We start from the raw sequence: 56,951 nt of genomic DNA, 5'->3' as shown, positions 1-56,951 counted from the left end.
GGACTGGTGATGGACGAGCCGACCGCCAGCCTCGATTTCGCCAATCGCGCCCAGGTCTCAGAGGCGATCCGGCGGCTGGCGGGCGAGGGCACGCCGGTGATCCTTTCGACCCATGATCCCGATCATGCGGCGGCGCTTTCCAGCCATGCGCTGCTGATCAACCGGGGCGGGGTGGTCGCATCAGGCCCCGCCGCGCAGGTCTTGCAGGCCGAGACGCTTTCGCGCCTTTACGGCACCCCCGTGCGCCAGGCGATCAGCCCGGATGGCCGCAGGCTGTTCTACTGAGGGTGATCAAATTGCCACTCTGAGGCAACCTGGGCGGGGGGCTCGCGCAGCGGATGGCTTGCCTTCCCCGCCTCGATGTATTTCACCATACATAACGATTCGCGGAACTCCGCCGACCGGCCCCGGCTTTGCCCCTGAGACAGGGCCAGGCCTGTGCCCGTCTGGCGGGCCTTCGCGCATCCCGAGCCACAGGAAGGATTCTTGAATGTCTTTGTTGCAGCGTCTGGTGCTTGCAGGTGTGATCCTGCCCGGCATCACCACCTTGCCAGCCCTTGCCCAATCTGTTGATCCTGCAGAAGAAAGCCGCGCTTTCTCGCTGGGAACGATCTATCTGGGCGCGGATGAGGAAGCCCAGGGCGGCACCACCACCACCGTGACCGGCACCGAGGCCGCGCGCCAGAACCGCGCCACGCTGGATGACACGCTGGGCGTGCTGCCGGGCGTCTCGGCCACGCCCTCGGGCGGTGGTTCGCGCAATGAGCGCGAGGTCTTTGTGCGCGGCTTTGACCGCTGGCATGTGCCGCTGTCGATTGACGGCATCCGCATCTATCTGCCCGCCGACAACCGCCTGGATCACGGCCGTTTCCTGACCCCGGATCTGGCCGAGATCCAGGTGCAGAAAAGCTATGTCTCGGTGATCAACGGCCCGGGCGGCATGGGTGGCGCGATCAACCTTGTGACCCGTAAACCGACCAAAGCCTTTGAGGGCGAGGCGCGGCTTGGCCTTGAGGCCGGGAACCGCGGCGATGTCACCGGGCGCAACGGCTATGTCTCGCTGGGGACGAAGCAGGAATTCTGGTATGGTCAGCTGTCCTATATGCGCCGCGACAGCGATGGCTATTACCTCTCGCGCGACTATCAGCCCGATCCCGCCTTCCCTTATCAGGGCGAGGGTCTGCGCCGTGACAGCGCCACCGATGACAGCCGTCTGAACCTGAAGCTGGGCTATACCCCCAATGCGACCGACGAATATGTCCTCAGCTACACCCGCCAGGAAGGCGAGAAATCCGCCCCCTACAGCACGCTTTTGCCGGTGATGGGCTATCCGGTCACCCGGGGCGGTCAGCGCGACTGGACCTGGCCGGAATGGGATATCGAAAGCCTTGCCTTCTATTCGACAACGGAGCTTGACGAGGGCACGCTGAAGACGAAGCTGTTCTACAACACCTTTAAGAACACGCTTTCGGCCTGGGATGATGCTGATCACGACAGCCAGACCCTGCCGCGCGCCTTCAACAGCTTTTATGACGACTATTCGCTGGGCGGCAGCCTGGAATATGGCGTGACGCTGGGCCAGCATGATCTGCGCTTTGCCACCTCGTTCCGCCGCGACGTCCACCGCGCCACCGATCATGAGCGCCCCGGCGATCCGTCGGGCGGCACCATCCTGCCGACCGAGCACAGCAAGGAAGAGACCATCTCGCTTGCGGTCGAGGACACCTGGACCCTGCGCGATGATCTGCGCCTGATTGCGGGCCTCAGCTATGAAAAGGCGAAAGTCATCGAGGCGAACCGCACCTCGGCATCACCCGGAGAGCCTGTCTTCACCCATGATGCGGTGAACTGGCAGGCCGCGGCGGTCTGGACGCCACAGTCGGGGGGCGAGTATCACGCAAGCCTTTCGTCGCGCACCAGTTTCCCGACCCTGTTCCACCGCTATTCCTCGGGCTTTGGCACCACGATCCCGAACCCGGATCTGGGGCCGGAACGGGCGCTGAACTTCGAGCTGGGCTATAAGGGCGATCTTGGCCCGGTTCGTCTGGAAGGCGCGGTCTTTTACAGCCGTATCTCTGACGCGATCCAGGCCATCGGCCAGCCGGGCGGGCTGACGCAGCGTCAGAACCTCTCGAAGGCGACTTACCAGGGCTTTGAGGTGGCAGCCAGCTGGGAGGTCAGCGACACCCTGGCCCTGCGCGGCAACTATACCTTCATGGATCTCAAGATCGATGACGACAATATCACCGGCGCACAGGTGACCGATATCCCGCGCCACAAGGCCTATGTGCGGCTGGACTGGCAGGCGCTGGACCGTCTGACCGTCTCGCCCTCGGTCGAGATCTATGGCTCGCGCTGGTCGGATCCGGCCGTTGGCTCGGGCAATCGCAATGCGCCGATCTATACCAGGATGTCGGGCTTTGGTCTGGCCAACCTGGATATGTCCTGGCAGATCAGCGAAGAGGCGGATGTCGCCTTTGGCGTCCGCAATATCTTTGACCGCAACTATTCGGTGGTCGAGGGCTATCCCGAGGAAGGCCGCAGCTTCTATCTGACCTCGTCGATCCGGTTCTGAGCCGGGTCTCAGATCACGGCATTGGCCGGGAAGTCCGGCGCCGGGAAATTCTGCCCCGGGAAGTCTGGCCCCGGGAAGTCTGGCCAATGTCACAGCCGGCTTCACATTCGGCTGCAAGGACACCGCTCTCTGCCTCGCTCTGTCCGCGAGGTGGGGGGCGGTGTTTCCTTTTGTGCGGATCGGCAGATGCGCTGAATGCGCCAGATGTCAGCCGCCCTCTTTGCGCAGGGCGGCCAGCAGGGGGCGGTCAAAGCGTTCAAGCCAGGGCAGGGGCGGGGCCGTTCCGGTTTCCGCCAGCCATTGCCGCAGCGCCACACGGATCACGGCTGCGCCATGCCTGTCGGTATCGGGGGGCTGAAAGCTGCCGCTTTGCAGCTGGGCGCGCAGTGCGGTTTTCAGCGCCCAGAGATCGGCGCGGCCATGCTGCGCAAGGATCGCCTGAAAGGCGCGGTGCTTTTCATGATCCAAAGCCTGGCTGACACCTGGGCGCAGGCGGGCAGGATGCGGCGGGAAGATATGGGCCAGCGGCAGCCAGCCCGGCGGCAGCGGGGTGGTCGCGGCATGGGTCCGGCCGCGCGGATCGGGAATATGGTGCAGGGGGCAGGGATCGCCCGGCGCGGTGGTGACCTCGATCCGAACGAAAGGCGTGTCGACGATCCATGTTCCCGCGATCTGCATCAGCGCAGGCTTTGCCGCGAGAAAGCATTGCCCGATCAGCGCCTTAGATGTCGCGACCCCGAAGGGGTCGGGGCGGAACAGGGCGCAAAGCCCAGGATGGCCCAGCCCCAGATCAAGCGCGGCCCGGTCGCGGTGATCCGCCAGGATGGCATCCGCGTCACCGGAGATCAGGGCCAGGGCGGCGCTTTGCGCCTTTCTCCGGGGGGGCAGATCGGTTGCGCAAAGGGCGATGGCATGGTTCCAGCCCCTGGGATCGCTGCTGAGCGTTTCAAAGGCCAGAAGCCGCGCCCCCGGTCGCAGCCTGGCCCGTGTCCTGGCCTGTGTCATGGCATCCCCGATCACCACCTCATCGCCCGCTGACCTGGGCACATCGCTGATGGGGCCGCCGGAAGGGGCGGCCAGCTCAGTCCCGATAAAGGCCTGCAGGGTTCCCACGCTCCACAAATGCCCCGATGCGCCGAAAAGCCGCGCCAGAAGGGCCTCGGCTTCATACTGGCTGGCGCGGGGCGTGGGATCGGTCATGGCTGCCTCGGGGCGGTCTGGCCCTGCCGGGATAGAGACAGGCGATATGGCCCCGGTCAAAGGGATTGTGCATCGGCGCGGCAATTATGCGGTTGGCGGTGTTTCGGGGTGGTGTTTCGGGGCGGCGGGTCTGGAGGCGCGTCTGGCTGCGGGTCTGGGAGGTGCGCCTGGATCAGGCGGCTGGATCGGGCGCATGGGGCGGGCGGATTGTGCAGATACATTGCCGCTCTGGTAATCTTGCGGCGGGGGGATGTAACCTCTGCGCAGAACAGACGAATCCGGCCTGGACAGAATATGCAAACTCCGCCTCTTATCATCTCGGTTCAGAGCCAGGTTGTCTTTGGCCATGTCGGCAATTCGGCGGCGCTGTTTCCGCTTTGCGCGGCCGGGCTGGAGGTGGCGGCAATCCCGACGGTGGTTTTCTCGAATACCCCCGATTACCCCACCCTGCGCGGCCGGGCGCTGCCCGAGGATTTCTTCGCCGATCTGCTTTTGGGCGCGGAAGAGCGTGGCCTGCCCGGGCGGGCGGCGTTTATCATGACGGGCTACATCGGCTCGGCGGCGATTGCCGAACAGGCGGCGGCCTTCATCGCCCGCGCTAAGGCCAGCAATCCCGCGCTGATCTATCTGTGCGACCCGGTGATCGGCGATGCGGGGCCGGGGCGCTATGTCCCCGAGGCGGTGGTGGCGGTGATCCGCGACGCGCTTTTGCCGCTGGCCGATCTGTGCACGCCGAACCCGTTTGAGCTGACGCTGCTGTCGGGCCAGCAGATCAACAGCCTTGCCGATCTCGGCGCGGCGCGTGCCGGGCTGAACCTGAGGCCCGAGGCCAGGGTGGTTGCCACCGGCTGCGTGTTGGCGGACAGCCCCGAAGGCTGCCTTGAAAGCGTGATTGTGGGGCCAGAAACTGTGGGGCCAGATACTACAGGGCAAGAAAACCGGGTGACAGGTTCTGTCAGCCGCCATCCGGCACCGCAGTTGCCGCTGGCGCTGTCGGGCACGGGGGACCTGTTCTCTGCGCTGATTGTGGCCTCGCTGGCGAAGGGCAGGCCTCTTGAGGATGCGGTGGTGCTGGCGCAAAAGCTGACCGCGATTGCGATGCGCGAAGCCGAGGCCCTGGGCCGCCAGGAAGTGATGCTGACCAATCCGGCCTTCCTGACCGCGCTTTCTGAACTGGCTGCTGGGTAGAGCGGGTTAAGAGGTATAACGGGCTGCGGGGCAGGGCAGGCGGCGGGCACAATGCCCGGGCGCAAAGAACAGCCCCCCAATGCTACCCCCAAACGCCCCCCCGCATGCCAGCTGTTGCCCCGCCTCGGCGTGGTGCATTAGGCCGCAGAGTAGCAGGTCACCGTATTGCGCCCTGAGATCTTAGAGCGCATCAGCGCCCCATCTGCTGCCGCAACCATTGCCGTCACATCCTCTGTCTCGCGGCCCGGGCCGCCGCCTGTTCTGACCCCGATCGAGATCGTCACCCCCAGCGTGACGCCTGCCCCCCCGTCAATCGGTGTGGCGCTGACGGCATCGCGCAGCCGCTCGGCCATGCGCGCGGCCTCAAGGGCCGAGGTCTCGGGCAGAACGATCAGAAACTCTTCGCCGCCGATCCGTGCCAGCAGGTCATTCACCCGCAGCCGGTCGCGCAGCCGTTGCACCACCCCGATCAGGACCGTGTCGCCGGTGGTGTGGCCATAGCGGTCATTCACCGATTTGAAGCGGTCGATATCCACCACCAGCACGGCAAATTCCGTGCGCGCGATGGCGGCCTGCTCGGCGATGCCGGCCAGACGCGGGAAGGCATAGCGGCGATTGTAGATGCCGGTCAGCGGATCAATGATCGCCAGCCGCAGCCCGGCCTCAAGCGAGCGCCGCTCGGCATCGGCCTGTTGCTTGCGGCGCAAGAGCAGGCGGATGCGCAGATCCAGCTCTTCCTCGCAGACCCAGGGGTTCACGACATCATGCGCCCCAAGGTCAAAGGCCATCGCCGCCGCATCGCTGGCCTCGGGGGCGATGATGCAAAACATCGAATGGCGGAACGGCGTGACGCTGGCCAGCTGGGTCATCAGCCGTAGCCCGCTGCTGCCATTGGCCTGATCGGCCTCGATCAGGAACACATGCGGTGGGGATTCAGGGTCGCTATAGCCCAGGCTGGCGGCCTCGGCGGGCAGATAGCTGCGGGCCTGATCGCGCAGGCGGGGCGCAAGGCGGTCTTTCCAGGCCTGGGCGGTCTCGGCCTGGCTTGTGATCACGCCCACCGGACCAACCGGCTGAAAGCTGTCTTTTTGCTCGGACAGGCCCAGGAATTCAGGCAGGTCGCTGCCCCAGGCGCGGGCCAGCAGCTGTGCCTCTTCGCGCTGGCGCAGCAGGTTGCGCAGACGCGCCAGCAGCACCGATATATCGGCGGGCTTGTCCATCACGTCATCGGCACCCGCGCGCAGGGCCTGCAGCCGCTTTTGCGGCGCGTTGGCCGGGACCAGCACAATCACCGGCACCTGGCGGGTGCGCGGATCGGCCCGCAGGGCGGCAACCACCTCTGGCCCGGCCATATCGGGCAGATCGCAATCCAGCACGATCAGATCCGGCCGCTCACGCCGCGCAATCTGCAGGCAGGCCGCCGCATCCGCACTGAGCAGGGTGCGAAACAGTCCATCGCCCAGATGGTTCTGAAACATGATCCGCGTGGCGGCGTTCGAATCCGCGATCAGGATACGGCGTTGCATGGCTGAAAAGTCCAACTATCTGGCAAAATTCAGATCCCGTGGCATCTGTTACAGGATGCCCGTGATCTGTTATGATTTTGCCAGGGAGATAGTTAACAAATCATTTATAGCGCTGTCACCTTTTCGGGATCAGCCCTGGAATATGTGTGTAAGCCTTGGGATAACTCCAATTTCCAGGGGATAACCTGACAGGGGCGGCAATTAACCGCCGATGGGTCGTTAACGAATACGTTTACAAAGCTGCCGGAAAACGCCCGGCCCCCGGGGGCCCCGGGACAGATTCGCCCCTGGCTGCAGGGGCATCCGGTGGCGCGGCAGAGATGGATTGACCTCAGGCCATGGCGGGTCGATGAAGGGGGCTGGTGGGGGCGGCCCCGGCTGCTGGGGCTGAAACCCGTCAGCGAGAATTGGAGAGGCAAAGGATGACCCGGCAGGAACAGGCGCAGGTTCTGGCATTGCAGGCGCTGGCCTGGCTGGCGGCAGATGAGGACAGGATCAGCCCCTTTCTGGCCCAAAGCGGTATCGGCGCGGATGAGCTGCGCCAGCGTGCGGGCGAGAATGAGGTCCTGGCCGCAGTCCTCGACTTCCTGCTGAGCGACGAGCCCCTTTTGCTTGATTTCGCGGCCAGCGCCGATCAGCGGCCAGAGGCGGTGATGCTGGCGCGGGGGGCCTTGCCGGGGGGCGAGATGCCAAACTGGACCTGAGGTCGGGCGCAGGCTTTGCCTGGTCGCGGCCAGGGCAGCGCGGGCTTGCCGCCCCGGCAATGAATATGCAGCGACCCGGCACAGGTGGCGCGGGGCCGTAAACCACAAAACAGGACGAACCATGATCGACGCGCTGCTATTTGACAAAGACGGCACCCTGTTTGACTTTCGCAAAAGCTGGGGCGCCTGGGCGGGCGGTTTTCTGTCAGGCCTGGCGCAGGATGCGGATCATGGCGCCCGGCTGGCGGCGGCCGTGGGCTATCTGCCGGACACGAATGATTTCCTGCCCGACAGCCCGGTGATCGCGGCGACGGCTGCGGATATTGCGGCGGCGCTGCAGCCTCATCTCGGGGCGGTGACGCTGGCAGAGCTGACACAGCGCATCAACCAGGCGGCAGCGACGGCCGCTATGGCCGAGGCCGTGCCGCTGGTGCCTTTGTTCACCGCTTTGCGGGGGCGGGGGCTGAAGCTGGGCGTGGTGACCAATGATTCAGAGCGCCCCGCCCAGGCCCATATCGCAGCGCATGGGCTGACGGATCTTCTGGATTTCGTTGCAGGCTATGACAGCGGTTATGGGGCAAAGCCCGGGCCGGGCATGCTGAACGCCTTTGTGGCGCAGCAGGGTCTGCAGCCTGGCCGGGTGGCGATGATCGGCGACTCGCTGCATGATCTTGAGGCGGGTCGGGCTGCGGGGATGATCCGGGTCGCGGTTCTGACCGGGATCGCAACCAGGGATGATCTGGCCCCGCATGCCGATGTGGTGCTGGCCGATATCGGTGGCTTGCCCGCCTGGCTGGATGGGCTGAAGGGGTGATCTGAGGGCGGGCCCCCTCTGCAGAGGGGCCTGCCAGCAAAGTGGTTTGTCCCCAGATGGGCCTGTCTCTGCCCGGCCCGTCTGCGAAGTCGCTCAGAACCGCCAGCGGCTGAGGGTATCCCCCCCGACCCGGCGCGAGGATAGCAGCCGCAGGCGCGGCGCATCGGCCAGCGCCTGCAGCCCCAGCGGCCCAAGCGCCGCCCGGCCATCCGCGCCGATCAGCGCCCCGGCGGCAAAGACCGCCAGCTCATCCACCAGGCCCGCGCGGATCAGCGCTGCCGCGAGGGCACCGCCGCCCTCGCAGAAAATCCGGGTCAGGCCCTCGGCCGCCAGCGCCCGCAAGGCGGCATCAAGGTTGAGATGCGCATCCGCCGAAGGGCAGGGGATCAGCTTCGCCCCGCGTGCCGTCCAGGCTGCGCGCGCCTCATCCGGTGCATGGTCGCCATGAACCAGCCAGACCGGGGCCTCATGCGCCGAGGTGCCAAGGCGGCTTTGGGCGCTATGGGTCAGGCCGCTGTCGATCACCAGGCGAACGGGCTGGCGCACCGCCCCCATATCGCGCACCCGCAGATCGGGGTCATCGGCGCGGGCGGTGCCTGATCCCACCATCACCGCGTCATGCTGCATCCGCATCGCATGCACGGCGCGGCGGGCATCCGGCCCGGTGATCCAGCGGCTTTCACCGCTGGCGGTGGCGATCCGCCCGTCAAGGGTGGTGGCCAGTTTCAGGGTGACAAAAGGCAGGCCCCGGGTCACCCGTTTCAGAAAGCCAGCCGCGATTTCAGAGGCTTCATCGGCCAGAACGCCCTCGGTCACGGCAATGCCTGCCTGGCGCAGGATCGCATGGCCGCGCCCGGCCACCCGCGGGTCAGGGTCGGTGATCGCGGTGACGACACGGGCGACGCCCGCGGCCACCAGGGCCTCGGCGCAGGGGCTGGTCTTGCCGTGATGGGCGCAGGGTTCAAGCGTGACACAGGCGGTCGCGCCGCGTGCGGCCGCGCCCGCCTCGGCCAGGGCCACGCGCTCGGCATGGGGGCGACCGCCGGGCTGAGTGGTGCCGCGCCCGACGATGCGCCCGTCTTTCACCAGCACGCAACCGACCGAAGGGTTGGGCCAGCATGTGCCATTGCCCCGCGCAGCAAGGCGCAGGGCATGGGCCATATGGGTCTGATCGTCGACTGTCATGATCGCTCCGGTTTCTGGTGCGGCGGAGTTTTCAGCCCGCCGTTTCAGCCACCGTTTCGGTCACCGTTTCCGTCTGGCGGAGATTATTCCTCGGCTTTGTCGGTTGCGGGCCGCAGCTCGCTGACAAAGCGGTCGAAATCACCGGCAGCCTGGAAGTTTTTGTAAACGCTGGCAAAGCGAACATAGGCGACCGTGTCGATCCTGGCGAGGGACTCCATGACGATTTCCCCGATGGTGCGCGAGGGAATATCGGTCTCGCCCATCGATTCCAGCCGTCGCACGATGCCCGAGATCATCTGGTCGATGCGTTCGGGATCGATGGGGCGCTTTTGCATCGAGATACGGATCGAGCGCTCCAGCTTGTCGCGGTCGAAATCTTCGCGTTTGCCATTGGATTTCACGACCACCAGGTCGCGCAGCTGCACGCGTTCATAGGTGGTAAAACGCCCGCCACAGGCGGGGCAGAAACGGCGACGACGGATCGAAACGTGATCTTCGGCGGGACGCGAGTCCTTCACCTGGGTGTCGATATTGCCGCAGAATGGGCAGCGCATGGCGCCCTCCTTGCTTGTTGTTATGTCCTGCCTCAAGACCGGGTGTTCCCCCCGGTTCATTGAGCTGACTATAGGCACCACCACCGGATGAAGAGAAAGGGAAAAAATTAACCACCGGATATTGTGTGGCCTGGGTGTGGCCGCGAGGACTCAAACGCGGGCGGAAAGCCAGGGGATCTGCTGTGAAATCGGGCAGAGGTTTCGTGCGGGGGCTACTGACTGCGGTGAAGCGGCTGGGATACCCGGGGGTGCTGGCCTTCCTTGTCAGCGCCGCGTCGCTGGCATAGGCACAGGCGCATGGCTTTATGGATCCCGATCACACTTGCAGGTGCATTCCTGCAGAACCTGCGCTCTGTGGCGCAAAAACATCTGAAATCTGCGATGGGAACGACGGGGGCGACCTTTGTCCGCTTTGGCTTTGGTCTGCCGGTGGCGATCCTGTTTCTCGTTTTGCTGCGCTGGCGGGCAGAGGCACCGGTACCGGATCTGCAGCCTGCCTTCTATGGCTGGGTGACGCTGGGGGGGCTGGCGCAGATCGCGGGGACTTTCGCGCTGATCCATGTGTTTTCGTTCCGAAATTTCGCAGTAGGAACCGCCTGGTCGCGGACCGAGCCTGCCCAGGCGGCGCTTTTTGGGCTGTTGTTTCTGGGGGACCGGGTGTCAGCCGGGGGGCTGGCGGCGATTTTGATCAGCGTGCTGGGCGTGATGCTGATCTCGGTTGCCCATGTTCAGGCCGGGTGGCGCGCCACCCTGACATCGGTGTTCCAGCGCAATGCGCTGATCGGCCTTGGCTCAGGCATGATGTTCGGGGTCTCGGCGGTGTCTTATCGGGCGGCGTCAACATCGGTGGGCGGGCCGGATTTCCTGACCCAGGCGGCGGTGACGCTGGTTGCGACGCTGTGTTTGCAGGTGCTGGTGATGGGGGCATGGATGCTCTGGCGCGAGCGTGGTGAGTTTGCACGGATTGCGCGGGCGTGGAAGGTCTCGCTCTTTGCAGGCGTCTGCGGGGCGAGCGCTTCGTTTTGCTGGTTTGCGGCGATGACATTGCAAAGCGCGGCGATGGTGAAGGCATTGGGGCAGGTGGAAATGTTGTTCACTTTTGCGGCGACGGTGTTTTTCTTCCGGGAGAAAATCACCTGGCGTGAGGCGCTTGGATGCCTGCTGATCACCGCTGGTATTCTGGTGCTTTTGTTCTTCGGCTGATCGGAAGGCTGCGGTCACGCAAAGAGCGCGACCGGGAAGGGGGGGGGGGGGGGGGGGGGGGCCGCCCCCCCCCCCCCCCCCCCCCCTCCCCGCCGCCCGCCGAAGGCGGGCGGCCAGCGCCCCTGATCTGCGTCAGCGGGGGTGCAGGTCACAGCGGTTTCAGGTCAGAGCGGTTTCAGGCCGGCCTCGATCCGTTCGCGCTTGCCCTCAAGGAAGGGGGGCAGTGACAGGCGTTCCCCCAGGCTCTCCAGCGGCTCGTCAACGGTGAAGCCGGGCGTGTCCGAGGCGATCTCGAACAGGTTTCCACCCGGTTCGCGGAAATAGAGGCTGCGGAAGTAATAGCGCTCTACCTCACCCGAAGAGGGGATCCGAAACTCCCTCAGCCGTGCTGCCCAATCGGCGATCCCCTGTGTATCCGGCGTGCGGAAGGCCACGTGATGCACCGCGCCCGCCCCCTGACGCGCCACCGGCAGGCCAGGCTGGACCGCCACATGCAACTCGGCCGCCGGCCCCCCTGGGCCCATGCTGAACACATGCACCGCCCCCTCGCCATCGGGGCTGGCATAGCTGCCGCTTTCGCGCATGTTCAGCACCTGCTCCAGCACCGCCTTGGTCGGCGCGAGATCCGCGACCGAGATCGTGATCGGCCCCAGCCCCCGGATCTGATGCGCGGCAGCCACCGGGCTTTTCGCCCAGGGGTTCGGCTCACCGGGCTGATCGGCGGTCAGGCGAAAGCGCTGGCCCTCTGGATCCTCGAAGTCGAGGCTGACACGGCCATCGGTCTCCTGGATCGCGCCGGTCTCCAGGCCCTGACCCCGCAGCCGTGCGGCCCAGAAATCAAAGCTGTCAGCCGCGATCCGCAGCCCGGTGCGGCTGATCGAATAGGTGCCGCGCCGCTCGCGTCCGACGGGCCAGTCGAAGAAGGTCAGATCGGTGCCAGGGCTGGCCAGCCCATCGGCATAGAACAGGTGATAGGCCGAGGTATCGTCCTGGTTCACGGTTTTCTTGACCAGCCGCAGCCCCAGCGTCTCAGTATAGAACCGTTTGTTTTCAGGGGCATTGGCGGTGATTGCGGTCAGGTGGTGGATGCCACCCAGCGTCAGTTCAGAAGAGTTTGCCATGATCGGCCTCCTTTCGTTGTCCTGAATATGCGCCCCGAATGTGTTTCCTTCCAGCAAGGCATTGCCTGACCCTGCGTTCGCACTTTACGAACGCTGCCAGAGCGATCACAGTCGCGCCATGCATTACTCTCTCGATGAAATCGACACTTTCCTGACCGTGATGGAGCTGGGCACCGTCACGGCCGCTGCGGCGCGGCTGAACCTTTCGAAATCGGTGGTCTCGAAGCGGCTAAGCGATCTGGAAACCGGGCTGGGTGCCGCGCTTTTTCGCCGCAATGCCGGGCGCATCATCCCGACCGAGGCCGCCGGGCGGCTGGCCGAGCGCTTTCGCCCCGCCCTGGCAGAGCTGCGTCAGGCGGCGGAATCGGCGGCATGGGGGGGCATGTCGGGGGATGGCGCCAGCGCAGAGGGGCTGCGCGGTACGCTTGCCATCGCCGCGCCCATGACCTTTGGCACTCTGCATCTGACGCCGCTGATTGCCGATTTCGCAAAGGCGCATCCGGGGCTTGAGATCCGCGTCGATTATGACGACCGGGCGCGGGATCTGGCGCGTGAGGGCTTTGACCTCTCGATCCGCATCGGGTTGCAGACCGGCTCGGCGCTGATGTCGCGCAAGCTTTGCGAGGATCGCTCGCTGGTCTGTGCCAGCCCGGATTTCCTGGCGCAGCACGGCAGGCCCGCGCGGGTGCAGGATCTCAGCGGCCAGCCGGTGATCGGTTACAGCCATATCCCGAATGCCGAGCTGTGGCAGCTGCAGGAGAACGGCCGCCTGATCGCACCCGCGGTGGCCGAGCGGATCAGCGTCAACAATGGCGAGGCGATGCGTGATCTGGCGGTGGCGGGCCTGGGCTTTGCGATGCTGCCGGGCTTTATCGCCGCGCCCGCCTTGCGCTCTGGTGCGCTGGTGCATCTGCTGGGGGACTGCGGAACACGGGGGCTGCCGGTGATGGCGCTTTGGCCGCCGGTGCAGCCGATGCCGTTGAAATTGCGCCGCTTTATCGACCATCTGGCCGAGGCCTTCGGGCGCGGTGCGCCCTGGCTGCAGGATGTGGAAAAAGGCCCCGGCCTTTGACGGACCGGGGCCTTTTGAAATGCGGGTGCCGTTCCTGGCTCAGCTTTCCAGCCAGGCCTTTGCAAGGCCCAGATCCTCTGCCGCCAGCTCATGCCCGGCGGAAAGCGTCTCGGTGCTGACCCCGGCACCGGCAGCGCGCAGGGCGGCCTCAAGCGGCGGGGCCATGCTGGCAAAGGGGTCGCGCGCCCCGTTCAGCATCAGCACATTCGCCGGCGCGGGTGTGGCCGAAGGGGCCTCATTCAGCGCCTGAACCGCCCGCAAAAGGATCGCGCGTTGCACCAGACCCGGCTGCAGCTGCATCACCGCGCCCAGCAGATTGGCCCCGTTGGAATAGCCCAGGAAGGAAAGGCGGGCCGGATCAATGCCATAGCCGCCGACCGCGCCCTCGACAAAGCCCGCGAAAGCCTCGGCCTCGGCCCGCACATCCGCCTGGTCATAGGTGGTCGCGTCAAAGCGGCGGAACCAGCGGTTGATCCCTTCCTCGGTCGAGCGTCCGCGCACCCCCAAAAGCACCGCCCTGGGCGCGATCTTATGGGCCAGCGGCATCAGGTCGGTCTCATTGCCGCCGGTGCCGTGTAAAAGGATGATGGTCGAGCCATCGGGATCCTCGGGGCGGTGAAAGCGGTGGATGAAGGGCAGATCACGCATCGGAAACCTCTCTTCGCCCGGGCGGGCGAACTGGGGCAGCATGATCCGCAGATCATCTGCACGCGCCGCATCGCCCTCGGGCACGAAAAGGATGCGCCCAAGCTGGTCTGCGGCTTCATCGACGCCCATGCCGGGGCCGTCGGTGGCATATTCGATCAGGCTGCCACCGGGTTCGCGGACATAAAGCGACAGGAAATATTTGCGGTCATGCACATGGGTCGGGCCGTGGTCTTTCAGCGAAAGCCGCATCTCACGCAGGGCATCCGCATCTGCCGCGCGAAACGCGACGTGATCGGCCACACCTGCGCCGGGGATAGAGGGCACAAAGCCCGAAACCCCAAGGATATCAACGACATCCGTGTCAGATTGCAGCCGGATCGTGGCACCTTCGCGGGCGATCTCGTGATAGCCAAAGCGGGTGACGAAAGCCGCCGTGCCATCCGCATCCGCCGTCAGCAGTGTCACCGCCTGCAGCCTAGTGGGGGCGGCGGTGGGGTGATCTGCATCTTCGGGCAGATCGGTCCCCACCAGTTTCACCACCATCCCGTCAGGATCTTTCAGCCGCAAAACCGGCTGGCCAAACTCACGCGAGGGGCCCTCGACCTTCAGGCGAGCCGACAGCGCCTTTGTCAGCCAGTCGCCGATCGAGGCGGCAGGAACCGCAAAGCTGAACTCTGAGACCTGGCCCAGCCCGGTGCGCCCGCGCCCGGCCCCCTCCCACACCAGGAAGGTGGCAAGGCTGCCGGGGTCGCCCTTGGGGTTGCCGTAGATCAGGTGCAGCTGCTCGGCATCCTCATAGCCGCCCGTTTGTTTCACGAGGCTCAGGCCAAGAAAGCCCATGTAGAAATCGACATTGGCCTGGACGTTGGCGGTGATGCCGGTGACATGATGGATGCCGGTCGTCATGATGCTGCTCCTTTTTGGGGCGATGCCCGTGTTTGGGGCGATGCCTGTGTTTGGGGCGATGCCCGTGGTCGTCTGTGGTGGCCGGATTACTTTCCGGCCTCACGGGCGAGGATGGTTTGCACGCTTTGATCAGCCGCCAGCCGATCATGCAGCGCCTGCACATGGGGGTAATCCGTCAGGCCATTTGGCAATTTGCCCCGCGCCCAGCGGATCATCGGGAAGGAATAGGCGTCGATCACCGAGCGCCCGCCGTCAAGGAACCACTCCCGCCCGGCCATATGGTCGTTGAGGATGGCGAATTTCTTCCGGACCTGCGCGATGGCGGCGTCAAAAACGGCGGCTTTGGCAGCATCCGACGGGTCGGTCGTATAGCGGTCGGGCATGAACACCGGCCAGAAGGCGGCATGGACATCCGAGGTCAGGAAGGCCGACCATTTATGCGTCTCGGCCCGGGCACGGATGCTGTCGCCACCGCCGAGGCCCGCCTCGGGGTGTTTGTTCGCCAGATACTCCAGGATCGCGCCCGCCTGGGTCAGCACCCAGCCGTCATCCTCTTGCAAAACCGGCACCGCGCCCGTCGGGTTCACCGCCAGGATCTCGGGCGAGCCCGAGGTGACGCGCACCGCCTCATAGGGTTTGCCGATCCATTCCAGCACGATATGCGGCGCCAGCGAGCATGCGCCCTGTTTGAAGAAAAGCTTTGTCATCATTGCCTCCTGTCGGATTCTCTGACCGACCATATGGCAATTCAGGGCGCGGGGGGCAGCCCCTTTCGCGGCAATGCCGCGTTCTGGAATAGCGAACGGCGTGGGTTGTGTCGTCAGTCCCGCGCGTCTGGGTTGAGTGGTGCAACCTGCGGCAGATAGGTGCGGGCGATCTTGCGCGAAAAGCTTTTCAGACCAGCGCCGGGGCCGGCCAGAAAGGCCTCGATCAGGGCGGCGTCATGTTTGGACAGATCGCGCAGCCAGCTGCCCACGGCCTTTTGCATGAACCAGTCGCTTTCGCTGACATAGCCCGCCGCCCAGGCCAGCACGCGCGTGCGGATCTCCTGGTCCTGGGGTTTGGGGTTGTTCATCCGCGTCCAGGGCAGGGTGAAGGTCAGCGTGGCGCGGCGGGCCCAGATCAGCGGCGATTTCGTCCAGGCCTCAACCTCATCCAGGCGGGCGGGATCTGCGATCAGCCTGCGGCCTGCGGCATCGGCAACCTGGTCGGCGATCTCTGCGCCGTCAAACTGCGCCACCCAGGAGGTGATCAGCGCCCAGACACCGTCATCGGGGCGGATGCGGGCCTGGACCAGCAGTTTCGCCGCCGCGATCCGCGCCTCATGGATATTGCTTTGCCACAGGTCTGAGGCCAGGGCGAGGCGCTGGTCCAGATCCAGCCCCTCGCGCCATTCCTTTGCCAGTTCGGTCAGGCGCGGCACCGCGATGCCCAGATACTCGCGCTGAACTTTATGGGCATGGGCCGCCTCGGCGGCGCGGGCCGGATCGGCCTCACTCTGCAGCTGGTCAAGGGCAGAGGCGAGGGATACGGCATGCGTCATCGGGGGCTCCGGCTGAGGGGTCGCGCCCGCTATAGCGCGGGGGCGGGACAAGAGCCAGAGCGGGGACGGGGCGTTCAGACCCCGTGCTGGCGGGCCAGATCAAGGATCCATTCATCAAGGAAGGCATCCATCCTTGGTCCCGGCTGGCGTTTGTGCAGGGTCTGGGCCAGCGGGTCGGGGGCGTGGATAGGGCTGCCCGACAGCTCTTCGATCACCGCATGGCCGCAGAAGGGCACATGAACCTCGGAATAGCCGCCCTCATGGCTGAGGACCAGCCGCCCGCCGCACAGATCCCGCGCCGCCTCTTTCACCATCCGGGTCAGCTGGCGGAAGGTTTCAGAGGTGGCGAACATCCGTCCCAGCGGATCCACCCCCGAGGCGTCAAAGCCGCAGGCGACCAGGATCACATCGGGGCGGAAGGCGCGGATTTTCGGCAAGACGACGCGCTCTGTCAGGGCCAGATAGGCCAGATGCCCGGCGCCGGGCGGCAAGGGCAGATTGACGTTATAGCCAAGCCCCGCGCCCCGGCCCTGATCGTCCGCATCGCCGGTGTCGAGCGGGTAGTTGTGCTCCTGGTGGATCGAGATCGTCAGGACATCGGGGTCTTCGTAATAGATCGCCTCGGTGCCATTGCCATGATGGACATCCCAGTCCAGCACCACGAAACGCTGGGCGAGGCCCTCGGCGCGGGCGGCCTCGATGGCGACGGCGATGTTGTTGATCAGGCAAAACCCATTCGGCCAGTCGGGCAGCGCGTGATGGCCGGGCGGGCGCGACAGCGCATAGGCATTGTCGAGGTCACCGCGCAACACGGCCCGCAGCGCAGCGGTGGTCAGCCCGGCGGAAAGCGCCGCGATCTCATAGCCGCCAGGGCCAAAGGGGGTGCGCAGACCCAACTCGCCGCCCTTGTCGTCTGAGGCGGCGCGAAAGGCATCCAGATAGCTTTGCGGATGGACCCGGGCCAGCTCAGTGTCGCTGGCGGCAGGGGCGCTGCGATGGTCAAGCGTGGCCAGCAGCCCGGTGACCTCTAACAGGTTTTTCAGCCGCCGCTTGGTTTCGGGGTTTTCCGGCAGGCCGCCAAAGGTCGGCTGCACCAGCCCGCCCACCGGCAGCGTCAGCGCATAATTGCCGCCGCCATGCCAGAAGCAGCGCTCGTCTGAGAAAAATCCGGTCGTCATCTGGGGCCTCCTGTCTTGCGGGCCCAGTTGGGCTGGCCCATAGCCCGGGGGCAAGCGGAAAATAGCCGCGCGGATTGAATGGGGGGAATGATGGCTTTGCCAGATCTGAGCGCATTGGCGGTGCCGGGGGCCGAGATTGCGGTGCGGGTAACCCCGAATGCGCGGCGCGAGGCGCTGGATGTGGGCGAGGCAGGTCAGCCGCTGCGCATCAGCGTGACCGTGGTGCCCGAGGATGGCCGCGCCACCCAGGCCGCCCGCGATCTGCTGGCCCAGGCGATGGGGGTGGCCAAGACGCGGCTGGTGCTGGTCCGGGGCGCGAAATCACGCGACAAGCTGTTTCGGCTGGATTGAGCGGCCGGGGCTGGGCGGTCAGGGTTGGGCGACCAGGCCGAGATCGGGGCAGGGTATCGGGGGCGGGCGCGCGCTGGCGATGCCAGGGCGGATCAGGCCTTTGGCGGGCGGCGCTCGATCCGGTAGCTGCCCTCGGGCAGATCCAGGGCGGCGGCCAGATCGGCGATCTGCGCGTTTGAAAGCGTGATGCGCAAAACCTCATCGGTTTCGGGATCGGTCTGCTCTACCGTCACGCATTCCTCAAAGGCGGTGATGGTGACATCGCTGACCAGCGGCATGCCATCGCCGCCCTCATCAATCAGGGTGACAACGGTTGCGTCAAATTCGTGCTCGATGGTGAACATGGGCCGAGGCTAGCGCAGCGCCCTGCATCCGGCAATGGGGCTTTGCACCCTCAAAGGCCACGCGGCTGACGTGGGGGCGTCGGCACGGAGGGACAAGTCGACGGAGGCACAGTCGGCGGGAGAGCAGTCGACGGGAGAGCAGTCGACGGGGCACAGTAGCGGCGCGCACAATGAGAGGGGCACCGCCAGGCTGTCACAATGAGGACAATGCCGCCAATACGCCCTTTCCGTTCGGGGAAGGAAGCTGGTAAGGCTGTTGCTGATCCTTATGAAATTCCGGCGCCATGGTTTGTAATCCTTTCATCGTTTCTGACCCGGCCCCTTGTTCTGCGCTGCGGCCTGTCCGGATGCGGCGGCCTGCCGTTCTGGCCATGCTGATGGCGGCGGCGGTTGCGCTGTCGGGCTGTGTGGTGCCGGCGGTCTATCCGACCGGCACGCCCGGCCAGGTGGTCCGCCAGGAGGTGCTGACCTCGACCGGGCAGCCGCTGGCTGCGAATGACCCGATCCTGACTGTTGCCTCGCGTATGACCCCCGTCGTCACCCAAACCTGCCGCGAGCAGCTGCGGCGCGGCAATTGCAACTTCCTGATCGCCGTTGATGAGGACCGCTCGCAGCCCGCAAACGCTTTCCAGACGCTGGATGATCGTGGCCGCCCGGTGATCGTTTTCACCCGCAGCCTGCTGGATCTGTCGCGCAACGCCGATGAACTGGCCTTCGTGCTGGGCCATGAGGCGGCGCATCACATCGCAGGCCATATCCCGCGCCGTCAGGATCAGGCGATGACCGGGGCGATTGTGGTGGGCATTCTGGGCCAGTCGGCGGGCCTGACCGGGGAAGAGCTGAAACGCGCCCAGGAGATTGGCGCAGGCCTTGCCGCCCAGCATTATTCCAAAGAGTTCGAGCTTGAGGCCGATGCCCTTGGGGCCGAGATGGCCTGGCGCGGCGGCTATGACGCGCTGCGCGGCGCGAATTTCTTCACCCGCCTGCCGGATCCCGGGGATCGGGTGATGGGCAGCCATCCCGCCAATGCCGAGCGTCTTGCGGTGGTTCGCGCCACGCTGAAACGGCTGCAGAGCGCCCCATCCCAGGCTGCCCCATCCCAGGCTGCCCCATCCCAGGCTGCCCCGTGACAGATCTGCCGGGTGGGGGATTTACGGTCGCCGATGTGATCCGTGACCGCGGCTCGCGCTATGCGGTTTCGGGCGGGCAGGTGGCCGACAAGGCAGCGGCGCTTGCCTTTCTGACGGCGCTGAAACGCGACAAGAAATTCGCCAAAGCCACGCATAATTCCTGGGCGGCGGATACGCTGGCGGATGGGCCTTTGCGCAATGATGACGGCGAAAGCGGCGCGGCGGCGATCATCCTGCGCATGCTGGAGCGCGAGGGGCTGAAAGACCACATCATCGTCGTCACCCGCTGGTATGGCGGCGTGCATCTGGGTGGCGACCGCTTTTCCCATGTCACCGCCTGCGTGCGGGCCTGGCTTGAGGCGCGACGGGCGGCCTCTGACAGTGCCGCTCGCGGGCGCTGATATATCGCTCAGATATATCGTTCAGACCTAGTATATCGCTCAGACCTGGCGGCCCCAGAGGTCGTATTCACCGGCCTCATCGACCTCGACGGTGACGATGTCGCCGGGGGCGAGGCCCTCGAAATTCTCATCGATGAAAAGGTTGCCGTCGATTTCCGGCGCGTCGGCTTTGGTGCGGCAGGTCGCGCCATCCGCGTCGACCTCATCGACGATCACCTCGATGCGGGTGCCGACTTTTGCTGCCAGTTTCGCCTCGGATATCGCCTGGGCCTTCTCCATGAAACGGGCGAAGCGCTCTTCTTTCACCTCATCGGGCACGTGATCGGGCAAAGCGGCAGAACGTGCGCCTTTGACATTTTCATAGCGGAAGGCGCCGACGCGATCCAGCTGCGCCTCATCCATCCAGTCCAGCAGGGTCTGGAATTCTTCCTCTGTCTCGCCGGGGTAGCCGACGATAAAGGTCGAGCGCAGCACGATATCGGGGCAGGCCGCCCGCCAGGCCGCGATTTCGTCCAATGTCCGCGAGGCGGCGGCAGGCCGCGCCATGCGCTTGAGCACCTCGGGGTGGGCGTGCTGGAAGGGGATGTCGAGATAGGGCAGGATCAGCCCCTCTGCCATCGCCGGGATCAGATCGCGCACATGGGGGTAGGGGTAGACGTAATGCATCCGCACCCAGGCCCCGAGTGAGCCCAGATCCCGCGCCAGCGACAGGATCGGGAATTTCTCATCCCGGCCCTTCCAGTCGGTGCCATAGGCCGAGGTGTCCTGGCTGATCACCAGCAGTTCCTTCACGCCCGCCTCGACCAGCTTTTCTGCCTCACGCAGAACGGCTTTGGCGGGGCGCGACTGCAGCTTGCCGCGCATGTCGGGGATGATGCAGAATTTGCATTTGTGATCGCAACCCTCTGATATCTTGAGATAAGAGAAGTGGCGCGGCGTCAGGCGAATGCCGCTTGCGGGCAGAAGGTCGATGAAGGGATCGGGCGCGGGCGGCACCACGCCATGCACGGCGTCCAGCACCTGCTCATATTGATGCGGGCCGGTCACCGCCATCACTTTGGGATGCGCCCCGGTGATATATTCGGGCTCGGCCCCTAAGCAGCCGGTGACGATCACCCGGCCATTTTCGCGCAAAGCCTCGCCGATCGCATCAAGGCTTTCGGCCTTGGCGCTGTCAAGGAAACCGCAGGTGTTCACGATCACCGCATCCGCGCCCTTGTAATCGGGCGAAATCGCATAGCCCTCGGCCCGCAGGCGGGTCAGGATCCGCTCTGAATCCACCAGCGCCTTGGGACAGCCAAGCGAGACCATGCCAATCGTCGGCTGCCCCTCACGGCGGGCCATTTCGGGCACGGTTGCGCGGGCAAGATCGGGGCGGATAAGGGGCGGATTTTGCGACATGCGCGGGCATATAGGGGATTCCCGCCCGCCGCGATAGAGGAAAGACGCGGGCCGTTGCCGGGCTTTGATGGGCCGCAGGGGCTGCGCTGCACCCCGCTCCCGGCAATTTGATGCCTTCGGCGGCGGGATCGGCGTGCTCTTGCTTGTCGGCGGAACCCCTGGTCTTTTAGATTCGTTGCCAGAGCAGAAGAACAAAAGCAGGAGGCGGTGATGCGCTATATCTGGCGGGGCCTGGCGGCGATTATGGTGGTTATTGTGCTGCTGATCGCGGTGGTGCTGATGATCCCGGCAGAGCGGATCGCCCGGCTGGCGGCGGATCAGTTCGAGAAGGCCACCGGCCGCGCCATGCGTATCGAGGGCGAAATCTCGCCGCGGTTCTGGCCCGTTCTGGGGATCAAAACCGGACCCGTCACCATCGCCAATGCACCCTGGTCGGTCACCGAGGGGCCGATGTTCACCGCTGAAAGCATGACGATCGAGGTCAATGCCTCGGCACTTTTCGGTGGCGATATCAAAGTGCTGGGCCTGAACTCGCAGCGGCCCCGCATCCTGCTGGAGCGCAGCAAATCCGGTGAGGCGAATTGGGAGTTCACGCCCGCAGGCAGCACCGCTGCCAGCCCGGCTGCAGCAACGGATGCCGCCGCCCCGGCCAGCGGCGGCCTGACGCGCTTCACGCTTGAGCGCGGCCTGATTGAGGGCGGCACGTTTCGCTATATCGACCATGCCAGCGGCCAGGATCTGACATTCGACAATCTTAATGCCGAACTGGCGATCCCCGATTTCACCGGGCCCTTCACCTTGCAGGCAAGCGGGGTAAGCCATGGCCAGAAGGTGACGCTGGCGCTGCAGGGCGGGCTTTTCCAGGCCTTTGCCGAAGGCCGCGTCTCGCCTTTAAGCCTGACCATGGCGACGGGGGCCGCGCAGGTGAATTTTGAGGGGCGCGGCGGCTGGAACCCGATGGCGGCCGAAGGGGTGCTGCAGGCCGATCTTGGCGACCTTGCGGCTCTGGGCGCGGCGGCGGGCGTGCAGATCTCGCCCCCGCCTGAGGGGTTTGGCGCCCGCAAGCTGACGGTTAACGGCCAGGTGGTGCTGGATGCCAAAGGCGCGGCCTATCTGCGTGACGCAAAGATCGAGGCCGACAACAATGTAATCCTTGGCGATATGGATTTCAGCCCTGGCGCGGCGCGGCCGAAACTCTCGGGCAATCTGCGGGCCAGCACGCTCGATCTGCGCGGCCTTTCGGGGGAAAGCGCCGGCGAAGAGCGCCCCGGCGGCAGCGGTGGCGGCATGCAGGCGGCGGGCTGGCCGAAAGAGCGGATCGATGTCTCGGCGCTTGGGCTGATGGATGCAAACCTCAGCCTTGCGGTGGGGGCGGTTGATCTGGGCCTGGTGAAATTCGGCCAGACGCAGCTGATGCTGACCATCGACCGGGCGCGCGCGGTCTTTGATCTGCGCGAGCTGGCGGCCTATGGCGGCGCGATCAGGGGCGAGTTTGTCGTCAATGGCCGCGGTGGCCTGTCGGTCGGGGGCAACCTGGTGCTGGCGGGCCTCGATTCCGGGCCGCTGATGATGGATCTGGCCGGCTGGGACCGTCTGACCACCCGTGCCGGGATGACGCTGAAATTCCTGGGCGTTGGCAATTCGATTGATGAGATCATGCAAAGCCTGCAGGGCGATGGCACGCTGACGCTGGGCAAGGGCGAGATCCGGGGCCTCGATATCGCGGGGATGCTGCGCAATCTCGACATCTCTTATGTGGGCGAGGGGCAGCGGACGGTCTTTGACGGCATCGCAGGCACCTTCACGATTGCAGATGGCAATCTGACCACCAGCGATCTGCGCCTTGTCGCCCCCTATGTCACCGCAGATGGTGCAGGGCGGATCGGGCTGGGGGCGCGGGATCTGGATCTGCGCCTGCGCCCGACCGCTTTCCCGGGCACCGACAGCAGCGGGGCCGCAACCGGCGGCGTGATGGTGCCGCTGCGGATCACCGGGCCCTGGGCCGATCTGAAATACCGCCTCGATCTTGAGACCATCGCCCGCGAGAAGATGGAGGCCGAGGCAAAGGCCGCAGCAGAGCGTCTGCGCCTGCAGGCCAAAGAGGCCGAAGACCGCGCCAAAGCCGATCTTGAGGCAAAGCTGAAATCGGAACTGGGCGTTGAGGCGGGGGCGAATGAAAGCCTGGAAGATGCCGCCAAACGCCGCGCCCGTGAGGCGGTGTCAAAAGAGGCGGGCCGCCTGCTTGAGGGCCTGCTGGGCGGCAACTGAGGCCCTGGTGGGCAGGCTGTCTGGCCTGTCCGATTCGCGAATCGACCAGGCCTGGTTGCAGGCTGGAAATGGCATCCCGGGCAGCCTGCCACGCAAGATGAGTCGCGGCGGGCGGGCCATTCTGGGGGGCATGCCGGGGCGGGTGTGGCTGAGGAAAAACCAGGTCCCTGCAGCGCCGGGTTCCGCGCATAAAATGATGGGTTTTGATGGCTGAGAAAGCCGCCATGCGATGCAGGCGGCGAAAGCGGATCTGCCCGGTGTCAGGGCCTGACACCCAAGGCCGGTTCGCATGAGATGTTTCGAAAGCCGCTGCAGCACCAGCTGCGAAGCGTTTTTCCAAGTCACTGATTTTTCTGGGAGATCAGACAGAAGTGGCAGCCCGTAGGGGAGTCGAACCCCTCTTTTCAGGTTGAAAACCTGACGTCCTAACCGATAGACGAACGGGCCACTCTTTCTGTGAAGCGGTGTCTAATGCTGTGCCAAAGGATGCGCAAGAGGAAAAATAACAAAATCTTCAATCAGCTGTCGCGGCATCATCAAGACGCAGCTGAACCCGTGATTTTCCGCCCCAATTGTTCACCTCCAGCCGCCCCGCCAGGTGGAAAAGACGGTGCCCGCCTGCGGCCAGCGCCTGGCCCATCGGCGTATCGGCGGCACCAAAGGCCATCGCTTCGATTCCCGCGCCCGCGCCGCGCAGGGTCAGCTTCAGATGCGATTCTCCAATGCGTCTGGCCTGCACGGGCACCGCGGGAATCACGAAACGCGGGGCAGGGGCCGAGGCACCGAAGGGCCCGGCGGCGGCGATCTGCTCGATAAAGGCGACGGATGCGGCCTCGGGCAAAACGATGCTGTCGATTCGCAGATCATCGGGGCCAGAGGCACCGGCCCCCTGGCGGGCCAGCAGTTCTTCCAGCCGCGCCATTGCCGGGGCCAGCATGGCGCGGGTCAGGCTGAGGCCGGCCGCCATCTTATGGCCGCCACCCTTTTCCAAAAGCCCCTCGGCGGCCAGACGGTGCACCGCCGCGCCAAGATCGACCCCCGCGACCGAGCGGGCCGAGCCTTTGCCCTGGTCGCCGTCAAAGCCGATTACCACCGCAGGCCGCCCCGTGGCCTCTTTCAGGCGTGCGGCCACGATACCGACGACGCCGGGATGCCAGCCATCGCCCGCAGCCCAGGCCAGCGCCCCCCCGGTGCCATGGGCCTCGGCCTGGGCCAGGGCCTCTTCGCGCACGCGTTCGGTGATTTCGCGGCGCTCAGAGTTCAGCTCGTCCAGGCGTTTGGCGAGGCGGGCGGCCTCGGCCTCATCTGCGGTGGCCAGCAGGCGCGCGCCCAGATCCGCCGCGCCGATACGGCCACCGGCATTGATGCGCGGCCCCAGCACGAAGCCCAGCGAATAGGCGGTCGGGGCCTGATCCATGCGCGAGACATCGGCAAGGGCGCGCAGGCCCACCCGCTCGCGCCGGGCCATCACCTTCAGTCCCTGGCGCACGAAGGCGCGGTTCACGCCGATCAGCGGCGCGACATCGGCGACGGTGGCCAGCGCCACCAGATCCAGCAGCGCCATGAGGTCTGGGCCTTTCGTGCCCGCCTCGCGCAGCTGGCGGCCCGCCTCGACCAGCATCAGAAAGACCACCGCAGCGGCGCAGAGATGGGCGAGGCTGCCATCCTCATCCTGGCGGTTCGGGTTCACCACCGCCAGCGCCTCGGGCAGGGTTTCGCCGCCCAGGTGGTGGTCGAGAATGACCACATCGGCGGGTTTTGCAGCGGCAACCGGCTCATGGCTCAGGGTGCCGCAATCGACGCAGATGATAAGGCTGTGATCGCGCGCCAGCGCCTGCATGGCGGGCACATTCGGGCCATAGCCCTCATCAATGCGGTCGGGGATGTAAAGCGTGGCCTGATGCCCCATCTCGCGCAGCCAGGTCAACAAAAGCGCCGCTGATGAGCCGCCATCGACATCATAATCGGCGAAGATGGCGATCTTCTCGCGCCGCTGCAGCGCGGTCAGAAAGCGGGCGGCGGCCTTTTGCATATCGCGCAGGCTGTGCGGGTCGGGCAGCAGGTCGCGCAGCTGCGGGGTCAGGAAGGCGCTGGCCTGATCGGCGCTGACGCCCCTGGCGGTCAGGATGCGGCACAGGGGCAGCGGCAGGCGGGTTTGCTGGCCCATCGCCTCAGAGAGGCGCTCTTGCGCGGCGTCAGGCCCGATCCAGCGACGCCCGGTGAGTGAGCTGTCGATACCAAGAAATGCTGAAGAATTTGACATGCGACATGGCTGGCCGAAATCGCTGCCAGGTGCAAGGTTATTTGCGGCAGGGCCAGCGGGGCAGGCAGATCGGCGGCAGGGCAGATCGGCGGCAGGGCAGATCGGCGGCAGGGCAGGCTGAAAGCGGGGCCGGGCTGAAAGCGGGTCAGGCGGCAATCAGGCCGGGCGTCAGTCAGGCCGGGCCCCAGTCAGATCCGATAAGCATCAGGCCCGCTAACCATCTGGCCCGCTAGCAATCAGGCCAGATGGGCGCGGAAGGCCTGGGCGACCTGTTCATAGACCGCACGTTTGAACGGCACGATCGAGGCCACCATTTCATCCGCGCGAATCCAGCACCAGGACGAAAACTCAGGGTGTTCGGTGGCGATATTGATCTGATCGTCCTCGCCCAGATAGCGCAGCAGGAACCATTTCTGGCGCTGGCCGCGATATTTGCCGCCCCAGACTTTGCCGATCAGCTCATCTGGCAGATCATAGGTCAGCCAGTCGTCTGTTTTCGCTATCTTTTCAACAAGATCGGCAGTAACGCCGGTCTCTTCCCACAATTCGCGCAGGGCGGCGTCTTTGGGCTTTTCGCCCTCATCAATGCCGCCCTGAGGCATTTGCCAGGCCAGTTTGCCTGCGGGGCTGGTTGCCCGGCCCCCATCAATGCGCTGCCCGGCAAAGACCAGCCCGTCGTGGTTCACCAAAACCACGCCGACACAGGGGCGGTAGGGAAGGTCTTTGCCGTTGTTCATTGAAATTACTCGTTTTTCAGCGTGTTGAGGCCTTTGAGGATGTCGACCGCATAGGCCAGCTGATAATCCTCATCGCGCAGTTTCGCGGTTTCCTCGGCGGCTTCCTGCTCTTCGAGATAGAGCTTTTTCTCGTCCTCGGTCATCGAGTCATTCGAGATCGCGCCGCGCAGACCGGCCTCGGTGCGGGGTTTGACGGCCGATTTCGGCTCTTCCGCCGGGGTGTCGGCCGAGGGCATGGCCCGGGGCGGCTGTTGCACCACGATATCGGGCGAGATGCCCAGCGTCTGGATCGAACGGCCCGAGGGCGTGTAATAGCGCGCCGTCGTCAGGCGCATCGCGCCATCGCCACGCAGCGGGATCAGCGACTGGACAGAGCCTTTGCCAAAACTCTTGGTGCCGACGACCACGGCGCGATGCTGGTCCTGCAGCGCGCCCGCCACGATTTCCGAGGCCGAGGCCGAACCGCCATTGATCAGCACCACGATGGGCTTTCCTTTGGCCAGATCGCCGGGCTGTGCGTTGTAACGCTCGCCATCCTCGGGGTTGCGGCCACGGGTCGAGACGATTTCGCCCGAATCGAGGAATGCATCCGAGACCGAGATCGCCTCGTTCAGCAGGCCGCCGGGGTTGTTCCTCAGGTCGATCACCACGCCTTCGATATTGTCGATGCCGCCCAGCTCTTCGATGCCTTTGGCAAGCGCCTCTTTCACGCCGATGGTGGTCTGATCGTTGAAGGTGGTCACGCGCAGCACGACGGCCTTGCCGACGGTGCGGCCCTTGACGGCGTCCATCTTGATCGTTTCGCGGATGATCGAGACGTCAAAGGGCTGGTCGGTGCCCTGGCGGGCCACGGTGATGATGATTTCCGAGCCAACCGGGCCGCGCATCAGATCGACGGCCTGGTTCAGCGTCAGCCCGAGGATCGACTCGCCGTTCACATGGGTGATGTAGTCGCCCGCCAGGATCCCGGCCTTGTCGGCAGGGGTGCCATCCATCGGCGAGATGACCTTCACGAAGCCCTCTTCCTGCGTCACCTCGATGCCCAGGCCACCAAATTCGCCCCGGGTTGCCACCTGCATATCCTCAAAATCTTTCGCCGAAAGATATGAGGAATGCGGATCAAGCGAGGTCAGCATGCCATTGATCGCCGCCTCGACCAGCTTATCGGTCTCAACGGGTTCGACATATTGCGCGCGGACGCGGTCGAAGATGGTTCCGAACAGATCCAGCTGCTCATAGACCGAGCTGTCACGGCTCGCCTGTTCGGCAATCAGTGGGCCGACCTGGGCCGTCAGGGCGATTCCAGCGATTGCACCGCTCGCAGCGGCAAGCACGAGTTTCTTCATAAGGACCTCAGTCTCCTGTCGAGGCGGTGGCGGCGAACCATTCGGTCGGATCAACCGCAGTGGCGCCCATTCTCAGTTCCAAGTAAAGCGTTTCCGGCGCGTCTGCGCCAGCCCCGCTGTTCGTCAGTGGCGGTTGAACCTCTGGCTCTGATGCCAGGGCGCTGCCATCAGGGCCGCCCATCAGCCCCAGAGGGGCGCCGGTTGCGACCACTTCGCCCACATTTCCATAAACGGTTCCCAGCCCGCCCAGAACCAGAAGATAGCCGTCGCCCAGCTCGAGGATGATCACATTTCCGTAGTCGAGCAGCGGGCCGAGATAGCGGATGGTGCCAGGCCAGGGCGCGGTGACCAGGGCGCGGGGCCGGGTGGCCAGGGTCATGCCGGGGCGGCGCACATCGGCTGCATCGGCCTCATCGGGGCGGCGGATCATATGGCCGACCACCGGCAGCGGCAGCTGCCCCATGCTGGAGGCAAAGGGCCGGGGCGAGGCGCTGTCGGTCGAGCTGGCGATCAGGCCGGCGGCAAAACTGTCCAGCGTATCGGCGCTTTCGAGCAGGCCGCGCAGCACGCCGGGGTCTTCGGTAAAGCGTTTGGGCAGTTCGGTCCGATCTGAGATCGCCTTTGACAGTGCCGTGCGGGCGGCCTGGGCGGCGGCCAGCCCGTCGGTCAGATGCCGCCCCGCCGAGATTTGCAGCGCCCGCAGATCGGCCAGTTCCTGCAGTTCCGCCCGCAGCTGATCGGCCTCGGCCTGGATCAGGGGGGTGACCTCGGCCAAAAGCATCCCGGAACGCGCGGTGCCAACGGGCCCCGAGGGGTGCAACAGCAGCAAAGGCCCCTGGCTTTGTTCCATTTTCGCCAGGACCGAGACCAGCTGGCCCACCCGGTCGCGTTTGGCGTTGAAGCGCAGTTTCAGCACCTCTTCGCGCAATTCCGCCTGGCGCAGTGCCTCGCGCAGGGCGGCGAGCCCCTCTTCATAGGCGCGAACGGTCTGGGTCAGGGCGGCGACCTGGGCGCGGCCCGTGCTGGCCTCTTCCATCGCGCTGACCGCCTCACGCAGCTGGGCTGAGGCGCGGGCGGCCTGGTCTGAAACTGTTCCCTCAGCGGTGGGCGCCTCAGAGGCTGCGTTTTCTGCCGGGGCGGTCTCGGCCGTCTCTGCCGCTGCCTCCTGACTATGGGATTGCAGCGGCGCGAAAGACAGCGCCAGCGCAAGGCCATACAGGGGCAGGCCACAAAGAGGCAGGCCGTAAAGCGAGAGGGGGCGGGGTGGCATCAGCGCTCAGATCACGATCAGGCTTTCGCCGGTCATCTCGGGTGGCTTTTCCAGCCCCATCAGATCCAGCAGTGTCGGCGCAAGATCTGCCAGCCTGCCGCCCGGGCGCAGATGCGCACCGCGCGGCCCGCCGACCAGGATCACCGGAACCGGGTTCAGCGTATGGGCGGTATGGGGCTGGTGGGTGACCGGATCGGTCATCACATCGCAATTGCCGTGATCGGCGCAGATCACCATCGCGCCGCCCGCACGCTCCAGCGCGGCCAGCGCAGCGGTCAGCCCCTGATCGACCGCCTCACAGGCCTTGACCGCTGCCTCGATCTTGCCGGTATGGCCGACCATATCGGGGTTGGCGTAATTCACCACGATCAGATCATAGCCCGCCTCGATCGCACCCACGAATTTCGCGGTGACCTCGGGGGCGGACATTTCGGGCTGCAGGTCATAGGTCGCCACTTTTGGCGATTTTGGCATGAAACGGTCCTCGCCTGCGAAAGGCTCTTCGCGCCCGCCGTTCAGGAAGAAGGTCACATGGGGGTATTTCTCGGTCTCGGCCAGGCGGAACTGGGTCTTGCCCTGTTTCGCCACCCATTCGCCCAGCGTGTTCACGATATCCTGTTTCGGAAACATCGTGGTCATATAGCCGTTATGGGCCTCGGAATAATCGACCATGCCAAGGCGGGCGACCAGCTGCGGGCGGGGGCCGGGGTCGAAGCCGTCGAAATCAGGCTGGCCGATGGCGGCAAGGATCTCACGCGCCCGGTCGGCGCGGAAGTTCAGGAAGAACAGCCCGTCGCCGTCTTTCATGCCAGGGTAATCGCCGATCACGGTGGCGGGGATGAATTCATCGGTGACACCTGCGGCATAGGCCTGGGCGATGGCCTGGCCTGCGCTGTCGGCAACAGCGCCCTTGCCGTGGACCATGGCCTCATAGGCTGTCGCCACCCGCTCCCAGCGGTTGTCGCGGTCCATGGCGAAATAGCGCCCGGTCACGGTGACGATGCTGGCGCCGGGGGGCAGGGCGGCCTCGATTGCGGCGATCTGGGCGGCGGCGGATGAGGGGGCCACGTCTCGCCCGTCGGTGATCGCATGGATCACCACCTTCACGCCCTCAGCCGCGATGATCTTCGCCGCCTCGATCAGATGCGCCTGATGGGCATGCACCCCCCCGGGCGAGCACAGGCCCGCCAGATGCGCGACCCCGCCAGAGGCCTCAACCGCGGCGATGAACTGGCGCAGCGCCGGCACGGCGGCGAAAGAGCCATCTTCAATGGCCAGGTCGATCTGGCCCAGATCCATCGCCACCACCCGGCCTGCGCCGATATTGGTGTGGCCCACCTCTGAATTGCCCATCTGCCCGGTGGGCAGGCCGACATCGGGGCCATAGGTGATCAGCGTCGCATTGGGGCGGCTGGCCATCAGGGCGCGGAAGGTCGGGATATTGGCCTGGGCGGGGGCCGAGGTTGCCGGGTCGGGCCCGATCCCCCATCCGTCCAGGATACAAAGAACGACGGGTTTGGGAGCAGACATGCGCGACCTCTCAGGCATTACTGGCCAGAGTTTTACGCCCGCCCCAGGCCCGGGGCAACCGCTGAAACCGCGCTAGCCCGCGCGCTCACGCAGGTTTCACCCGGCTTTTGCGGCTTTGGCCCGCATCCGCTGCCGCCAAAGCGTAAACAGCCCCGCCGCCACCACGATCACCGCGCCGATCACCACATTGATGCGCAGGTTCTCCTGGAACAGCACCAGCCCCAGGATCGAGACGAAGGGCAGCTGGAAATAGGCGAAGGGCTGGATATCGGCGGCCTCGGCCACGTCATAGGCCTTGATCAGCAGCCCGTGGCTGACCACCGCCGCCACGCAAAGCACCAGCATCAGGCCCCAGTCAGAGCCGCTCATGCTTTGCCAGTGGTAAAGACCTAAGGGGGTGGTAAAGACCGCGCCGCCAACGCCCGTCCAGAAAAAGCTGGTCGCCGCGCTGTCCTGGCGCGAGACATAGCGCGTCAGCAGGCCATATAGCGCGAACATCGCCGCCGCTGTCAGTGGCAGCAGCGCCCAGATCGAGAATATGCCGCCGCCGGGGTTTAGGATGACCAGCACGCCGCCAAAGCCCACCAGCACCGCCAGCCAGCGCCGCCAGCCGACCTTTTCGCCCAGTATCGGCCCGGAAAACAGCGTGACCAGCAGCGGATAGACCACGAAAACCGCATGGGTCTCGATCAGGCCCAGATGGATGAAAGCCACCACCATGACGCCGATTTCCGCCACCAGCAGAAAGGCGCGCAGCCCCTGCAGCCAGGGGTAATGGCTTTGCACCGCCCCCCGGATTCCGCCCGCCGAACGGGCCGCAATGGCGATCACAAAGGCTGACATGAACCAAAAGCGGATCATGACGACCATATAGATATTCACCGCCTCGCCCAGGTGGCGGGAAATGCCGTCCTGCAGGGCGAAGATCGCCGAGGTGACGATCATCAGGGTGATACCGAGTCGGGTGTTTTGGGGCGCGCTCATGATGCAGCGCTAACATGGGGCCATGACACAAAACAGGGGTGATCCCGGCAATCGCTGCGGCGTGGCAATTCTGGCAGGTTTGCGCGGGGCGCATGGCCCGGGGGGCGCGCCTCTTTTCCGGCGGTTAAGCCTGATCCGGCGGCCCGGGGGGCAGGGCGGCAGACCCCGGCGGATCTGCGGGCCGCAAGGGCCGCAAAGGCCCTGGCAGCGGGTCCGGGGCCAGTTCCTCAAAGTCGAAATTGTCCAGCCTGCGGGCGCGTTTGCCGGCCTTGTCGGAAGAGATGCGGATTTCCTCGATATCTTTTGCGGCCATCTGGAAATGACGGTCCAGGTTCAGAACCCGGCCCCCCAGCCGCTCGACATCCTGCGACAGCAAGGACAGCTCTTTGCGGATCGCGCCTGCCTGTTCGCGCATGCGGGCATCTTTCAGCACCGCCCGCATGGTGTTCAGCGTGGCCATGCAGGTGGTGGGCGAGACGATCCAGACCCGGGCGGCAAAGCCCTCGCGGATCACCTCGGGGAAATTGGCGTGCAATTCGGCATAGACCGCCTCTGAGGGCAGGAACATCAGCGCCCCCTCGGCGGTCTCGCCCTCGATGATATAGCGTTCGGAAATGGCGCGGATATGGGCGCGGACCGACTGGCGCAGGGCCTGTGCGGCCTCATGCTGGTCGCGGGGGGTGGTGGCGCGGCGCAGCGCCTCATAGGCCTCCAGCGGGAATTTCGCGTCGATCACGATCGGGCCGGGCGGCTTTGGCAGATGGATCAGGCAATCGGCGCGGCGGTTGTTCGACAGCACCGCCTGCATCGTATAGCTGTCACTGGGCAGCGCCTTTGAGACGATGTCATTCAGCTGGATCTCGCCAAAGGCGCCGCGGGTCTGTTTGTTCGACAGAATATCCTGCAAAGACAGCACATTACCGGAGAGTTTCTCGATCTTCTCCTGGGCCTTGTCGATGGTTTCCAGCCGCTGATGCAGCTCGCCCAGCGAACGCGCGGTGCGGGTCGAGCTGCCCTGCAGGGCCTCATTCATCTGCCGCTGCATATCGGCAAGCCGCGTCTCCATCAGCCGCAGCATCGAGCCCTGTGACAGCGCCTGGGCCTCTGAGACATGGCTGAGCCCCCCGGAAAGCCGCTCTTGCCCCTCGGCCAGGGCCTGGACGCGGTGGCTCATCCAGGCGATCTCATTGAGCAGCGGGCTGGCCGAGTTTCCGGCCCGGTTCGCGGCTCGCAGGATCAAAAGCAAAAAGATCAGCACCGCCAGGGTGACGGCGGCTATGATCAGGATTTCAGGGTCATTCCAGGCATAGGCCTCGCCAAAGAACGTGATCATCTGCGCCCGAAAAGCCGTTCAATATCATGCAGTTTCAGCTCGACCCAGGTGGGGCGGCCATGGTTGCACTGGCCGGAATTGGGCGTGACCTCCATCTCGCGCAAAAGCGCGTTCATCTCTTCGGGGCGCATCTGGCGGCCAGAGCGGACCGAGCCATGGCAGGCCATTCTGGACAGGACCGCGTCGATCTTGCCGCGTGTCAGCTGGCTGTCACCCTGATCGGCCAGCTCATCCAGGATGTCGCGGATCAGGGCGCTGGCGTTGATCGCGCCCAGGATCGCCGGGGTCTCGGTGATGGAGATTGCGGTACCGCCAAAGGGTTCGATCACCAGGCCGGCCTCTGCCAGGCTTTCTGCCGCCGAGAGGATCAGGCTGGCATCGGGCAGCGAGAGGGTGACGATTTCCGGGATCAGCAGCACCTGGCGCGGGATCTGGCGGGTGGCCATCTGCGCCTTCAGCCGCTCATAGACCAGGCGCTCATGGGCGGCATGCTGATCGACGATCACAATGCCGTCGCCGGTCTGGGCGATGATCCAGTTCTCATGCAGCTGGGCGCGGGCGGCACCAAGCGGGAAGGCCTCGGTCTGGGGGGCGGCCTCGGGCAGGGCCGCCTCGGGCAGGGCAGAGGGGGCAGGCCCGCCTGCGGCCTCGGCAAAGCCAGGGGCCGCGGCGGCTGGTGTGGGGGCGGCGAAAGCCGGGGCCTGAAAGGCGAATGCGCCCGCGAGGCTTGACTGTGAGGGGCGCGGCGGCGGCGTGTAGCCGGGCCAGCTTTGTGCAGTCGGGGGGGCGGGCTGCGCCCCCAGCTCATGCCCGGGGCGAAAGGCCTCCAGCGTCGCCGCCCCGACCGTGGTCGAGGCGCGGTGCCCCGCCCCGCTTAGCGCCGCGCGGATCGCGGTGATGATCAGCGAGCGGGCGGCCTCGGGCTCGCGAAAGCGCACCTCGGATTTGGCGGGATGGACGTTCACATCGACCCGCTCGGGATCGACGATCAGGTTCAGCACCGCCGCCGGATGGCGGTCACGCGAAAGCACGTCGAAATAGGCCACCCGCAGCGCGCCGTATAGCAGCCGGTCACTGACCGGGCGGCCATTGACGAAAAGATATTGCTGGGTTGAGGAGCCGCGCGAATAGGTCGGCAGCGCCGCATAGCCCAGCAGCGAAAGCCCGTCACGGGCCGCATCAATCGCCACCGCATTGGCGGTGAAATCCGCGCCCAGGATCCGCGTCAGCCGCCCATGCAGCGCGTCAAACAGATCGCCGCTTTCCGGGTCCAGCCGCAGGATCACCCGCGCCCCATCCGGCCCGACTTCATTGAGGGTAAAGCCAATCGCAGGCTCGGCCATGGCCAGCTTTCGCACCACATCATGAATGGCCTGGGCCTCGGCCCGGTCGGTACGCATGAACTTCAGCCGCGCAGGCGTCGCGTGGAACAGATCGCGCAGCTCAACGACGGTGCCGCCGCTCAGCGCCGCCGGGCGCGGCCCGTCGATCCGCCCAGCCGTGCAGCTGATCTGCGCCGCCTCACCGCCCGCCACCCGCGAGGTGATCACCAGCCGCCCCACCGCACCCAGCGAGGGCAGGGCCTCACCGCGAAAGCCGAAAGAGCGGATGTTCAACAGGTCGCTGCCGTCGATTTTTGAGGTTGCGTGGCGGCTTAATGCCAGCGGCAGATCTGCGGCTGTCATCCCGCAGCCGTCATCGGTGACCCGGATCAGCGTCTTGCCACCATCGGTGTAGTCAATGCGGATCCGGCCGGCGCCTGCGTCAATCGCATTCTCGACCAGCTCTTTCACCGCCGAAGCAGGGCGCTCGACCACCTCGCCTGCGGCGATGCGGTTGATCGCCGCCTCATCCAGCTGGCGAATGACCGGCAGGCCCTCGGGCCCTGATATCCTGGGGGAATGATGCGTCATGGCTGCAATATCTAGCAGCCAGCCCTCGATCAGAAAAGGGGAAAGCCCGGCGAGATCCGTGCCGTGGCGGGGAGGGGTCCGGGGAGGGTTGCCCTCCCCGGCGTTCTGTCACTGGCGCAGGCCTTGCCATTGGCGCAGGTCTGGCCACTGGCAAAGCGGTGCAGGCCCTCAGGGTGTCGCATCAACGCCCTCCGGGCGGCCCACCACGACGAAGCGCAAAGCCTCTGGCTGGTAAAGCCGCGCCGCCACCCGTTTCACATCGGCCATGGTCACCGCCTCAACCCGGGCATTGCGGCTGTTGGGGTAGTCAATCGCCATCCCCTGCATCTGCATCCCCACCAGCAGCGAGGCAATCGGCGCATTGCCGTCAAAGCGCAGCGGATAGGCCCCGGTCAGATAGGTTTTCGCATCCGTCAGTTCTTTCTCGGAAATCCCTTCGGCTGCGATCTTTGCCCATTCGGCGCGGATCACCGAAATCGCCTCGGCCACCTTGTCATTTGAGGCCTGGAATTGCCCCAGATAGCTGTCGGAATGGTCCATCCCCACCAGGTAAGAGCCGATCCCATAGGTCAGCCCACGCCGATCGCGCACCTCGGTCATCAGCCGCGCCGAGAAACGCCCGCCCCCCATCACCTCATTAAGGATATAGGCGGCGAAGAAATCCGGATCATCCTGCGAGATGCCCGATTGCCCGAACACCACCACCGACTGCGGCGAGGGGAAATCGACCACGCTGACGCCGGGCGTCAAAAGCCAGGGCGCGGTTTGGGGCAGGGGGGCGCCGCTTTCGGGCAGACCGCCCAGAATGCGGTCGATCACCAGGCCCAGCTCTTCGCTGGTGATATCGCCGGCGGCGGAAATATAGACCCGGTCACGCGCCAGGGCGGCTTTCCAGGCCGCGACCACATCATCGCGGGTCAGTGCTGCGACCGAATCGAGGCTGCCGCGCCCGCTATAGGCATAGGGGTGATCGCCGTAAGCCAGACCGTCAAACACCCGTGAGGCAATCGAGGTCGGATTGCGCTCGTCCGAGCGCAGGCCGGAAAGCACCTGTTCACGCACTCGCGCCACCGCATCTTCGTCAAAGCGCGGCTTGTTCAGCGCCAGCGCCAGCAGATCCACCGCCTGATCGCGATTTTCCGTCAGAAACCGCGCCGAAACCGAGACCGAATCCGATGAGGCCGCAAAGGAATAAGAGGCCGCCAGCCCGTCACGGGCCTCGGCAAAGCCCTTGCTGTCCAACTCGCCCGCGCCCTCTTCGATCAGGCCCGCCATCAGGTTGATTGCGCCACGCTTTGCCGGATCATCCAGCGAGGTGCCGCCGCGAAAGCGGATCTCCAGTGCGGTGAAGGGGATATTGTGATCCTCGACCAGCCAGGCCGTCAGGCCGCCCGGGCTTTTGACCTCTTTGATCGCAATATCGGCCAAAGCCAGACCTGGGGCCAGGCCTGCAACCAGCGAGGGCAGGGCAAAGGCCACGGCAGTCACAAAAGCGCGCAGGATCATTGTGCAGCCTCCTGATCGGGGGGAGTGCCGGGGAGGGTGCCGGTGGTAGTTTCGCCAGCGGTCCCATCCTGAGGCCCGGCCGTCGCCTCATCCGTTGTCCCGGCCGGGGTGTCGGTAGCCGGGCTGTCGGTGGCTGGGCTGTCGGCGGGGGGCTCTGTCCCGGTGTCGGCGGGCGTCTCGCCTGTCAGCGGCGTGACGATGAACTGATCCATCTTCTTCGGCGCGTCTGTTCCGGCCTCCGGCTCTGGCTCTGGCGGGCGTTCCAGCCAGCCGGTCACCGCATTGTTGCGCAGCAGAACCTCACGGGCGGCCTGCATCACATCCTCGATTGTGACCGCATCCAGCACCGCCGAATAGCTTTGGATGTCAATCAGCCCCAGGCCAACCGACAGCTCTTCGCCGTAAAGTTTGGCCAGCCCCATCGCATCGTCTTTGGCATAGATATCCGAGGCGCGAACCTGGGTCTTGATGCGCTGGAAGGCCTCAGGATCAGGGCCATCGAGCAGGAATTTGGCAATCGCCGCATCCATCGCCGCCTCGGCCTCGGCCAGGCTGACCCCGGGCGCGGGCACCACATAAAGCCCGAATGTCCCGTCATCCAGCGCGGTTCCGTCATAAAAGGCCGAGGACCAGACCGCGATCTGGCTGTCAAACTGCAACGCACGCGGCAGGATGGCGGTCTGGCCATTGCCGCCCAGCAGCTCGGCCAGGATCGTCAGCGCAGCGGCGGTTTTCTGATCGCCCGGATTGCGCTCGGGCGCGATATAGCTGCGGTAGACATAGGGGTCAGAGACCCGCTCATCGGCATAGGTCAGGCGGCGCTCGGCCAGCTGCGGCGGCTCTTGCGGGCGGATGCGGGGCGCAATGCCCTCAGATGGTGCGATCGGACCATAGTATTTCTCGGCCAGGGTCTTCACTTGATCGGGGGTGACATCACCCGCAATCACCAGGGTCGCATTGTTGGGCGCATAGTATTTCTCATACCAGGCCAGCGCATCCTCGCGCGTCAGCTCGGCGATCTCATGACGCCAGCCGATGATCGGAATGCCGTAGCGGTGGTTCATGAACAAAGCCGCCCGCATCTGCTCGCCCAAAAGCGCGCCCGGATCCGAATCGGTGCGCTGGGCGCGTTCCTCCAGGATCACCTGGCGCTCGGTCAGCACCACTTCAGGATCGAGTTTCAGGCCGCGCATCCGGTCGGCTTCCATCTCCATCACCATTTCCAGCTTTGAGGCGCTGATGCGCTGGAAATAGGCGGTGTAATCCCAGGAGGTGAAGGCATTGTCATCGCCGCCATGCGCCTCGACCGTGGCCGAGAACTGCCCGGCGGGCACTTTGTCGGTGCCCTTGAACATCAGATGTTCAAGGAAATGGGCGATGCCGGATTTGCCAGCTGGTTCATCCGCGGCCCCGGCGCGATACCAGATCATCTGCACCACCACAGGGGCGCGGTGATCCTCGATCACCACCACATCCAGCCCGTTTTCCAGCGTGAAGGCGGTGACGGCCTCGGCCTGGGCGGCAAATGCAGAAAATGCGGCCATAAGAGGGGTGGCAAAGCTCAGGTGCCACGCAAGCCTTTTTGCTTTGCGGGCAGTTCTGGTGAAAAGACGCATGCGTCCTCCGTCTGGCAGCGGGGAAGGGCCCCCGCATATTTTCTGAACCTTTGTGACAGGCCGCGCCGCCAGGGCCTGGGCCTGTCCGGGTGATGGCTGCGCGCCCCTTGCCGCCGCCAGGGTCTCCGCTTTGCCCCCTTGTTGGCATCATCGAAATGCCGGTCCAAGGGGGCCTGTTGCGGAGCCTTTGTCAAACGGGCCCGGGCCTGCAATGCCGTCAGAAAAGAGAAAAGCCGCGCTTCTCTTTTTCTTTTTTCTTTTCTTCGGCCTTTTTATCATAGCCTTCCGGCGGGGCCGATGGGGTCAAAAGTCCGCGAGAACGCCAGTAATCCAGCTCGCCATGCTGATCGAGCGACTGGTTGCGATAGGCGCGGTAATAGGTGTTCACGCTGAACATGCGTTCCAGGATGCGGCCCCGGTTGTCACGGCGCCATTCCAGATCCTCAGAGGCCAGCTGGCTGCGGATATCGTCCTGACGGCCCAGACGGGCGGCATGGGCATAAAGCGCCGAATCCGCTGCCGGAATGCCGCCGGTCGCGCCCGGACGCCCGCCAAGCGCCACCACCGCATCATCAAGCGGGCGCTGGTCGGTGCGGTTCGCGCCGCCCGGTGTCGGGGCGGGCAGATCGTTCAGGCTGGTGGGCATTTCCAGCGCCTTGGGCGGCAGGATCGCAAACTCATCCGGCCCGCCTTTTGAGCGCAGCCGCATCAGATCGGTCGCATCGCCCTTGTCGGCGGCACAGCCGGACAGCGTCAGCGCAATCGTCAGCGCGACCACACCCATGCGCGTTTTTGCCTGCATCCTGGTCCCCGGCATTACTAGATCCGTCACTTGCTTACAGCCTCTTAGCCTATGGGGCCGCCCCCGTCACGTGGTCTTGTGAAAACCCGCGCCCGGGGCCGTGCCCTCAGCCCTTTTTCGCCTGTGATTTGCGGGTTTTGGCGGGGGTTCCGGTAAAGAGAACCAATCCGAATGCACCGGCAAAGATCGCAATATCGGCGACGTTGAACGCATAGGGATTCTCGAATCCGCAGCATGACATGTTCAGGAAATCGGCCACAGCCCCATACCAGATGCGGTCGATCACATTGCCAAGCGCCCCCCCCACCAGCAGACCGGCGGAAATCTGCGCAAGCCGCCCCGGGCGCGAGCGCCGGACCCAGATCCAGACCCAGACCGAGATCACCAGCGAGACCAGAACGATTCCCCAGCGGACGGCCTCGGCATCGCCCGCGAAAAGGCCGAAATTGATGCCGCGATTCCAGGCCATGCGGAAGGTCAGGAAGGGCGGCCAGATGTCGATCTCGCCGCGGTTGATCAGATCCATCCCCTGGACGACCGCCAGTTTTGAGGCCTGATCCAGGCCAAAGGTGATGAGTGCGGTTGCCCAGGCGCTGCGCATGTCAGTGCCGGAAATGACGCTGGCCGGTAAAGACCATGGCAAGGCCAAGGCGGTCGGCGGCCTCGATCACGTCCTGGTCTTTCATGCTGCCGCCGGGCTGGATCACCGCTTTCACGCCATTGCCCGCCAGCACCTCGATCCCATCGGCAAAGGGGAAGAAGGCGTCCGAGGCCGCGACCGAGCCGACCGCCGGGCTTTCAGCAAGGCCCAGGGCGCTGGCGATCTCGGCGGCTTTGCGGGCGCCGATCATCGTGCTGTCGACGCGGCTCATCTGGCCTGCGCCGATGCCGACGGTGGCCCCGTCTTTGACATAGACGATGGCGTTGGATTTCACGTGTTTGGCGACCTTCCAGGCGAAGAACAGATCCTCCAGTTCCTGGGCCGAGGGGGCGCGTTTCGTCACCACTTTCAGATCGGCCAGCGTGACGCTGTCGACATCCGAATCCTGGACGAGGAAGCCACCCGCGACCTGGCGGAACGAGAGCACACCCTTGCCCGCGTCGGGCAGCGCCCCGGTGGTCAGAAGGCGCAGGTTCTTCTTCGCGGCAAAGACCGCCTTCGCCGCGTCAGTGGCCGAAGGGGCGATCACCACCTCGGTGAAGATCTTCACGATCTCTTCGGCGGTGGCGGCGTCCAGTTCCTGGTTCAGCGCCACGATACCGCCAAAGGCAGAGGTGGTGTCGCAGATATAGGCGCGCTTATAGGCCTCAAGCAGCGAGGATCCTTTGCCGACGCCGCAGGGATTGGCATGTTTGATAATGGCAACCGCAGGGCCCTGGTCCGCGAATTCGGCCACCAGCTCGAATGCGGCGTCAGTATCGTTGATATTGTTGTAGCTGAGTTCCTTGCCCTGCCACTGTTTCGCGGTGGCAACGCCGGGGCGGTTCGATCCGTCCAGGTAGAAGGCGGCTTTCTGGTGCGGGTTCTCACCATAGCGCAGGGTTTGTGCAAGTTTCCCGGCCATGCCGCGATAAAGGGGCGCAGGCTCGGCGATTGCGGCGGCAAGCCAGGTGGAAACAGCCGTGTCATAGGCGGCGGTGCGGGCATAGGCGGTCAGCGCCAGGCGCTGGCGGAACCCATAGCTGGTGCCGCCATTCTGTTCGATTTCGGCAAGAACGCCCGCGTAATCCTGCGGCTCGGTCACCACGGCGACAAAGGCGTGGTTCTTCGCGGCTGCACGGATCATCGCCGGGCCGCCAATGTCGATATTCTCGACCGAGGTCGCGTAATCCGCGCCTTTGGCCACGGTTTCCTCAAAGGGGTAAAGGTTGACGACCAGCAGATCAATCGCGCCGATCTGATGATCCTTCATCGCGGCGACGTGGTCGGCATTGTCGCGCAGCGCCAAAAGCCCGCCATGCACCATCGGATGCAGGGTTTTGACGCGGCCATCCATCATTTCCGGAAAGCCGGTGATCTCGGCCACATCGGTCACCGGCAGGCTGGCCTCGCGCAGGGCTTTCGCGGTGCCGCCGGTCGACAGAAGCTGGACGCCATGGCCATGCAGGGCGCGGGCGAAGTCGATCAGCCCGGTCTTGTCAGAGACCGAGAGCAGCGCACGGCGGATCTTCACGGGTGAGGTGGGAATGGCAGAGCCGGGCGCGGAAATCGACATGACAGGATCCTGATGGCAGTTCAGATGCGGCAGTTCAGATCGGGACCGGGTCGTCCCGGTTCAGATCGCGGATGGCAAGCGGAGTATCCTGGGCTTTGGCCAGGGTCCAGCCGATACGGCTGTCATAATCCTGTGCAAAGCCCGTCAGCACCACCTGCTGCGTATGGCGGGGCGCAAGCCGCCCCTTTTCCAGCCAGGCCGAGGGCGCCAGCGCCAGATCGGCGCGGCTGTCATGGCGAAAGACCCAGATCTCACCCGAGCGCAGCTGCATAGAGACCGCCGCCCCCCCCATATCCAGCGAGGCATCGACATCGGGATGCAGGTGAAAGCGGATCGTATAGGCCAGACCGCCAAGGGGCGAGCGTTCGACCATCCGCTCAAACTGCGCCCGCGCGTCCGAGGTGGTGGCCGACAGCATATCGGTGCCGCTCAGCCGTCTGCCATCGGGGGAGAGGTGCAGCTCGCGGGTGGCGATCAGCCCATGGCTTGCCGCCCAGCCATCATGGCTGAGCCGGACAAAGGCCCCATCGGTGCCTGCGAAATGCAGGTCAGAGACATGGGCCCGCTCGGTCAGGGCCCGTTCACTCAGCCGCCCGCCGCTGCCCGCCCCGAAACGGGAAGAGGAGAATCCGGTCAGCGACAGCGCCGAATGCGACTGGGTGGCCCGTGCCGCCAGCCGCCACTCGGGGCCGAAATTCTGCCCCGGACCGCAATTCACGATCAGCGGGCGGCGACCCGAGCTTAACTCAAACGCTGCAGTCGAGGCATGGGCGGTCTGGGCGCCATCCCCGCCAGGGGGGGCCGCCACATCGACAATCACCGAAGAGCGCCCGGCCGAAAGCCGCGCATAGCCCATAGCAAGCGTCACATGCCCGGGCGTTGGCAGGGCCTTTGACGCCGCCAGCGCCTGATCCAGCCGCCCCTCGGCCCCGGTGCCGCTGGAGTGGAAACGCGCCAGTCCGCCATCGGAATGGCGCAGCGCCCTGAGGCAGGGCGCGATCCGGTCAATCGCGGATGAAAGCTGATTCGGGATTGGCTGCTCCGCCTCGGTCAGGCTGCGGGCAACCCAGCCCAGCAGGGTGAAAACCTCGAGCAACTCTTCGGCATTGCGCGTGGCTATGGCGCCGCTGCGGTCGATCAGCGTGTCACAGTCGCGGGCCAGGGCGGCAAGGGCCGGGGTCAGGCGGGCCAGGGTTTGCGGGCTGCCCCCCTCAAGCGCGAGAGATGCGCAGATCAGGCCGCTCAGGGCCTCGAACCGGGGCAGGCCTGGGGCAGCGGATTGTGCCCGGCGCTGCAAAAAGCCCAGCTGGCGGGCCAGGGCGGTAAAGAAAGCGTTGCGCGCCTGCGGATCCTGCTCGGTCAGCAGGAAATCGGCGTGATGGATCCAGCGCAAGACCCGCCGGCCGGTCAGCGCGGGGCTCCAGCCCAGGGCCGCTGTCTGATCAGAGCGCAGCCCCAGCTTCTGGCCCTCGCCGAAGCGGCGGATCCACTCGCCTGTCCAAAGCTGCGCCCGCCGCCTGGCTGCGGTATTGCCAAGCGCCGCCAGGTCATCCAGCCAGCCAAAGCCCTGCGCCTCTTCGGCGAAACCGGGCGTGTCGGCGGGCAGGGGGATGTCCCAGATGATGGTATCAGGGGCCTCGGCCAGATGCCCGGCCAGCATGATGTTCCCGGCCATGATCTGCTTGCCGCGGGCATAAAGCCCGATCGAGCGCGGTTCCGGCGGGCGGGTGAAACCTGCGGCGGCCTGTGCATGGCGCACGGCCCAGACCGCATATCGGTTGGCCAGCCGCTCGCGGCGCGATCCCGTCCGGGACTGTGCCAGGCTGGCCCCGTTCGCTGATGTCGTCGCTGCTGTGGTCACCGCTGTTCTGTCCCGGGGTTGCAATCTGCTTTGCATTGGGCCCGGCGCACGGGGGCGGCCAGGCCCAACAGGCCGCCAGGATAGCGGGAGTATGGGGGCATGTCACGTCACTGGCCGCCCGTTCTTCGCGGATGGTTACAAGCCTGTGAACAGGCTCTGAGCCCAGCCTGGTGCCAGCCCGGTGTCGGCCCGGTGTAGGCCAGGGTTTGGGCGGGGTCACGGGTTGGCACTGTTCTGGGCCAGGGGCCCGGTTGGCCTGAAAAAGAAGGCCGCAGGAAGGCCGCAGGAGGGTGGAAGGGCGCATCGTTCTCCGCCTGGAAACGCAGCATCCCCGCCCGGCCTGTGGTAACAGGGGGGGAAAACGGGCAAACTGCGCCTTTGGCAATGGTGACGACGGCGACAGTGGTGCCGCATAAGTCCAGAGAGGGCGATTATATGAATACCGGGATGCTCGTATTGGCGGGTGTGGCGTTCTTTGCGCTGCTGACGGTCCCGGCGGCGCTTGGTTTCATGGTCTTGCGAAATCACGCGGCCGAGGCGCAGGTGACGCTTTCTGAGGCCGAAGCCTCGCAGCTGCAGGCAGAACTGGCCGCCCGCTATCAGGTGGCGCTGCCCCCGCCCGCGCAGGTGCAGGCGGTCTATCACCTTGGCCATTCGCTGACCGGGCGCGACATGCCGGCGATCCTTGCGCAATTTGGCGGCCATAGCTGGAACAGCCAGCTGGGCTGGGGCACCAGCCTTGCCGATCACAGTCGCGGCACTGTGGCGGGTCTGGCCGAGGAAAACGCCACCCCCGCCTATCGCCCCGCCGCCGAGGCCATCGACAGCGGCGATTATCCGGTGGTGGTGCTGACCGAGATGGTCGCGCTGAAAGATGCGATTCGCTATCACAACGCCCCGGCCGAGCTGGCGAAATGGGCGGCCCGCATCCGGGCAGCCCGGCCCGATGCGCGGATCTATCTCTATGAGACCTGGCATTCGCTGAATGAAACCGCGAATGATTCCGGCGACTGGCTGGGCCGGATCGACCATGATCTGGCCAACCTGTGGGAAGGCCAGCTGCTGGCCCCCGCGATGCAGAGCGGCGATGCAGGCACCATCTATGTGATCCCCGGCGGTCAGGTGATGGCCGCCGTGGCCCGCGCCGCAGAGGCCGGGCAGATCCCCGGTATTCGCGGTATCGGGGATCTGCTGTCAGACGATATCCATTTCAACGACAACGGTGCCTATCTGATGGCGCTGGTTCACTATGCGGTGATCTATCACCGCTCGCCGCTGGGGCTGCCCTTTGATGTCACCCGCGCCGATGGGCAGAAAATCACCCCAATCGACCCCGAGGCTGCAAGGGTCATGCAAAGCATCACCTGGGATGTCGTGACCTCTTATCGCCTGACGGGTGTTGGCGGGGCCGGATGATGCGCAGACTGGTTCCCATCCTTTTGCTGGTGCTGGCTGGTATTCTGGTCGGCATTTTCGGGCCCCGCGCTCAAGCCGCCGGTGCCGAGCCCGCCTCTTTTGCACCCGTCAGCAATCCCGCGCTGGGGATGGGGCTGTTGGGCGGGCGTGACTGGTCGCCCGAGCAACCTTTCCTTGATGTGATGAAATCCGCGCGTGACTGGATCGGCCATCGGCCCGGCCAATGGGGCGGCATGGACCATGACGCGCTGGCCGCGCAGGGGGTGCTGGATGCCCAGGGCTGGCCGACCCGCCTGCCAGAGGGGCTTGAGGCTATCGGCACCGTTCTTCTGACCGATATGCCCGCAGAGGCCCGCGATCTGGCCGGGCGCTATCTGGTCACCTGGACGGGGCAGGGCCAGGTCTCGGTCGGGGGGCTGGCCCGCAATCCCAGGGCCACCGGGCCGGGGGCGCTGGTCTTTGATTTCACCCCAGGCCCCGGTCTTGTCGATCTCAGGATCACCGCCACCGACCCGGCTGACCCGATCCGCAACATCCGTGTGGTGCGTGAGGATCGCGCCGCGCTGCTGGCGGGTGGCGAGATCTTCAACCCTGATTTCCTGGCGCGGCTGCAGGGCGTGCGGCTTTTGCGCTTTATGGACTGGCTGCAGACCAATGATTCGCCGCTTGTCACCTCCGCCGACCGCCCCCGCCCCGAGGATTACACCTGGACGCGGCGCGGCGTGCCGATTGAGATCGTGGTAGCCTTGGCCAATCAGCTGCAGGCCGATCCCTGGATCACCGTGCCGCATATGGCCGATGATGCGCTGGTGCGGGACTGGGCGCAGGTGGTGGCGCGTGACCTCTCGCCCGGGCGCACCGCCTGGGTCGAATACTCCAATGAGGTCTGGAACTGGCAATTCGGCCAGGCCCGCTGGGCCGATCAGCAGGCGCAGGCGCTTTGGGGAACCGAGGGCGCCTGGCTGGCCTTTTACGCCCTGCGCGCAAGTGAGGTGATGGCGATCTGGTCTGAAGAGCTGAAGGCGGACCGCCTGGTCCGGGTGCTCTCGACCCAGACCGGCTGGCTGGGGCTGGAGGATGCGATCCTGACGCCCTCGCTGATCCTGGATGAGGGCTGGCCCGCCCCGGTTGATAGCTTTGATGCCTGGGCGATCTCGGGCTATTTCTCCGGGGCGCTTGGCCATGAGGATCGGCTGCCGATGGTGAAATCCTGGATTGCAGAGAGCAAACAGGCGGCGCGTGATCACGCCGCAGGCCTTGGGCTGAAGGGCCCGGCGCTTGAGGCATGGGCGGATAAATATGGGCTGGATCAGGCGATAGCGCTTGCGGTGCAAGAGCTGCGCGATGGATCAGTCTCGGGTAAGCCCGATGATACCCTGGCGCATCAGATCACCACCGTCTGGCCCTATCACGCTGAAATCGCAAAGAAACACGGGCTGAGGCTGGCGATATACGAGGGGGGCACCCATGTCACCGGCATTGGTCCGGTGGCTGATGATGCAGAGGTCACGGCTTTTTTCACTGCCCTTAACTATTCCGAAGGGATGGGTGTGCTTTACCAGGAGATGCTGACGGCCTGGGCGGGTGTCAGTGGCGAAGCGTTTACGCATTACGGTTATGTGGCAACCCCTGGGCGGCATGGGGCCTGGGGGGGGCTGCGGCATCTCTCGGATGACAATCCGCGCTGGCAGGCGCTGATACGGGGATGTGCGACGTGCTGAATGCCGGGGCTGGGTCTGGAGCGGAGGCTGGGGCTGCGGGCGCAGGCCTCGCGCTGAGTGTAATCATCCCGGCCTCGAATGAAGAGGCCTGGATTGCGGCCTGTCTGCAGGCCGTTTTCGCCTCTGACCCGGTACCGGGCGGGGCAGAGGTGATCGTGGTTGCCAATGGCTGCCGCGACCGCACGGCAGAGGTTGCGCGGGATGTTGTTGCCCCCCATGGCTGGCGGCTGAGGGTTGAGGAACTGGCCGAGGGCTCAAAGCCCGGGGCGCTGAATGCCGGGGATCGGCTGGCAAGCGGGCGGGTCAGGGCCTGGCTTGACGCGGATTGCGTGGTCTCGCCCGGGGTTATGCCGGGGCTGGTGGCGGCCCTGACCCCTGATGTGGCCCCCGATGTGGCCCCGAATGTGGCCCCGGATGTAGCCCCGGATGCGCAACCGGATATGCCCCCCGATATTGCAGGCATCGCGCCGCTTTATGCGGGTGCGACCCCGGTCATTCCCCGGGCGAGGTCCTGGGTGACGCGGGCCTATGCGCGCTTCTGGCAGCGGCTGCCCTTTGCCCGCTCGGTCGCGCCGGGTTTTGGGCTTTATGCGGTCAACCCGGCGGGGCGGGCGCGTTGGGGGGAATTCCCGCGCCTGATCTCAGACGACACATTCGTGCGGCTGCAATTCACCCCGGCCGAGCGGGTGCAGATCGCCGCCCCCTATGACTGGCCGATGATCGAGGGCTTTGCGGCGCTGGTCAAAGTGCGCCGCCGCCAGGATCAGGGCGTGCGCGAATTAGAGGCGCATTCCCCCGGTATTTTCGCCCGCGAAGGCAAGGCGCGGCTGGGCAAGGGGGCGCTTCTGCGGCTGGCGCTGCGCGATCCGCTGGGCTTTGCCACCTATGCCGCCGTGACCCTTGCCGTGCGGCGCAAGGCCCATGGCGCCGAGTTTACCCGTGGGCGCTGATCCTGGTCTTGCGGCCTCAATCGTCGCTTTTGGCACCCGGTTCGGGGGGCAGGCGCATCGCGGCGCGAAAATGCCCGGCCAGCTTTTCAGCCTCGCGGTTGATGTCGTGTTGCTCCAGCACGGTGCTGCGGGCCTCGCGGCCCATGCGGGTCAGCACCTCAAGCGGCACGGCGGCAAAGCCGCGGATCGCAGCTGCCAGCGCCCCGGCATCGCCTGCGGGCACCAGCCAGCCGGTGCCGGGGGTGACCAGTTCCGGCACGCCCGCGATCGAGGTGGCAATCGCCGGGCGTCCGGCGGCAAAGGCCTCCATCAGCACCATCGGCAGCCCTTCGGCGAAAGAGGGCAGCACCAGCGCATGGGCGCGGGCCAGCTGGTCGCGCACGCCTGCCTCATCCAGCCAGCCGGTCAGGGTGATGCGGTCCGAAAGCCCGGCCTCGCGGATGCGCTGCTCGATCATCGGGCGCAGCTCGCCCTCGCCGATCAGGGTCAGGCGCAGATCGGGCAGGTCTTTGGCGACCAGCGCCATGGCCTCGATCAGCAGCGGGAAACCCTTTTGTTCCGAGAGCCGCCCGATGGCGACCAGGCGGCGTGGGCCGGTGTCGCGCATCGGGGCGGGTTCTGGAAAGCGCCAGGGCTCGATCCCGCAATGGACGATTTTCAGGCTGGGCCAGTCATTGATCCCCGCCCAGCGGCACAGCTGCGAGCGGCCGAAGGACGAGATCGCCACGGAAAAATCGGCGCGGGCGATTTTCTCGGTCAGGTTATGGGCGCGGGGCGCGTCGAATTCCTCTGGCCCGTGGGTGGTGAAGGAAAAACCAAGCCCGCCGATCTCGGCGGCCAGCATGGCGACGGTGGCCGAATTGGTGCCGAAATGCGCGTGGATATGGGGCAGGCGGGCCGCATGACAGCGCCGCGCCAGATCGGCCCCCTCCAGCCAATAGACCAGATGCCTGAGCCGCCCGCCCGTGCCGGGCGCGCCCCCCGCACCGCGTTTGCCGCAGGCCAGCGCCAGGCGCAGGCTGCGCCATGCCGCCCCGGGGCGACGCGCGGCGAAGGGCAGGGCGCGTCGCGCCAGCGCAAAAAGCCCGTCTTTCAGCAAATGCGTGGTGCGGGCATCCTCGGCAATATCGCCGGCATCGACCAGGCGCTCGCGCTCAGAGCGCATGGCAAAGCGATGAACCTGCCAGTCCATCCGCTCCAGCGCGTGGATTTCGCGGCGGATGAAGGTCTGCGATGGCAGGGGATAGCTGTTGACCAGATAGGCGATTTTCATGAAGAGGCTTATTTGCAGCGGCAGCAGAGACGAGCATTGAATCTGGCATCCGCGCTTGCAAGCGCAAAGCCTGAAATGATGCGCAATGGCGCGAAAGCGTTGCATCCTGGCCCGATCCCCGGGGATGGGGCGGGATGGGGCGGCAGATCGGCAGAGAAGGGCAGATGATGGGGAATGCGGGGCGGTCGGGCCTGTTCAGGCGGGCGCTTGGCGGTGGCATGTTCGTCGCGGGCTCTTATATATTCGCGCAATTTGCCCGGCTTTTGTCGAACCTGGTGCTGACGCGGCTTTTGTTCCCCGAGGCCTTTGGCGTCATGGCGCTGGTCATGGTGGTGTTGGTGGGGCTGCAGATGTTCTCGGATGTGGGCATCGGCCCGGCGATCTCGCGCAGCCCCAGGGGGGATGATCCGGATTTCCTGAACACCGCCTGGACGCTGAATGTTTTTCGCGGCCTGTTTCTTTGGGTGCTGACCTGCCTTGTCGCCTGGCCTGCCGCCTGGTTTTATCAGGTGCCGGAGCTTGCGCTGATGCTGCCCGTGGCGGGGCTGACGCTCTTGATCGGTGGCTTCAACCCGACGCGGATTGATACCGCGAACCGGCATCTGCTGCTGGTGCGGGTCACGCTGATGGATCTGATGGCGCAGATTTTCGGCATTATCGTCATGGTGATCTATGCCTGGATCACGGGCTCGGTCTGGGCGCTGGTGGTGGGGGCGGTGGCGCAGATCCTCTTCAAGCTGATCCTGACGTCGGTATTCCTGCCCGGCCCCGCCAACCGTTTTCGCTGGGAAAGGGACTCTGCCCGCGAGCTGGTGCATTTCGGCAAGTGGATCTTAGCGTCAACGGCGGCGGGCTTCCTGCTGACGCAGGGCGATAAGGCGGTGCTGGGCTCCTGGCTGACGATGGCCGATCTGGGGCATTACAATATCGGCTATTTCCTGGCCTCTTTCCCGGTTTTGCTGGCGGGGCTGGTGGTGACGCGGATCATGATCCCGATCTACCGCGAGCTGGTCGCCCATCCCGATCCGGCGGGGGCGAAAAAGCTGCGGATGCTGCGCGATGGGCTGACCATGCCGATGCTGATTGTCATGGGGGGCATGGCGCTTTGCGGGCCGCTGATTGCGGGGCTTTTGTATGACGCGCGTTATGCCGATGTCGGCGCGATCATCACGGCGGTGGCCATGGCGCAGATGCCGATGCTGATCGGGCTGACCTATGATCAGGCGGCGCTGGCGGCGGGGGATGGCAAGGGGTTTTTCCGCGTCCAGGCGATGCGCGCCCTGTTGCAGACCCTGGCGCTGATCTGCGGCGCGGGGCTTGGGGGGCTGGGCGGGGCGCTGCTGGCCCAGGGGCTGGCGCTGGCGCTGACGCATCCGTTCCTGATCGCGCTGGCCCGCAGGCATCAGGCCTGGGATCCCCGCCATGATCTGATCGCCGCGATTTTGACTATTGTCATGATTCTGGCGATAGTTGGCACGCATCATGCCGCACTTTCGGCGCTTTTCGGATAGACAGAACAGAGATGCACAAGGCCGATGCCTGGACCAGGCAGCCGCGGTGCCGAAGACGATGAAAGACAGGAACTGACATGCAGACCGAGGCCACCAGCCTTCCAGAGGTTCTCCTGCTGACGCCGCGCCGCTTTGGCGATGCGCGTGGCTGGTTCACCGAGACCTTCAGCGCCCTGCGTATGAAAGAGGCCGGGATTGCGATTGACTGGGTGCAGGACAACCACTCTTTCTCGGCAGCGAAGGGCACTTTGCGCGGCCTGCATTATCAGTCTGCGCCGCATGCCCAGGACAAGCTGGTGCGCTGCACGCGCGGCGCGATCCTGGATGTGGCGGTGGATTTTCGTGAGGGCAGCCCCCGTTTTGGCCAATGGGTCGCCAAAGAGCTGACGGCGGAAAACGGCTGTCAGCTGCTGGTGCCCAAAGGGTTCCTGCATGGTTTTCTGACCCTGACCGATGATGTCGAGGTGCAGTATAAATGCTCGGATTTCTATGCGCCCGAATGTGATGGCGCGGTTCGCTGGGATGACCCGGAAATCGGCATCGACTGGGGGCTGAATGGCGCCGCGCCGGTGCTGTCTGACAAGGACCGCGTCGCCCCCCTGCTGAAAGACGCGGCCCGTCCGTTTCGCTATGAGGTAAGCCTATGAAACTGCTGGTAACGGGTGGCGCGGGCTTTATCGGTTCGGCCGTGGTGCGGCTGGCGGTGTCGCGCGGCCATAGCGTCGTGAATGTCGATGCGCTGACCTATGCAGCCTGTCTGGAAAATGTGGCCTCGGTCGGCAATAGCCCGCTTTATGCCTTTGATCAGGCGGACATTCGTGACCGTGCCGCGCTGGACCGGATTTTTGCCAAACATCAGCCCGATGCCGTGATGCATCTGGCGGCGGAAAGCCATGTGGATCGCTCGATCGACGGGCCGGGCGATTTCGTTGAGACGAATATCACCGGCACCTATAATATGCTGGAGGCCGCGCGGGCCTGGTGGCAGCAGGCCGGAAGGCCCGACAGCTTCCGCTTTCACCATATTTCCACCGATGAGGTCTTCGGATCGCTGCCGCATGACCCGGCGGTGAAGTTCACGGAAACGACCGCCTATGATCCGCGCTCGCCCTATTCGGCGTCAAAGGCGGCCTCGGATCACCTGGTGCGCGCCTGGGCCGAGACCTACGGCCTGCCGGTGGTGCTGACGAATTGCTCGAACAATTACGGGCCGTTCCACTTCCCCGAAAAGCTGATCCCGGTGATCATCCTGAACGCGCTGGCCGGAAAACCGCTGCCGATTTACGGCGATGGGTCCAACATCCGCGACTGGCTTTATGTCGAGGATCACGCCGATGCCTTGCTGCTGGTGGTGGAAAAGGGCCAGCTGAACCGCAGCTACAATATCGGTGGCGAGAATGAGCGCACCAATCTGCAGCTGGTGCAGACGCTTTGCGCGATCCTGGATCGCAAGCGGCCCAAAGCCTCGGGCTCTTACGCCGATCAGATCACCTTTGTGACCGACCGCCCTGGCCATGATGCGCGCTATGCGATTGACCCCTCGCGCATCCGCGAGGAGCTGGGATGGCGGCCCTCGGTCACGGTTGAAGAGGGGCTGGAGCGCACCGTCGACTGGTATCTGAGCAATGAGGCCTGGTGGCAGCCGCTGCTGGCCCGCAAGGGGGTCGGCACCAGGCTGGGTGTGAAAGCATGAAGGTTCTGGTCTTTGGAAAAACCGGCCAGGTGGCAACGGAACTGGCCCGCCGCATGCCCGCTGATTTCCAGCCGGTGTTCCTTGGCCGCGATTATGCGGATCTCTCAGACCCCGCCAGCTGCGCGGCGGCCATTCTGGACGGGCGGACAGAACTGGTGATCAACGCTGCCGCCTGGACCGCCGTGGACAAGGCCGAAACCGAGGAAGCGGCGGCGAAGGTCGTCAATGCAGATGCCCCCGCCGCCATGGCCGGGGCCTGCGCGAAAGCCGGGATCCCCTTCCTGCATATCTCGACCGATTACGTCTTTTCCGGCGCGGGCGATCAGCCCTTCCGCCCCGGCGATGCGACTGGCCCGCTTGGCGCTTACGGGCGCACCAAACTGCAGGGCGAAGAGGCGGTCCGCGCCAGCGGTGCCCGGCATCTGATCCTGCGCACCTCCTGGGTGTTTTCATCCCATGGGGCGAATTTCGTGAAAACCATGCTGCGGCTGGGGCGTGAGCGTGACAGTCTGAACGTGGTTGCCGATCAGCATGGCGGGCCTACCCCTGCCGCTGCAATCGCCGATGCGCTGATCACGGCTGCGCGGGCGATGGCTGCGGGCGCTGAGGGCGGCACCCATCACTTCGCAGGCGCCCCCGATACCACCTGGGCCGATTTCGCCCGTGAGATCATGGCGCAGGCGGGGCTTTCGTGCCAGATCAATGGCATCCCGACCAGCGCCTATCCAACGCCTGCTGCGCGTCCGCTGAACTCGCGGCTGGATTGTTCGGCACTGCAGGCGGCATTTTCTGTTCCGCGCCCCGACTGGCGGGCCGGGCTTTCGGATGTTCTGAAGGAGCTGGGCGCATGACACGCAAGGGCATCATTCTGGCCGGCGGCTCGGGCACGCGGCTTTACCCGATCACCATGGGCGTCTCAAAGCAGCTCTTGCCGCTTTATGACAAGCCGATGATCTATTACCCGCTCTCGGTGCTGATGCTGGGCGGCATCCGCGAGATTGCGATCATCACCACCCCTGACGATCAGGCGCAGTTCCAGCGGCTGATGGGCGATGGCAGCCAATGGGGGCTTAGCCTGACCTGGATCACCCAGCCCTCGCCCGACGGTCTGGCCCAGGCCTATCTGCTGGCCGAGGATTTCCTGGGCGGAAGCCCGTCGGCGATGGTGCTGGGCGACAATATCTTCTTTGGCCACGGCCTGCCCGAGGTGCTGGCCGCGGCCTCATCGCGGGAAACGGGCGGCACGGTGTTTGGCTATCACGTTTCTGACCCCGAGCGGTATGGCGTCGTCGATTTCGACCGTGACGGCAATGTGCGGGCGATCATTGAAAAGCCCAAAGACCCGCCCTCGAATTTCGCGGTGACCGGGCTTTACTTCCTCGACGGTCGCGCGCCCGAGCTGGCGCGGCGGGTAAAACCCTCGCCGCGTGGCGAGCTGGAAATCGCGGATCTGCTGGAGATTTACCGCGAAGAGGGCAATCTGCGGGTCGAGCGGATGGGCCGCGGCTATGCCTGGCTGGACACCGGCACCCATGGCAGCCTGCTGGATGCGGGGAATTTCGTGCGCACCCTGACCATGCGCCAGGGGCTGCAGGTCGGCTCGCCCGATGAGATCGCCTTCCGTCAGGGCTGGATCAGCCGCGAGGCGCTTGCCGCCCGTGCAAAGCTGTTCGGCAAAAATGACTATGGCAGCTACCTCGCGGGTCTGCACGACGAGTGAATTGCAGACAATCTTCGCGAAAGATCAGAAATCTGACCCGTTTTCGGGGCCGGAATGCGAAGGCAACTTGCGAAATCTTTAGGTATTGTTAACTAATCGGCAGGTAATCTGCGATTATCCCCGGGGTGGCTGCGTCCTTGCAAACAATTGCAACCCGCAGTCATTGTGTGAAACTTCTGGGGTGTTGCGGAAGATGTAGTGACGTTTGCCCGGTAAGTAACAGTGACAAAGAGGGAACCGCCCAGGATCATGGTTGCAGGACACCTTACTCTTTCCGTTGCTTTTGCGGTTTTCGTGCTGATGGCCTCGGTCATCGCCGGGCATCCGCCGCTTGCCTGGATTTTTGCCTATAGCCTCGCGGGGATTACGGCGCTGATCTCGCTGACCTTCCTCAGGTTGCGTGGCACCCCGCCGCTGTAAGGGCCCCTGATGACATCTTTGCGTCATTGATGTCAGTGACAGGCGCTGTTTGACTGCGATCGTGCTTTGGCAACTTCTCAGGGTCAGTCTGGCCGAAATTGGTTTTTGGTTTCCGCAATAGAAACAATGGCTTCATACTGGCAGACAGGTCGCATGCGGCGCTGATGACGAATCGGCCTGGTCTGGAAAGGCGCTATCGGCGCTGTTTTGGGCGCGCTGAGGATGAAATGCGTAGAGATTAAGGTCAGCGGCAATAATTGGGCGCTTGATCTGGCAAAATTTTGGCGAAATGCGTCCGAATTGTGGTGAACACAAGGCGATCTCGCTTCCCCCCCGGCCTTCGATTGGGGTAATATGTCTCTGGGGGCATTCTGACCGAGTGCTATTATGAAGTTTGACGTTCTGCCAAAGGTTGACATCGGGGGCTTCTGCGCGCCTCGGGGGCGTTTTGTTGTGTCTGGTCAGACCTTTTTGTTGATCGGGCATTAAAATGTCGATCATCTCAGCAAAGTCCACACGCGCCGGGGGCGCGTCGTCGGTGTTGCGGGCCCTGCCTGCCGAATGCGAGCCTGCTGTGAAGCTGCCTCGCAGGGGTGGCCTTTACAGAAATTTCTTTAAGCGGGCGCTGGATATCCTGGCGATTCTGGCGGCTGTGCCGATCATCCTGCCTATGGTGCTGATGCTGGCGATCATGGTGGCCCGCGATGGCGGGCGGCCTTTCTACACGCAGATGCGGGTGGGCAGGGGCGGAAGGCCTTTCCGCATGTGGAAGCTGCGCTCGATGGTGATCGATGCCGATCAGCGGCTTGAGGCCTGGCTGGCCGCCAATCCTGAGGCCCGGGCCGAGTGGGACAGCACGCAAAAGCTGCGCCATGACCCGCGCATCACGCCCTTTGGCCATTTCCTGCGCCGCTCGTCACTGGATGAGCTGCCGCAGCTTTGGAATGTGTTCATCGGCGATATGAGCCTGGTCGGCCCGCGCCCGATGATGCTGAGCCAGCGTGAGATCTATCCCGGCACCGCCTATTACGCGCTGCGCCCGGGCGTCACCGGCTATTGGCAGACCGCCGGCCGCAATCGCACAACCTTTGAGGCGCGGGCCGAATTCGACGCGATCTATGAAGAGCAGCTGTCGCTGAAATCCGATCTGACGATCCTGGCGCGGACGGTCGGCGTGGTCTTGCGCGGCACCGGCTGCTGAGGACCCGTTCAGGGGTTTGGCGAAGCACGGTCAGATCAGATTGATGCCCCCCCGTCAGCGGTGACGGGGGTTTTTCTTTGTCTGCGCAAACCTTTGCCCGGTCCGGTTTCTTATCATGCGAATGCAGGCGCGGGCGAAGGCGCGGGCGAAAGCGAAGGTGGGGCTGCCCGCAGGTGAACAGGGCTGTCGCGCATAAAGCATGGGCCCTGGGGGATGCCCCGGGCCCCGCATGGTTCCCGCATGGTTGCTTTCGACGTGGGCGCTGAACGCCCCTCTCAGCGCCTGTTGTCAGTTCAGGTGCCAGTGGCCTTTTCGCGCAGAGCTGCGCAGCTCTGGCAGGGCGATGATCGGGCGCAGGTTCAGCTCACGCTCCATCTGGCGCGAGGTGCGGATGATCGGTTTCAGCAAATCCAGCAGGAACGCCAGGATGACCCCCGCCAGGATCCCGGCGACCGCGCCTGCCATCACAAAGGTCTTGCGGCGCGGGCCGTCGGCATGTTCGGGGGTGATCGCGCGGTCCAGAATGCCAAAACGCTCGCCCTGCTGGCGCTCGGCCAGCCGAACCTGGGCATCGGCCTCGGCGAGCGCGTCGCTGGCCTGGTCGAAGTTGCGCTGGATCTGGCCGAGATCACGTTCAAGATCGGCGAGGCCGCGCTCGGCCACCGCCACCCCTGCCAGCCCGGCCTCGATGGTGGCGGCGCGGTTGCGCAGCACATCCTGCTGGCCCTGGTTCAGGGTGGTCTGGTCGTCCAGTTCCAGCAGGCGCTGGCGGTCGGTGGGGCGCAGATTTTCACGCGCGGCGATGCGGCGGCGTTCCTCGGTGATCAGCAGCGCTTCGCGGTCCAGCTCGCGCAGATCGGTTTCCAGTGTCACCAGCTCTTCGCGCCGCGTGGCTGAGACCGGCGGCAGCATTTCGGCATTCTGGTTGCGCCAGGCGATGATCTTTGCCTCTTGCGCCTGGATCTCAGCGCTGAGCGCGGTCAGCCGATCCGCATGGAAACGGTGGCTTTCGCGCGCACGGCTAAGCTGCCCCGAGGCCGAAAGATCAACCACGCTTTGCGCCAGATCATTGGCGATCCGGGCGGCGTTTTCCGCATCGCCAAAGCGCACGCTGATCACCACCGCCGAGACCTGGGTCGGCTGGCCATAGGCGGGATCGCCCGTCACCTCGACGGTGTCAAAGCGGATCGCGGCGCGCAGCGTGCTGACTTTGGTTTCGGTCGACATCGCGGGGGCGTCGGCGTAAAGCCCGTGCCGCTCGATGATGGTGACCAGGTTTTGCCGCGTGGTCAGGCGGTGCTGCAGCGATTGCACCAGCTGCGCCGAGCCATTGACCACGGCGGTTTCAGGCGTTCCCGCCACCGGAACCGTCACCTGGGCGGTCTGGATCTCAATTGAGGCCCAGGCGGTGTAATTGTCGGGCCGTTTCATCGCATAGCTGATTGCAAGCAGGGTCACCCCCAGGGCGACCAGGGCGATCAGCCACCAGCGACGGGCCAGAAAGCCGATCAGATCTTCGATATTGCGGATATGCCCCATGTCAGCCCCTGATCCCGTTCTTCACTTGCGGCCAAGGATGCGCGAGACCAGCGCAGAAAGCTGGCCCGCAGCCGCAGCCCCCGCGGTCAGCAGCCGGTGAGAGAGGGGGCCGCCCGACAAGGGCCCCAGCAGGCCCCGGTCCTGGGCGCGGTTCAGCACCACCGCCAGCAGCGGGATGCGGTTTTCAAACATCCGCTCGCAGGCGGTGATCTCGGCGGCGGTGGTGCGGGTGCCGTCAACGACCAGCAAAACCGCATCAACCTGGCCGGTCAGCGCGATCATATCATCATATTCCAGCGCGGGCGGCGTGTCGAAAAGCTGGATATCGGGCTGCAGCAGATCGCTTACCACTTGCAGCGAGGCCAGCACGGTCGGATCCTGCAGGGTCTCGGCAGGGCGGCTGATCTTTTCGCCATTCAGGCCAAGCGCCAGGCTGGGCCCGATGCGGCGGAACTGTGCCTCAAGCGGTTGCTCAGCGTTAAGAAAGTCGATCAGCGCCGGGGCCGAGGCCTGCGCGAAAAGCGAGGCAAGGCGGGGCCTGCGCAGCTCCAGATCCAGCAGCACCGTCCGGCAAGAGGGCAGTCGCCCCAAAGACAGCGCCAGATTGGCCGCGACAAAGCTTTTCCCGCAGCCCGAGGTCGGCGAGGTGATGGCCAGGCGGCTCATGCCTTCTTTGGCCATGGCCTGGGCGATCCGGGTGCGCAGCATGTCGAAATAGCGGGTGATTGTGTGGTGTTCTGGTTTCAGGAACAAACCGTTTCTGACCAGCGCTGCCGGGTCGACCTGCAATTCGCTGATTGATTCCCAGATCCGCGAGG

The 56,951-nt window shown here is 65.1% G+C and carries 48 protein-coding genes, 1 tRNA gene and 1 pseudogene (2 of these 50 running past the window's edge); 21 read left to right on the top strand and 29 right to left on the bottom strand.

Annotation, left to right across the window (positions count from 1 at the left end; translation table 11 throughout):
* Positions 1-285, top strand: the 3' portion of a protein-coding gene (locus HOY34_RS01735) for an ABC transporter ATP-binding protein (protein ID WP_172359568.1). It extends 501 nt beyond the left edge of the window; only the last 285 of its 786 coding nucleotides appear in the window; its start codon lies beyond the left edge, outside the window; it ends in the stop codon at positions 283-285.
* Positions 286-490: 205 nt separating this feature from the next.
* The gene (locus HOY34_RS01730) at positions 491-2,575 is read left to right on the top strand and encodes a TonB-dependent receptor plug domain-containing protein (RefSeq protein WP_172359567.1); all 2,085 of its coding nucleotides are present in this window, start codon (positions 491-493) and stop codon (positions 2,573-2,575) included.
* A gap of 207 nt (positions 2,576-2,782) precedes the next feature.
* Here HOY34_RS01730 and HOY34_RS01725 read toward each other — a convergent pair whose 3' ends face one another.
* Positions 2,783-3,775, bottom strand: coding sequence for a DUF6925 family protein (locus tag HOY34_RS01725; protein ID WP_172359566.1), 993 nt, complete (start codon positions 3,773-3,775; stop codon positions 2,783-2,785).
* A 294-nt stretch (positions 3,776-4,069) separates the two neighbouring features.
* Here HOY34_RS01725 and pdxY point away from each other — a divergent pair, with 294 nt between their 5' ends.
* Positions 4,070-4,963 carry a pyridoxal kinase gene (gene pdxY / locus HOY34_RS01720; protein ID WP_172359565.1) on the top strand — a complete coding sequence of 298 codons (894 nt, stop codon included), beginning with the start codon at positions 4,070-4,072 and terminating at the stop codon, positions 4,961-4,963.
* Positions 4,964-5,100: 137 nt separating this feature from the next.
* On the opposite strand, the gene HOY34_RS01715 is transcribed toward pdxY, so the two are convergent.
* A complete protein-coding gene (locus HOY34_RS01715; RefSeq protein ID WP_172359564.1) occupies positions 5,101-6,489 on the bottom strand; it encodes a diguanylate cyclase in 1,389 nt (462 codons plus the stop codon).
* Positions 6,490-6,911: 422 nt separating this feature from the next.
* Between HOY34_RS01715 and HOY34_RS01710 the strand changes: the two genes are divergently transcribed.
* Together HOY34_RS01710 and HOY34_RS01705 are read left to right on the top strand one after the other, a co-directional pair.
* Positions 6,912-7,193: a DUF3572 domain-containing protein gene (locus HOY34_RS01710; RefSeq protein ID WP_172359563.1), complete on the top strand. Its 282-nt coding sequence runs from the start codon at positions 6,912-6,914 to the stop codon at positions 7,191-7,193.
* A gap of 121 nt (positions 7,194-7,314) precedes the next feature.
* The gene (locus HOY34_RS01705) at positions 7,315-8,007 is read left to right on the top strand and encodes an HAD family hydrolase (protein ID WP_172359562.1); all 693 of its coding nucleotides are present in this window, start codon (positions 7,315-7,317) and stop codon (positions 8,005-8,007) included.
* A 93-nt stretch (positions 8,008-8,100) separates the two neighbouring features.
* Here the strand turns inward: HOY34_RS01705 and ribD are convergent, their stop codons facing one another.
* Together ribD and nrdR are read right to left on the bottom strand one after the other, a co-directional pair.
* The gene (ribD, locus tag HOY34_RS01700) at positions 8,101-9,192 is read right to left on the bottom strand and encodes a bifunctional diaminohydroxyphosphoribosylaminopyrimidine deaminase/5-amino-6-(5-phosphoribosylamino)uracil reductase RibD (protein ID WP_301538875.1); all 1,092 of its coding nucleotides are present in this window, start codon (positions 9,190-9,192) and stop codon (positions 8,101-8,103) included.
* 83 nt (positions 9,193-9,275) lie between these two features.
* Positions 9,276-9,746 (bottom strand): transcriptional regulator NrdR, encoded by a 471-nt coding sequence (nrdR, locus tag HOY34_RS01695; protein WP_172359561.1) that lies wholly within the window; start codon positions 9,744-9,746, stop codon positions 9,276-9,278.
* Between the two features lie 297 nt (positions 9,747-10,043).
* Here nrdR and HOY34_RS01690 point away from each other — a divergent pair, with 297 nt between their 5' ends.
* Entirely contained in the window at positions 10,044-10,949 is a 906-nt protein-coding gene (locus HOY34_RS01690; RefSeq protein WP_172359560.1) for an EamA family transporter, read from the top strand.
* A 164-nt stretch (positions 10,950-11,113) separates the two neighbouring features.
* Here HOY34_RS01690 and HOY34_RS01685 read toward each other — a convergent pair whose 3' ends face one another.
* Positions 11,114-12,052 carry a ring-cleaving dioxygenase gene (locus tag HOY34_RS01685; RefSeq protein WP_172359659.1) on the bottom strand — a complete coding sequence of 313 codons (939 nt, stop codon included), beginning with the start codon at positions 12,050-12,052 and terminating at the stop codon, positions 11,114-11,116.
* A gap of 136 nt (positions 12,053-12,188) precedes the next feature.
* Between HOY34_RS01685 and HOY34_RS01680 the strand changes: the two genes are divergently transcribed.
* Complete coding sequence (locus HOY34_RS01680) at positions 12,189-13,142, top strand: LysR family transcriptional regulator (RefSeq protein WP_172359559.1); 954 nt, start codon at positions 12,189-12,191, stop codon at positions 13,140-13,142.
* Between the two features lie 39 nt (positions 13,143-13,181).
* Here HOY34_RS01680 and HOY34_RS01675 read toward each other — a convergent pair whose 3' ends face one another.
* The 4 genes from HOY34_RS01675 to HOY34_RS01660 all read right to left on the bottom strand — a co-directional run bounded on the left by HOY34_RS01675 (position 13,182) and on the right by HOY34_RS01660 (position 17,417).
* Complete coding sequence (locus HOY34_RS01675; protein ID WP_172359558.1) at positions 13,182-14,696, bottom strand: VOC family protein; 1,515 nt, start codon at positions 14,694-14,696, stop codon at positions 13,182-13,184.
* A gap of 86 nt (positions 14,697-14,782) precedes the next feature.
* A complete protein-coding gene (locus HOY34_RS01670) occupies positions 14,783-15,403 on the bottom strand; it encodes a glutathione S-transferase family protein (protein ID WP_172359557.1) in 621 nt (206 codons plus the stop codon).
* Between the two features lie 113 nt (positions 15,404-15,516).
* Positions 15,517-16,239 (bottom strand): DNA alkylation repair protein, encoded by a 723-nt coding sequence (locus tag HOY34_RS01665; protein ID WP_172359556.1) that lies wholly within the window; start codon positions 16,237-16,239, stop codon positions 15,517-15,519.
* Between the two features lie 74 nt (positions 16,240-16,313).
* A complete protein-coding gene (locus tag HOY34_RS01660; RefSeq protein WP_172359555.1) occupies positions 16,314-17,417 on the bottom strand; it encodes a class II histone deacetylase in 1,104 nt (367 codons plus the stop codon).
* A gap of 90 nt (positions 17,418-17,507) precedes the next feature.
* Between HOY34_RS01660 and HOY34_RS01655 the strand changes: the two genes are divergently transcribed.
* Positions 17,508-17,768, top strand: coding sequence for a DUF167 domain-containing protein (locus HOY34_RS01655; protein ID WP_172359658.1), 261 nt, complete (start codon positions 17,508-17,510; stop codon positions 17,766-17,768).
* Between the two features lie 92 nt (positions 17,769-17,860).
* On the opposite strand, the gene HOY34_RS01650 is transcribed toward HOY34_RS01655, so the two are convergent.
* Positions 17,861-18,112 (bottom strand): DUF8831 family protein, encoded by a 252-nt coding sequence (locus HOY34_RS01650; protein ID WP_172359554.1) that lies wholly within the window; start codon positions 18,110-18,112, stop codon positions 17,861-17,863.
* 347 nt (positions 18,113-18,459) lie between these two features.
* Here HOY34_RS01650 and HOY34_RS01645 point away from each other — a divergent pair, with 347 nt between their 5' ends.
* Both HOY34_RS01645 and HOY34_RS01640 read left to right on the top strand, forming a co-directional pair.
* Positions 18,460-19,242, top strand: a complete 783-nt coding sequence (locus HOY34_RS01645; protein ID WP_172359553.1) for a M48 family metallopeptidase — start codon at positions 18,460-18,462, stop codon at positions 19,240-19,242.
* A complete protein-coding gene (locus HOY34_RS01640) occupies positions 19,239-19,643 on the top strand; it encodes a YigZ family protein (protein WP_366926893.1) in 405 nt (134 codons plus the stop codon). The genes HOY34_RS01645 and HOY34_RS01640 overlap by 4 nt, the downstream gene beginning before the upstream one ends.
* 39 nt (positions 19,644-19,682) lie before the next feature.
* On the opposite strand, the gene rimO is transcribed toward HOY34_RS01640, so the two are convergent.
* A complete protein-coding gene (gene rimO / locus HOY34_RS01635; protein WP_172359552.1) occupies positions 19,683-21,044 on the bottom strand; it encodes a 30S ribosomal protein S12 methylthiotransferase RimO in 1,362 nt (453 codons plus the stop codon).
* Positions 21,045-21,254: 210 nt separating this feature from the next.
* On the opposite strand from rimO, the gene HOY34_RS01630 reads away from it, so the two are divergent.
* Positions 21,255-23,312, top strand: a complete 2,058-nt coding sequence (locus tag HOY34_RS01630) for an AsmA family protein (protein ID WP_172359551.1) — start codon at positions 21,255-21,257, stop codon at positions 23,310-23,312.
* A gap of 372 nt (positions 23,313-23,684) precedes the next feature.
* On the opposite strand, the gene HOY34_RS01625 is transcribed toward HOY34_RS01630, so the two are convergent.
* The 15 genes and pseudogenes from HOY34_RS01625 to HOY34_RS01555 form a co-directional block, all read right to left on the bottom strand.
* Positions 23,685-23,759 (bottom strand) — tRNA-Glu (locus HOY34_RS01625).
* Between the two features lie 67 nt (positions 23,760-23,826).
* Complete coding sequence (gene recJ / locus HOY34_RS01620; RefSeq protein WP_172359550.1) at positions 23,827-25,575, bottom strand: single-stranded-DNA-specific exonuclease RecJ; 1,749 nt, start codon at positions 25,573-25,575, stop codon at positions 23,827-23,829.
* A 236-nt stretch (positions 25,576-25,811) separates the two neighbouring features.
* On the bottom strand, positions 25,812-26,312 hold the full coding sequence (locus tag HOY34_RS01615; protein WP_172359549.1) for an RNA pyrophosphohydrolase: 501 nt from the start codon (positions 26,310-26,312) through the stop codon (positions 25,812-25,814).
* A gap of 5 nt (positions 26,313-26,317) precedes the next feature.
* A complete protein-coding gene (locus tag HOY34_RS01610) occupies positions 26,318-27,658 on the bottom strand; it encodes a S41 family peptidase (RefSeq protein ID WP_172359548.1) in 1,341 nt (446 codons plus the stop codon).
* 7 nt (positions 27,659-27,665) lie between these two features.
* Positions 27,666-28,928 carry a murein hydrolase activator EnvC family protein gene (locus tag HOY34_RS01605; RefSeq protein ID WP_172359547.1) on the bottom strand — a complete coding sequence of 421 codons (1,263 nt, stop codon included), beginning with the start codon at positions 28,926-28,928 and terminating at the stop codon, positions 27,666-27,668.
* Between the two features lie 6 nt (positions 28,929-28,934).
* A complete protein-coding gene (gene gpmI, locus HOY34_RS01600; protein WP_172359546.1) occupies positions 28,935-30,458 on the bottom strand; it encodes a 2,3-bisphosphoglycerate-independent phosphoglycerate mutase in 1,524 nt (507 codons plus the stop codon).
* A 96-nt stretch (positions 30,459-30,554) separates the two neighbouring features.
* Positions 30,555-31,442: a DMT family transporter gene (locus HOY34_RS01595; RefSeq protein WP_172359545.1), complete on the bottom strand. Its 888-nt coding sequence runs from the start codon at positions 31,440-31,442 to the stop codon at positions 30,555-30,557.
* A 124-nt stretch (positions 31,443-31,566) separates the two neighbouring features.
* Positions 31,567-32,775, bottom strand: coding sequence for a DNA recombination protein RmuC (locus HOY34_RS01590; protein WP_172359544.1), 1,209 nt, complete (start codon positions 32,773-32,775; stop codon positions 31,567-31,569).
* Entirely contained in the window at positions 32,772-34,688 is a 1,917-nt protein-coding gene (gene mutL, locus HOY34_RS01585; protein WP_172359543.1) for a DNA mismatch repair endonuclease MutL, read from the bottom strand. Before mutL ends, HOY34_RS01590 begins: the two co-directional genes overlap by 4 nt.
* A gap of 168 nt (positions 34,689-34,856) precedes the next feature.
* Positions 34,857-36,194 (bottom strand): M16 family metallopeptidase, encoded by a 1,338-nt coding sequence (locus tag HOY34_RS01580; RefSeq protein ID WP_172359542.1) that lies wholly within the window; start codon positions 36,192-36,194, stop codon positions 34,857-34,859.
* A 236-nt stretch (positions 36,195-36,430) separates the two neighbouring features.
* Positions 36,431-37,738 (bottom strand): annotated as a pseudogene (locus tag HOY34_RS01575) (M16 family metallopeptidase); the annotation flags it as partial.
* 289 nt (positions 37,739-38,027) lie between these two features.
* Complete coding sequence (locus tag HOY34_RS01570; RefSeq protein WP_172359540.1) at positions 38,028-38,612, bottom strand: DUF3035 domain-containing protein; 585 nt, start codon at positions 38,610-38,612, stop codon at positions 38,028-38,030.
* A gap of 106 nt (positions 38,613-38,718) precedes the next feature.
* Complete coding sequence (gene lspA, locus HOY34_RS01565; protein ID WP_172359539.1) at positions 38,719-39,213, bottom strand: signal peptidase II; 495 nt, start codon at positions 39,211-39,213, stop codon at positions 38,719-38,721.
* Position 39,214: 1 nt separating this feature from the next.
* Positions 39,215-40,828, bottom strand: coding sequence for a bifunctional phosphoribosylaminoimidazolecarboxamide formyltransferase/IMP cyclohydrolase (purH, locus tag HOY34_RS01560; protein WP_172359538.1), 1,614 nt, complete (start codon positions 40,826-40,828; stop codon positions 39,215-39,217).
* A 34-nt stretch (positions 40,829-40,862) separates the two neighbouring features.
* Positions 40,863-42,689 carry a heparinase II/III family protein gene (locus HOY34_RS01555; protein ID WP_366926892.1) on the bottom strand — a complete coding sequence of 609 codons (1,827 nt, stop codon included), beginning with the start codon at positions 42,687-42,689 and terminating at the stop codon, positions 40,863-40,865.
* A gap of 435 nt (positions 42,690-43,124) precedes the next feature.
* Between HOY34_RS01555 and HOY34_RS01550 the strand changes: the two genes are divergently transcribed.
* Genes HOY34_RS01550 through HOY34_RS01540 form a run of 3 tightly spaced genes read left to right on the top strand, consistent with a single transcriptional unit; the run spans position 43,125 to position 46,776 of the window.
* On the top strand, positions 43,125-44,105 hold the full coding sequence (locus HOY34_RS01550) for a hypothetical protein (protein ID WP_253944120.1): 981 nt from the start codon (positions 43,125-43,127) through the stop codon (positions 44,103-44,105).
* Complete coding sequence (locus HOY34_RS01545) at positions 44,105-45,826, top strand: hypothetical protein (RefSeq protein ID WP_172359536.1); 1,722 nt, start codon at positions 44,105-44,107, stop codon at positions 45,824-45,826. The genes HOY34_RS01550 and HOY34_RS01545 overlap by 1 nt, the downstream gene beginning before the upstream one ends.
* Positions 45,811-46,776 carry a glycosyltransferase family 2 protein gene (locus tag HOY34_RS01540; protein ID WP_172359535.1) on the top strand — a complete coding sequence of 322 codons (966 nt, stop codon included), beginning with the start codon at positions 45,811-45,813 and terminating at the stop codon, positions 46,774-46,776. Before HOY34_RS01545 ends, HOY34_RS01540 begins: the two co-directional genes overlap by 16 nt.
* A gap of 16 nt (positions 46,777-46,792) precedes the next feature.
* Here HOY34_RS01540 and HOY34_RS01535 read toward each other — a convergent pair whose 3' ends face one another.
* Positions 46,793-48,049 (bottom strand): glycosyltransferase, encoded by a 1,257-nt coding sequence (locus HOY34_RS01535; RefSeq protein ID WP_172359534.1) that lies wholly within the window; start codon positions 48,047-48,049, stop codon positions 46,793-46,795.
* A gap of 164 nt (positions 48,050-48,213) precedes the next feature.
* Between HOY34_RS01535 and HOY34_RS01530 the strand changes: the two genes are divergently transcribed.
* From HOY34_RS01530 to HOY34_RS01500, 7 genes are all read left to right on the top strand, one after another.
* The gene (locus HOY34_RS01530) at positions 48,214-49,560 is read left to right on the top strand and encodes an oligosaccharide flippase family protein (RefSeq protein ID WP_172359533.1); all 1,347 of its coding nucleotides are present in this window, start codon (positions 48,214-48,216) and stop codon (positions 49,558-49,560) included.
* A gap of 77 nt (positions 49,561-49,637) precedes the next feature.
* Complete coding sequence (gene rfbC, locus HOY34_RS01525; protein WP_172359532.1) at positions 49,638-50,207, top strand: dTDP-4-dehydrorhamnose 3,5-epimerase; 570 nt, start codon at positions 49,638-49,640, stop codon at positions 50,205-50,207.
* Positions 50,204-51,253, top strand: coding sequence for a dTDP-glucose 4,6-dehydratase (gene rfbB, locus HOY34_RS01520; RefSeq protein WP_172359531.1), 1,050 nt, complete (start codon positions 50,204-50,206; stop codon positions 51,251-51,253). Before rfbC ends, rfbB begins: the two co-directional genes overlap by 4 nt.
* Positions 51,250-52,104, top strand: a complete 855-nt coding sequence (rfbD, locus tag HOY34_RS01515) for a dTDP-4-dehydrorhamnose reductase (protein WP_172359530.1) — start codon at positions 51,250-51,252, stop codon at positions 52,102-52,104. Before rfbB ends, rfbD begins: the two co-directional genes overlap by 4 nt.
* Positions 52,101-52,973 carry a glucose-1-phosphate thymidylyltransferase RfbA gene (gene rfbA, locus HOY34_RS01510; RefSeq protein WP_172359529.1) on the top strand — a complete coding sequence of 291 codons (873 nt, stop codon included), beginning with the start codon at positions 52,101-52,103 and terminating at the stop codon, positions 52,971-52,973. Before rfbD ends, rfbA begins: the two co-directional genes overlap by 4 nt.
* Before the next feature lie 249 nt (positions 52,974-53,222).
* The gene (locus tag HOY34_RS01505) at positions 53,223-53,393 is read left to right on the top strand and encodes a hypothetical protein (RefSeq protein WP_172359528.1); all 171 of its coding nucleotides are present in this window, start codon (positions 53,223-53,225) and stop codon (positions 53,391-53,393) included.
* A 490-nt stretch (positions 53,394-53,883) separates the two neighbouring features.
* Positions 53,884-54,594: a sugar transferase gene (locus HOY34_RS01500; RefSeq protein WP_172359527.1), complete on the top strand. Its 711-nt coding sequence runs from the start codon at positions 53,884-53,886 to the stop codon at positions 54,592-54,594.
* Positions 54,595-54,882: 288 nt separating this feature from the next.
* On the opposite strand, the gene HOY34_RS01495 is transcribed toward HOY34_RS01500, so the two are convergent.
* Together HOY34_RS01495 and HOY34_RS01490 are read right to left on the bottom strand one after the other, a co-directional pair.
* Complete coding sequence (locus HOY34_RS01495; RefSeq protein ID WP_172359526.1) at positions 54,883-56,133, bottom strand: GumC family protein; 1,251 nt, start codon at positions 56,131-56,133, stop codon at positions 54,883-54,885.
* Between the two features lie 21 nt (positions 56,134-56,154).
* On the bottom strand, positions 56,155-56,951 hold the 3' portion of the coding sequence (locus HOY34_RS01490) for a CpsD/CapB family tyrosine-protein kinase (protein ID WP_172359525.1). Its footprint extends 181 nt past the window's final position; 797 of the gene's 978 nt are visible here — the last part of the coding sequence; its start codon lies beyond the right edge, outside the window; the stop codon is at positions 56,155-56,157.

The sequence above is a fragment of the Pseudogemmobacter hezensis genome (assembly GCF_013155295.1).
GTDB lineage: Bacteria > Pseudomonadota > Alphaproteobacteria > Rhodobacterales > Rhodobacteraceae > Pseudogemmobacter > Pseudogemmobacter hezensis.
This window is presented reverse-complemented; position numbering and strand designations above follow the sequence as displayed.

Coding starts and splice junctions, on each gene's coding strand:
- HOY34_RS01730 (WP_172359567.1), top strand. CDS start 491: ATGTCTTTGTTGCAGCGTCTGGTGCTTGCAGGTGTGATCCTGCCCGGC.
- HOY34_RS01725 (WP_172359566.1), bottom strand. CDS start 3,775: ATGACCGATCCCACGCCCCGCGCCAGCCAGTATGAAGCCGAGGCCCTT.
- pdxY (WP_172359565.1), top strand. CDS start 4,070: ATGCAAACTCCGCCTCTTATCATCTCGGTTCAGAGCCAGGTTGTCTTT.
- HOY34_RS01715 (WP_172359564.1), bottom strand. CDS start 6,489: ATGCAACGCCGTATCCTGATCGCGGATTCGAACGCCGCCACGCGGATC.
- HOY34_RS01710 (WP_172359563.1), top strand. CDS start 6,912: ATGACCCGGCAGGAACAGGCGCAGGTTCTGGCATTGCAGGCGCTGGCC.
- HOY34_RS01705 (WP_172359562.1), top strand. CDS start 7,315: ATGATCGACGCGCTGCTATTTGACAAAGACGGCACCCTGTTTGACTTT.
- ribD (WP_301538875.1), bottom strand. CDS start 9,192: ATGACAGTCGACGATCAGACCCATATGGCCCATGCCCTGCGCCTTGCT.
- nrdR (WP_172359561.1), bottom strand. CDS start 9,746: ATGCGCTGCCCATTCTGCGGCAATATCGACACCCAGGTGAAGGACTCG.
- HOY34_RS01690 (WP_172359560.1), top strand. CDS start 10,044: ATGGCTTTATGGATCCCGATCACACTTGCAGGTGCATTCCTGCAGAAC.
- HOY34_RS01680 (WP_172359559.1), top strand. CDS start 12,189: ATGCATTACTCTCTCGATGAAATCGACACTTTCCTGACCGTGATGGAG.
- HOY34_RS01675 (WP_172359558.1), bottom strand. CDS start 14,696: ATGACGACCGGCATCCATCATGTCACCGGCATCACCGCCAACGTCCAG.
- HOY34_RS01670 (WP_172359557.1), bottom strand. CDS start 15,403: ATGACAAAGCTTTTCTTCAAACAGGGCGCATGCTCGCTGGCGCCGCAT.
- HOY34_RS01665 (WP_172359556.1), bottom strand. CDS start 16,239: ATGACGCATGCCGTATCCCTCGCCTCTGCCCTTGACCAGCTGCAGAGT.
- HOY34_RS01660 (WP_172359555.1), bottom strand. CDS start 17,417: ATGACGACCGGATTTTTCTCAGACGAGCGCTGCTTCTGGCATGGCGGC.
- HOY34_RS01655 (WP_172359658.1), top strand. CDS start 17,508: ATGGCTTTGCCAGATCTGAGCGCATTGGCGGTGCCGGGGGCCGAGATT.
- HOY34_RS01650 (WP_172359554.1), bottom strand. CDS start 18,112: ATGTTCACCATCGAGCACGAATTTGACGCAACCGTTGTCACCCTGATT.
- HOY34_RS01645 (WP_172359553.1), top strand. CDS start 18,460: ATGCGGCGGCCTGCCGTTCTGGCCATGCTGATGGCGGCGGCGGTTGCG.
- rimO (WP_172359552.1), bottom strand. CDS start 21,044: ATGTCGCAAAATCCGCCCCTTATCCGCCCCGATCTTGCCCGCGCAACC.
- HOY34_RS01630 (WP_172359551.1), top strand. CDS start 21,255: ATGCGCTATATCTGGCGGGGCCTGGCGGCGATTATGGTGGTTATTGTG.
- recJ (WP_172359550.1), bottom strand. CDS start 25,575: ATGTCAAATTCTTCAGCATTTCTTGGTATCGACAGCTCACTCACCGGG.
- HOY34_RS01615 (WP_172359549.1), bottom strand. CDS start 26,312: ATGAACAACGGCAAAGACCTTCCCTACCGCCCCTGTGTCGGCGTGGTT.
- HOY34_RS01610 (WP_172359548.1), bottom strand. CDS start 27,658: ATGAAGAAACTCGTGCTTGCCGCTGCGAGCGGTGCAATCGCTGGAATC.
- HOY34_RS01605 (WP_172359547.1), bottom strand. CDS start 28,928: ATGCCACCCCGCCCCCTCTCGCTTTACGGCCTGCCTCTTTGTGGCCTG.
- gpmI (WP_172359546.1), bottom strand. CDS start 30,458: ATGTCTGCTCCCAAACCCGTCGTTCTTTGTATCCTGGACGGATGGGGG.
- HOY34_RS01595 (WP_172359545.1), bottom strand. CDS start 31,442: ATGAGCGCGCCCCAAAACACCCGACTCGGTATCACCCTGATGATCGTC.
- HOY34_RS01590 (WP_172359544.1), bottom strand. CDS start 32,775: ATGATCACGTTCTTTGGCGAGGCCTATGCCTGGAATGACCCTGAAATC.
- mutL (WP_172359543.1), bottom strand. CDS start 34,688: ATGACGCATCATTCCCCCAGGATATCAGGGCCCGAGGGCCTGCCGGTC.
- HOY34_RS01580 (WP_172359542.1), bottom strand. CDS start 36,194: ATGATCCTGCGCGCTTTTGTGACTGCCGTGGCCTTTGCCCTGCCCTCG.
- HOY34_RS01570 (WP_172359540.1), bottom strand. CDS start 38,612: ATGCAGGCAAAAACGCGCATGGGTGTGGTCGCGCTGACGATTGCGCTG.
- lspA (WP_172359539.1), bottom strand. CDS start 39,213: ATGCGCAGCGCCTGGGCAACCGCACTCATCACCTTTGGCCTGGATCAG.
- purH (WP_172359538.1), bottom strand. CDS start 40,828: ATGTCGATTTCCGCGCCCGGCTCTGCCATTCCCACCTCACCCGTGAAG.
- HOY34_RS01550 (WP_253944120.1), top strand. CDS start 43,125: ATGAATACCGGGATGCTCGTATTGGCGGGTGTGGCGTTCTTTGCGCTG.
- HOY34_RS01545 (WP_172359536.1), top strand. CDS start 44,105: ATGCGCAGACTGGTTCCCATCCTTTTGCTGGTGCTGGCTGGTATTCTG.
- HOY34_RS01540 (WP_172359535.1), top strand. CDS start 45,811: ATGTGCGACGTGCTGAATGCCGGGGCTGGGTCTGGAGCGGAGGCTGGG.
- HOY34_RS01535 (WP_172359534.1), bottom strand. CDS start 48,049: ATGAAAATCGCCTATCTGGTCAACAGCTATCCCCTGCCATCGCAGACC.
- HOY34_RS01530 (WP_172359533.1), top strand. CDS start 48,214: ATGATGGGGAATGCGGGGCGGTCGGGCCTGTTCAGGCGGGCGCTTGGC.
- rfbC (WP_172359532.1), top strand. CDS start 49,638: ATGCAGACCGAGGCCACCAGCCTTCCAGAGGTTCTCCTGCTGACGCCG.
- rfbB (WP_172359531.1), top strand. CDS start 50,204: ATGAAACTGCTGGTAACGGGTGGCGCGGGCTTTATCGGTTCGGCCGTG.
- rfbD (WP_172359530.1), top strand. CDS start 51,250: ATGAAGGTTCTGGTCTTTGGAAAAACCGGCCAGGTGGCAACGGAACTG.
- rfbA (WP_172359529.1), top strand. CDS start 52,101: ATGACACGCAAGGGCATCATTCTGGCCGGCGGCTCGGGCACGCGGCTT.
- HOY34_RS01505 (WP_172359528.1), top strand. CDS start 53,223: ATGGTTGCAGGACACCTTACTCTTTCCGTTGCTTTTGCGGTTTTCGTG.
- HOY34_RS01500 (WP_172359527.1), top strand. CDS start 53,884: ATGTCGATCATCTCAGCAAAGTCCACACGCGCCGGGGGCGCGTCGTCG.
- HOY34_RS01495 (WP_172359526.1), bottom strand. CDS start 56,133: ATGGGGCATATCCGCAATATCGAAGATCTGATCGGCTTTCTGGCCCGT.